This is a genomic window from Enterobacter sp. BIDMC92 (assembly GCF_001030225.1).
Classification (GTDB): domain Bacteria; phylum Pseudomonadota; class Gammaproteobacteria; order Enterobacterales; family Enterobacteriaceae; genus Enterobacter; species Enterobacter sichuanensis.
Genome location: NZ_KQ087599.1, coordinates 1 through 57125 on the forward strand (window position 1 = coordinate 1; position 57125 = coordinate 57125).

Sequence of the window (57125 nt, forward strand, 5' to 3'; positions counted from 1 at the left end):
CATCCGAAGGGTGAAATGCACGCCGCCAAAACTTTTTGCGTGCCGCAAAAACTTTTGTCTGCGCCCTTCTCCTGCCGCCCCGCCGTTGCTCCTTTTGCCCTTTGCCGCGAGAGAACTCACCAGGGAGATGGACAACCATCACCACAGGAGAAAACCAGGATGCACACACAAAACGTCAACGTCAAAACCGCCGCTCAAGAATCTACCGGAAGATGTGATTCAAACCTCACCACGTCCCAGTTCACGGATCTGTTTTGTTGGGTCCTGGCAGCATCGGAAGGGGAGCCACAACCGGCAATTTTTACGCCGCCAGAGAATGCCACTGAGCTGACGTTAATTAATGACGAATGCCCGGATTATATCTCTGTCTGGGTTGTGGATGGTCGCCCGGTGGCAGTTGCAATGCCGCTGGATAATTTTCACCGCGTTATTCCTTCATCACTTACTAAATAATCAGGAGTAAATAAAAATGGTCAGTTTCGCAAGCCGCTATCGTATGCCTGTCTCGATCCGTAAAGACCGCCCGCTGACAAATGAGGAATTACAGCTCATCGTTCCGAGCGCGTTCTCATCGGATAAACACGATTCACGCTCTGAACGTTATACATATATCCCGACCATAAATATTCTTGACCGTTTACGTGATGAAGGTTTTCAGCCGTATTATGCAACGCAGTCACGCACACGTGACCAGGATAAACGAGAATTTACAAAACATATGCTTCGCCTGCGTCGTCATGACCAGATTAACGGGAAAGAAGTACCGGAAATTATTCTGCTGAATAGCCATGATGGTTCAAGCAGCTATAAAATGATCCCCGGTATGTTCCGTCAGGTTTGCAGTAATGGTCTGGTTGCATGGAAGGATTTTGGTGAAATCCGCGTACCCCACAAAGGGGATATTGTCGGGCAGGTTATTGAAGGCGCTTACACGGTGCTGAAAACATTTGACGCGGTTGATGAAAATATTGACCTCATGAAAAGCATTCAGCTTACTTTGCCTGAGCAGCGACTTTTTGGTGCGACCGCTCTGGAACTTAAGTACGCTGGAAAACCAGCGCCGATTACGCCGGAGCAAATTATTAACCCCCGCCGGGTACTCGACAGAGGCCAGGATTTATGGACCACGTTTAACGTGGTACAGGAAAATGTGATCCGTGGGGGGATTCGTGGCAGAACGCAAAAAGGGAAGGTGACCAGAACGCGGGAAGTCACCGGAATTGATGGTGACATCAAATTAAATCAGGTGCTCTGGAAAATGGCGGAGGAGTTTGCAAAACTGAAGGCCTGAAAATTAAGCCGCTCAACAGAGCGGTTTTTTACTGTCCGCTATGTAACGAGGCCGTTTCCGCAATTTGAATCGCCTTCTCCTTTCCCGCAGCTGGCGCCAGACGTTCAGAAAGCAACTTTTTTCTGGCGAGCAATACACGATATATATTTTTGATATCCTGAGCATACGCCTTGCGCTGCACAATGAGCTTTTTGCTCGGCCCCGTATTATACATCCCTACGCTGTCCCAGTTTTTTCCGTATGACCTGAAGTTGTGCGCCAGTACCCATGCACCCGTATAAACGCAGATGCATGGATCATTCAACAGGCGCTCTCGGGTAATATTGAAGTTTTTAAGTTTACCGTAATGAGAACTGTTCACCTGCATCCCGCAGACATCTTCTGTTCCATTTCTGTTAGATCCATTTATCGCACCCGGATTAAGTCTGCTCTCTTTAATTGAAATTGACATAAGCAGCAGCGGATCAATTTGATAATCTTTCCCGGCCTGATCAAAGCACATCAGGGGAGCTGCGCCAGCAGACATGGAAAGGGTCAGCAATGCCGCAGGCAGTATCGATATTTTCATTGTTTGGCCTTTTAACGAAATACACGGGCTCTGGAGAGTCGCCTTAAAAAATACCCCGGCGGATCGTCGTAATCAAGTTAATTCACTACAAACGCGCGTGAGCGCTCTCCTGAAGGGATTTAACACCCGTCCGAAATAAACATGTCAGAGCAGTAGACGGTATTAACACGCCGCTCTTTACTAACCCTTTAAAACATCACACCCCACGCAAGACTTCGTCTTGCAGATTTTTCCTTTAATTTCAGGTGCATGCCTTTAAGAAATTTGCGCATTTTTGGAATATGACCGTTTGATGTCGTACATACCGACACTACAGTGTCGTATAATCCTGATACCTGTTAGTGTCGGTGTGTCTCACATGTATCGTACAATTGTAGATATGCTGTAATTACATTGAATTATATATCGCACAGTGTCACACTGTCGCACATCTTAGTGCTGGATTGTACTACTGTATAGAACACAAATTCGCAGCAGTATCAACCCATTACAGCCTTGCACAGCAATCTGGTAATCCACCAACAGGCCATACATAGTGTCGGTTCCGACACTAACTTAAAACAGGTAAGAAATATGGGAAGAGTCGGCATCTACCTTAAAGATAAAATTGAACGTGAAGTTCGCGATATTGTTCAACAAGACCTGCAGAACGGCGCTAATGCTGGAGAAGCAAACATATCAGCTACCTGCAACGAATTAATCAGGCTTGGACTGCTTGTTTATAAACGCGATGGCGAGGATGGCAATCAATTTGATATCGAAGGATATCGAAGAGACCTCATAAGAAAAGCAGCCGGCTCACGCGAAGGCACAGTTCTCATTGCCACCCTAATCGCTGAGATGTATTTAAAAATGACAGGAAAAGACGGCGAAGGTCGCCTGGAAGAAACGCTTGATATGATTTTAAGTGGCATAAACACAGCCGAGGATGAAGCGGAATCAAGGCACTTCATCAACGAAAAAGAATAAATCTGCGAGCCGGAAACCCCGGCTCGCATCTCTCACTGAGACGGCTTTTCATCCCAGGGAAGGTCACTTTTCTCCACCCCCCTTATTTTTTCCTTCAGGAACACCTCGAACTCCATGCAAAGAACTTTAAGTGCCTGCGCATCCTCGTTCTGGTCAAGTAACCTTTCCGTGAAATAACCCAGCGTATTCATCAGGCGGGTGAGCATTTCGTCATTAAGACTACGGTTATGCACCTTCGCCATTGCCCTGATTTCATCCGCAAGGTTCTCAGGAATACGCATGCTATATCCGGTTGTTTTTCCCGGAAGCAAAATTCTTTCACCCTCACGCCACATCCACAATTGCTCTTGCTTGAGCGGGACATTAACTTCCTTCACAGCATCAACGGATTCACCATCAAGTAATTTTCCAAGCCATTCCTCAAATCTCACCGCCAGCGCAATGAGCCTCTCTCCCTCCGCTGTTTTAATCACAGGCTTACCCGGCTGATAATTCAGCGACAACAAAAGCCTGGCAATAATTTCCTCATTCACACTCCTGTTGCCAGCTCTGGCACATATTCTCAGCTCCATAAGCAGATTATCCGGAGCGCGCAATCGCCACTCCACAGCTTCACCCGGCTGGAACTTACGTGGACGGCCGCGACCATCCCACATTTTCTCTTTAACTTTCATAGCTATAGATCCCGGAGGCCATTTCCGTACTTTCTGGTCAACAAAGCCTACTCACTTACATATTCGGATAAATCTGAATGATTCCAAAAAGCGTGACATTCGTCACAGTTTTTTTTTTTTAGGGTCATGGGACAATTGCGCCCGCGTAAACAAGCACTTACGCGACTCACTTTTGTTTACTTCGGAGAAAACAAACATGTTAACCAAAGGCAGTGCCCTTAACGTCGGTAAGGGATGGGCGGTAGCGTCTTTATTCCGCAAAGCACGCGAAAATCGCCAGACTAAATTTTACTTAAAGTCAGTAGGCGCTTTTTTAATTGCACTTATGGTCACTCACCCGGCATTCGCTGGCGGCACCGACCTTCTTTCCTCACAGAACACCACGGTTAATTCCACCTTCGGTTCTGGCTCTTCATTGATTAAATGGTTTTACATTGCCGAAATCATCATGGGCCTGTTTATTTACATCAAGGCCCGCTCACCGCTGGTATTCGTCGGTATCGTAATGGCAATCATCTTTACCCGTGTAGCCTTCGGCATCGCGAGTTAAACGATGAGCGGGGAGGAGGATAAATACAACTTCCCGGAAACAATGAACCAGCAGGACCGCTATTTAGGTTTGCCAATTGATGAGTTAATTGTTACCGCACCCCTTATTGTTCTGGGGGTGCTTAACAACCTGTCAGTTGAACTTGGCGTTATAGCGGGAATCCTCTGGTTCATCGTCAGATATCTGAAAAAAGGGCAGGGGTCGTACTGGTTACTTAATTTCTGTTACTGGCACCTGCCATCACTTTTATTCAAAGTAACCTTTCGCCAGATACCTGATTCTAGTTTCCGGCACTGGAGGGCATAGTTTTCATGAAACTGAATATTAAAGGAGAGCGCGATAAACAACTCCGCTATGCGTTTATTGGTCTTTCAGCTTTAACTTTACTTATGGGGGCCGGTAACGTACTGACAGGTTCGCTTGCATGGTATTTTGCCACCACCCAGAAAACCATTACTACACCATTAACATTTAATCGCCCCTTCACATCAGATTCAAAAGGTGTCGATGCCCCAGGCCTGACACAATTCGCCGCCTCCTTTATTTACTGGCGACTGAACGTCACCCCGGAAAACATCGACAACAACCAGAAAATGATTCTTGGATTCGCCCCTTCCGACGAACGGGACGAACTCAAGAAAGCTCTGGACATTGAAGCTGAACGCATCAGGAAAGCGGGCATTTCCACCCAGTTCGACACGAAAGAAATTCGCGTCATGGATGATGGCTCCGTGCAGTACAGCGGAGTTCTGAAGTCCTCCACCACTAACGGCGTAATCATCACGCCAATGAAAGACCAGGAAAAAACCTACCGCCTGAAACTGAGCTATGAGAACGGTGTGATTAACCTCCACAGCTTCGAAGAACTCCAGCCGGTATCCACCACCAACTGACAGGACTGCCCATGAAATTTCGTATTTCACCGGCAGCTGCTGCTGTGTTTCTGGCAGCGGGATTATTTACCAGCGGCCTCCGGGCCGCTTCCGCACCCGCAGCCATTCCGTTTGAGAACGACGCCGCCTTTAACGTCACTCTCAGCAACACCAACCCGAGCAAGGTTGTTGTCGACGGAGAACTCATTACCAGCATCAGCGGACCAACCGGTGCCTATGACCAGAGCCAGACCGACGACGGAGCACTTATTCTGTCTCCACTTGTCAGCCAGAACTTCACGCTGTTTATTCAGACCGACCGCGGCTCATCCCTGAGCCTTAACATCAGGCCGCAGCCGGGTAACGGCAAAACACTGCGCTTCACCCCAATGTCACCACCACTTCGCAAGAACGACGATGCGAAGGCATGGGAAGAAGGGCAGACCTACGAAAAAACACTGGTCGCACTGTCCCGCGCCGTAGTCAACGGTCAGGTGCCGGACGACTACCAGGAGTATCCGGTCAGCCGCATGCCTGCATACACACCCGCCAGTGATGTACGCCTGACACCGGAACGCCAGTTTGTTGGTAACCACCTGCGCGTTGTGCGCTTCCGGATGAGCAACCCGGGCAGCATCACCCGCAGCCTGCGCGAGCGCGATTTCTGGCGCAAGGGCGTCCGGGCCGTGATGCTGTCGCAGAACCAGCTTTATGCAGGTGGCGAAGGCTACGCCTGGATTGTGTTTTCAGATGACGGAGACACCCGCCCATGAGTCTGAATAAAAACCTGAAAACCCGGCGCAAACAGCTGGCCATTCTTGCCGCTGTTATCGTGGGAGGCGCCGCCGCCACGAGCGGCGTTATCTGGTACGGGCAACATCAGCAGGAACAGAAACACCCCGCGCCGGTCGCCACCCCAAACATGACCGGCGTGGTCACGGCAGCGTTTAACCAGCAGGTTAATGATGCCGCACTGGCACAGCAGCAGGCCAAGACCTCCGCACTTGAGGACAAGCTCGCCACGCTCACCCAGCAGTTTGCACAGAACAAGCTCACCACCGAGCAACAACTGGCCAAAAAGGACGAAGAAATTCAGCGCCTGAATGACCAGCTAACGAAAGCCCCCGGCAGCAACACGACCACTGGCCAGCAGACACCACCTGCCGGTCAGAACGGAACACCACTCCCCGGTCCTGTTGCTGCCGGTCAGGCCCGACCACCCGAATACACCGTGACCCCCACAGGCACACCGGCCGCCACTGGTGTGAATATGGGGCAGGGGACAGCGTTCTACCCGGGCGGCTCAGGCCAGAGGATGACAGGTGGCCTGTCGACAACAAAGTTCAAATACGACAGCCTGATGAAAAAGCCGACCAAACTACCCTGGATTCCGTCAGGCTCCTTCTCTGACGCCATCATGATTGAAGGGGCCGACGCCAACGCCAGCGTTACCGGTCAGCAGAACACCCAGCCCGTCACCATCCGCCTGTTGGGCAACATCCAGATGCCGAACAACAAAGAATACAGCGCTGACGGCTGCTTTGTGGTGGGTGAAATCTGGGGTGACATCTCCAGCGAGCGCGGGATTGTCCGGACGAAATCAATCAGCTGCGTACTGAAAAACGGCAAGCACGTCGATATGGAGTTCGATGGACATGTCAGCTATCAGGGGAAAGGCGGCGTTCGCGGCAAGCCAGTCATGCGGAACGGCATGATTGTCGGCTACGCCGGTGCAGCAGGCCTCCTGTCAGGTTTTGGTGAAGGTATCAAATCTGCGGCAACACCATCTGTCGGCCTCGGTGCCACAGCGGATGTAGGTGCCGGCGACGTGTTTAAGCAGGGTATAGGCGGCGGAGCCAGTAAGGCGGCCGACACGCTGAGCCAGTACTGGATTAAGCGCGCCGAGCAGTATCACCCCGTAATTGATATCGGTGCAGGCAACCTGGTAACTGTCGTGTTCCAGAAGGGCTTCCGCCTTGAAACCCTGGAAGACGCTGAGGACGCTAAAGCGAAAGAGGAACTGCAGAAAGCCGGCAACGCCGCGCAGAACGCCGTGACTCCGCAACCTGCGAGCCAGACCACTGCATCCAGCACCACCTCAGTCGGCAACATCAACCCTGATGACGTTCTCCGCCAGGCCAGTCAGCTGCGTCTCGGTGACACCATCAACTGATGAGGGAATGAAGATGGACGCACGAAAATTACTGTTTTGGGCAACAACCAGATGGAGGCCAGCGCTGATATTCATCGTTTCATGGTCCATTTTGTTCGCCGCTCTTTACTCCAGTTTTAAGTGGATACAGCTGACCGGATTAGTTCTCTGGTTGGCTGGAAACCTTTTTCTTGCTGAATCAATTCCCGGGGGCATGGTGTGGCGGGAGCTGAACTCACCACCTTCAGAAGCAACACCCGAAGGAAAGGAGGATAAATGAGGGGGCCACGCACAGATGACCGCATTAGTTTTCTGAGGGGGATTGAACGAGACTGGAAAGACTGGTCTGCAGGAAAAAACACAAAACCCCACTGGATATTCTTGGTAGGGATATTAACCGCTACAGGGATGTTGATTTTTAGCTTCTGGTCAGGCAATCAGAGGCTTACCGTGGCTTCAATTGCTATTGGAATTGCATTTATTCTCGCCGGATTGTTGCAGGCTGGTGAAACATGGGAAAAAAAAATACAGAAGAAAATTCGGGCATATGAGCCGCTTGATATTGATGCCATGCGCACCCTGGCCGTTTCTGTTTTTCACAAGGATGAGCTGACACGGGAAGAACTCAGACAGTGGCTGGACGCGGAGTTCAGCGCCATTTCTGATGCCGCTCTTCGTGGGGGAAGCCGTAATGCGTGACGAAGAGCGTAATAATAACCTGCTCAGGAGCATGCGGATGCATATTGCTGAATGGGAGGCTGACCATCGGCGTTCTGTATCGTGTCATCACCTTTTTCCTTTAATTCATTTCACTGGAGTGTTTATGTCTGCCAACATGGCACGCTATCCATTACTCAAAATCCTGCACAACTATCGCTATATCCTGATTCCAGCACTGGTATTCACTATCGAACTGACTGTGTGGGCAATGCTCAATCTTAAAGGCGTGGGTGATATGGGTTGGGTCTCCTGGCGAGTGTCCCTGCTCTTAAGCGTGTTCCTCGTATGCTTTAGCGGCACTGCCTTTAACAAACGCGATGACTGGTACTTTATGTATGGTTCAGTCGTTCCGTGGGGAGGAATGCTGATCGGGGCCATTGTTTATGGCTTTATCCAGATGAACCTGAACTTTCTGACGCTGGACATGTTTTATGCCGGCGTGTTTTGCAGCCTTGCTGTGCAGCTGGGTTTCACTGTGCTTCAGTGCAACTGTAAATAATCGAAATTGAGTATTACCCCTCCCTGAATACCCCTGAAATTAAAACCGGAGTTACCCCATGAAAAAACTACTGGGTGCTGCACTGCTGTGCAGCGCACTGACCGGCTGCGCCGGTCTCAATTCTGATTTCGACTGTAACAAGACTGCGACCGACCAGTGCCTGACCACCGGTGAGGCCAACAAGCTGGCCGCTCAGGGTAAAAGTCTGGATGACCTGACTGCCGAAAAAACCGCAAAAAAGCCTGCGGGTGAAACCCTGCCGGCACTGCGCAATTCGGCACCGGTCGTGAATCCGTTCCGTCCTGTCTCCGTCGCAGCAACCGGAACCACCGCCGCCAGGCCTCTGACCACTGCGCCCGCGAAAACATCCGGCTCACTGGTCACGCCGCTGGCCACGCCGAGTCATGCGACCCCCGTGCCGGTTAACACGGCGGGCCGCGTTCCGGTTCAGCGTATTCCTGACGCCACGCAGCGCCTGTGGATTGCCCCCTGGGTGGACACGGACGACAACTTTCATCAGCCGGCTGTGGTTGAGTTCGTGAAAAACAAATCCCACTGGGATGAGAGCTACCGCGTTATCGGGGAGGGCGGGGAATGAGCAGCCATTACGTTACCGGCAAGAACGGCATCGATCATCTGGCGAAATCGTTAGTCCATTCACGGAAAGGAACGACGCAAATCACCGCCACACAGTCAGTCGATACCGACGATGAAACGCTGGCCGTTCTGAGCGTGAGCTGTGACTGGCAGATTAAAACAGCCGGTGATGCACCGCTATCCGGGCAAATGAACGAAGAGAAGCTGCGTCGCCTGGAGTTAATCCGGGCCGCTGCGGAGGGTCGAAAATGAGTTTTGTCGACAACCTGATGGATATGCTGAAAAACGGGAAAGAGGAAGACGGTGCCGCCACGGCCCGCGAGAATCTTTCCCAGACGTGGGGCTACCCGTCCCTGGTTGCGGCACTGCCGTACCGGTATTACGACGACATCAATGAGATTTTCGTCAACGCCGGCTCTGCAGGCTTCATCATGGAAGCCGCCCCGCTGCCTGGCGCGAACGAACAGGTGATGGCCGCGCTCGATGACATGCTGCGCAAAAAACTGCCCCGCCAGACTCCCGTCACCGTCATCATGCTCGCCAGCAAGTGTGTCGGGGAACGTATCGATCGCGGTGTGAGTAACGACATGTGGAAAGGAGGGATGGCCGATCACCTCAATAAAATCACCCGCGCGTTCTGGCAGCGCTCTGCGCTGCACGGTCTGGCCAACGAACGCGATTACCCGCTTTACCTGCGTAACTACCGTATCTTTCTTGTCTATGGTCAGCCGCTGAAGCGCGCTTCCCAGACACAACGGGTGATTGATGACCTGATTCAGATCCGCAACACCATCCGCGTCTCCCTGGGCGCTGCGCGCATCGACAGCGTGAACGTCGATGTGAACGGCTTCCTGTCTGCGGTACGCGAGCAGATGAACTACCGCCAGGAACAGGTGCTGACGTCCTCAGGCGACTACAACGAGGATGAAAAGCTGAACCGCCAGGTGGTTGATCAGGGTATAGGGCTTGATGTCTATCCGTCGCATCTCCGGATGACGTTGCCCGAGACCATCGACGCGCGCGGGACACGGTTGCCGGCATCGGCATGCCGCATCATCAACATGCAGCTTGCTAAAACGCCTAAACGCTTCGCCCTGTGGCAGGGGGCTGACAATCTGCAGAACCTGCGCTTTCCTGACCTCGGAATACCCTGTCCCTTTATGCTGACCTGGACGACGGAGCTGGAGGAGCAGACGAAAAGTCAGAGTGAGGCATTTCGTAAAGATACCGATTTGTCCAAAAAGGCCAACTCAGCCTACGCCGCACTTTTTCCCGGCACCAAAAGGGCCGCAGAAGAATGGCGACGTACCCGTGAGCAACTGAACAATAACGAAATTGCACTCTGCAACACGTACTTTAACCTGACCCTGTTCGCGCCGGACAACACTACTGATGCACAGGCCTGTGAGTTGGCCGCCGTGAACGTGTTCCGCAAGAACGAGCTGGAGATGGTAACGATACAGTACCAGCAGATGCGTAACTGGCTGGCCGGCTTCCCGTTCGTCATGCAGGAAGGGATGTGGGAAGACCTGAAAACAACAGGCGCGACGCTGCGCGCCAAGTCATGGAACGCGGTGAGCCTGATGCCGGTCGTGGCCGAACGCCAGTTGTCGAATGTAGGTATGCCGCTGCCGACCTACCGCAACCAGGTCGCGTTCTACGACATGTTTGGCGAGGAGAATGGCAGTACCAACTTCAACATCGCGGTTACCGGGACGTCCGGGGCAGGTAAATCGTTTCTGATACAGGGGGTGCTGCGCGATGTACTGAATGCCGGCGGTTACGGCTGGGTTATTGACATGGGGGACAGCTACAAAAACTACTGTCATCAGGCCGGTGGGGTTTATCTCGATGGCTCTAAACTGCGCTTTAACCCGTTCGCCAACGTCAAAGACATCAAGCACTCTGCTGAAGGGATTGTGCGTCTGCTGACGGTACTTGCCAGCCCGACGCAGCCGCTTGATGGCGTCTGCGAGGCGATCCTACAGAAAGCGGTAATGGATGCGTGGGAGAAAAAGGCAAACAAAGCCCGTATCGACGACGTCCATAATTACCTGACTAACGAGGATGTGAATCAGGCGTTTGCAGACAAGCCGACCATCATCTCGCGCCTTGCTGAGCTGGCCATGCTGCTCGATACCTACTGCACCTGGGGGCCGGACGGAGAATACTTTAACGCCGACACCCCTACGCTCGATGGTGAAACCCGCTTCGCGGTACTGGAGCTGCTGAGTCTGGAAGACAAGCCGAAGCTGCTCTCCTCGATCCTGTTCTCGCTCATTCTGGCGATTCAGGAAAAGATGTACCACAGCCCGCGCGACCTCAAAAAAGTCTGCATCATCGACGAGGCCTGGCGTCTGCTGGGTGGCTCCAACCCGCACGCGGCACGGTTTATCGAAACCGGCTACCGAACCGTGCGTCGTCACCGTGGCGCGTTTATCACTATCACCCAGGGCATCAAGGACTTCAGCGCCAGTAAGGAAGCGGAAGCCGCCTGGAACAACAGCTCCACCAAAATCACCCTGCTGCAGGATGCTAAGGCGTTTAAACAGTACCTTGCCGATAACCCGGATCAGTTCTCGGACATGGAAAAAGAAGTTATCCGTGGCTTCCAGCCAGCCCTGCAGACCGGCTACAGCTCCCTGCTGATAAACGCCGGGGAATACAGCTCATTCCACCGTTTGTTCGTCGACCCCGTCACACGCGCCATGTTCAGCTCGCGTGGTGAGGACTTTGCCTTCATGCAGAAATTGCAGAGAGAAGCCGGGGCCACTGCGGAGGAAGCTGCATATCTGCTGGCGGAGAAGAAATTCGGCAATGAACTTCGTGAACTTGAAGAATGGGTGAAAGCAGCATGAGTGAACAACAGGACAAGCCATATGACGTCGATACCGTCAACGATGGTGCAACTATCGCCAGCAAAACATCCCGCTGGGTTAAAGCCAGCATGCTGGGGCTGGCAGGATTGCTGGCCATGACAGGTGTGGCATATGTGACGGCGAAAGCCGTCACACCGGAGGTGGTGGTCTTCGATATGAAGGGGACAGTCGACCTGTTCATGCAGCAGTCCGCGCAACTGCAGCTCGATGAAGACAAGGCCAGGGTGCTGACAACGCGTTTCAATTCAGCGCTGTCAGAGAGTCTCGGTGAATGGCAGGCCTCACATAACGCCATCATTCTGGTTAAACCGGCGGTGATGAGCGACCAGCGGGATATCACGAATGAGATCCGTGCCGACATTGCGCGCCGCACTCAGGGGGGCCAGTGAAAAGACGACTAAAGCTGATGGGTACGATGCTGCTGATGCTCTCCGCCGGCAGCGGGGCGAAAGATCTCGGAACCTGGGGCAACGTCTTCGAGCCTGCAGAGCAGGACATGCTGGCGTTTATCCAGAATCGCCTGAAGGGAATGGAGCAGACTGGCGAACTTGACCGTCTGCGCAAAGAGGCAACGGAAAGAGTGAAGGAGCATGCAGTACGTCCGACGCCGGTGGAAGGGCTCACGAAAGCGAAGGAATACCGCAGCTTTGCCTGGGACCCGACATTTACCGTGAAGGAGACGATCACTGACATGCAGGGCAACGTGATCGCCCGAAAGGGCGATACGGTCAATCCTCTGGATAAGGTGCCCTTCAACCAGGTGCTCTTTTTTATCGACGGCGATGATAAGGAGCAGGTGAACTGGACCCGACAGCAGCTCGCCGATCAGACCAGCGTAAAGGTCATCCTGGTGAACGGCAACATCAAAGAAACCAGTGATGCGCTTAATGAACGTATCTACTTCGACCAGTCTGGCGTACTGACCCGTAAATTCGGTTTTGAACACATCCCCGTGCGGATATCGCGCGATGGCCGCGTGATGAAAGTGGAAGAAATTCCGGTATCAGGAGCGAAAAAATGAGTGCAACAACGTTAGGTGACCTGTTTCCCGAAATGCGTCAGGCGGTCACATCCCATCACCGTTACGCCAGAAAACCGCGTAAACCCGCTGAGATAACTCCTCGCATGGGAACAGCAGAACGGCTGAAGACGCTGTACCCCGAAATTGACTCCTGGCATCCGGTACTGGTGACCAAAGCCTGGCTCCACTGGTGTGAGCAGAACCAGCAGGACAGCCGGGAGCCGTCGAAACGTGATGAACGTTTCCCGGACTACATCATTCACCTCTTACTGGAGAACATGCGGGCCGAGGACAGCGCGAAACGTAAAAAGGGCCAGACGCTGTTACTTTCCGAGCGTCTCGACAGGTTGTTTGCAGGTGAAGGGCAGGAGAACGCCGAATGTCACTGATACACAATACCGCTGCGCCGTCTGTGTCTCAGCACATGACAGGTTTCAATGCTGATACCAAAGGCAGTGAAGAGGAAGTGAATCGCCTCTGTCAGCTGTACCCTGAAATCGCTTCATGGCAACCGGCGCTGATCGCCGGTGCCTGGCATCAGTGGTGCGTGGAGAACCAGATTCAGCCTATGGCGCCGGAAAAACGTGATGAAGCGTTTCCCCTGTACCTCGTCAGGCTTATCCGCAACAGAATGGAGGAGATGAACGCATGGCGTTAATCAGCTGCTTCACCGACCCTCAGGGGCTGCAGGGGATGCTCACCTGTTTGCGCGATACCGAGGGCATGGCCGGTATTCTGGTAGTGGTTGCGCTACTCGCTGGCTGGATTGTGGTTCAGTACGTGGCATGTGCCCGGCGTGAGCGCCGGGCGCGGGAGAGCAGGCCGGGAATACCCGTCCCCCTCGCACAATTTGGTGGTGCCCGACATGCCGATGCGGTTCACGCCTTTGCTAACCGGGAATACTACCAGGTATTGCTCGCCGAGCTGGAAAAAGGCCTGACTGAGGCGGGCTATGCACTGACACGCGATGAATCACTGCGCGTGACGATTCCAGAGACTGATCGGCAACAAATCAGCCGCCGGATTTTACGGGCGCGCCAGAACTATACGTCGCCGAGACTATCTGAGCAGGCGATGCAGGACAACGAAGATGCGGCAGTGAACGATGGATACGCCGGCTCGTGGCTCAGCATACTCATACGTGGCAGTGAGCTCATTGGCTGGTACATCACCAGACCGGAAAACAGCCAATGATCAACCGCGCTGCCCTTCAGGATGTTCGGTGCTCACTGCGTTGCGCTCCGCCTCAGCCTGAATGCCATCCCGGTTTCCGATTAACCCCCGACCAGGTAACGCCATGAAAAAAGACCCTGATACTGAAAAGGGCCGGAATGTCACCATCTCGTCAGTACGTCACGATGAGGGTTCGGCCCGACAGCAGGATGAAATCCTCAACGATAACCCGTTGTACAAACCCTCTCACGTGCTGCGCGGAGCCATTCTTGCCCTGTACGAAATGAGCCAGGAACAACGCCTGGCCATCATTATGAAAGCGGCTGATAAAGCCAAAAACCACTGACCATTTCTTAAGCCCTCCCGCCGTCCGGTGGCTGCGGCACTCCCGGAGATACCCCATGACTCACCCTGAATCTGTCAGGCCGGTGACGGTTACCCGTGACCGCAATGGCTTCTGGACGCACCCTCATTATTTTGCACCGGCCAGTGATGAGGTCACACAGACTGAATTTGGCGACTGGATGCGCCAGCACAATCTGACCTGTGCCACCCGCTGGATGGAAAACGACGCGCCTCCCCAGGTGATCGCCGACTGGGAAAAGGGGAAACAAAACATCAGTGACTGGCTCCCTTCCGCGCCAGAGGGCGAGGGCTGGTTCATTGGCTCCATTCATGACACTGAGGACGGCCCGGTCTGTGTATGGCTGCGGGAGGTGAAATGAAGCACTTTTCATGGCTGGCCGGTGTGTTACTGGTTCTTATTTCCTGTATGCCATCCCAGGCAACGGCCGCAGCCAGTAACGCCGGTGACGGCCGCTGGGTTAACCCGATAAGCGATGTCTGCTGGAAGTGCCTGTTTCCGATGACGCTCGGCAATATTCAGCTGGCCGCTGGCCCCCAAAAGGATACCAACAACCCGGCTTCGCCGATCCAGATTTGCCCATATGGTGTGTTTTACCGCATCGGTCTGGCCATCGGGTTCTGGGAGCCAATGGCGATGGTGGATGTAACCCGTGAGCCGGGCGTCATGGTCAACATGGGCGGCTTTAAAATCGATCTCGGGCGAACGGGAACGGGAACCGCAGGGCAGAGTGACCGTCCCGCTGCCGGTACCTTCTATCATGTCCACTGGTACAAATACCCGCTGATTTTCTGGCTGAACATCATCACCAGTCTGGGGTGTCTGCAAACCGGCGACATGGATATAGCCTATCTCTCCGAAGTCGATCCTCTCTGGAATGACAGTACGCTCTCGATGCTGATAAACCCCGAGGCAGCGCTGTTCGGCAACCTGATAGCTCAGGGGGCCTGCGCTGCTGACGCAGCTGCTTCATCAGCGGGTCTTCCTCTGTCTCCGCTGTTCTGGTGCGCGGGAAGTCAGGGGTCTATCTACCCGCTAACCGGCTATACCAGCGGTGAGTTTTCTCCGCTCGAGGCCTCTCTTCTGGTTGGAGAGCGAATGGCATTCAAAATGCATCGTGAGGGGCTGGTCTGGAACTCTGTGGGCGCGGACGTCGCCGTATGTAACCAGTATCCATCCCCGATCATCCCGAAAGAGCGATGGCGATACCAGATGGTGAACATGTACCCCGAACCGGGTAACTGTCATCCTTTCGGGGCCAGCACGCAGCTCTGGGGCACAACGCATAACTCTCCATCCTCCAAAAAGAACTTCGGCTATCTCTTCTGGCGCAAACGTAACTGCGTATTCCTTTAAGGACATGACAATGAAAAACGCTTATCTCCGGGCGCTGACGATCAGCGTCATGGTTGCTTTCGCGCCGCTGGCCCTGGCGAGCGCTCAGACCGATATTTCCGTCTCCGACCATAACTTGATCAAAGGTCAGCAGGACGCGCTGGCGGCGATGAAGGAAGACCTGCAGGGCCATCCGGCGGCCGCGCCCGTATTGCCGCAGCGGCAACAGGATCTGATAAACCGCCTGCAGGGCGATATCGCAGCCCAGAACAACACGATGGGGGAAAAAGACACGTTCCCGGCTATTTACTTTGTGAGCCTCGGTATTCCGCGTGAAGGTCTGCTACCCATGCTGAAGGATGCCCGCCGTTTCAACATTCCGCCAACGCTGCGCGGCCTGGTCAATAACGACATGCGACAGACCGCGGCGGCCATGTTTGAGCTGAGTAAGGAGGACAAGGACGCCGGCGTGCAAATCGATCCAACGTTGTTTACTCAGTACAACATCACCACGGTACCCGCCCTGGTGGTGACCTGTCCTGGCCACCATGACGTAATTCGGGGAAGTCTGCCCCTGCAGCAGGCTCTCGAAAAAGTGGCAGAAAGTGGTGATTGTGCGGCAACGGCACGCCATCTTCTGGAGGCCGCGAAATGAAAAAAATACTTTCAACGGTGCTGATGCTTTTTCCGCTCCTGGCTGGCGCAGCTGATCCTGCCTTTGAAGCGGGAGCGAGCTTTGGCAAAGGCAATGCTTCCGCCGGGACGGGAGCCCTGAAAAACCCGGATACCGTCACAGGAGCAATACCAGGCTATACCGCTAACCCACCGGAGAAAGGGTATTACGGCGGTGTGGATGGCGGAGACGGCGGGCTGGCCAACAAAGGGCAGGCCGCGCTGCAGGGTAATGACGCAGCACAGTCGGTTATCAACTCCGGAAAAACGAACCCGACTCCCGCCATCGACCCACAGGCCCCTTTCATCACTATCGGTAAAAATGCCGAAGCCGGCGCAGACGGTGTGCTTAACGGAACCGCGAACCAGTGTAAGGAGGTGACAGTATCGAAAACCACCTTTGAAAATTACACCTGCGACAAGGATGTGGCCTCAGTGGAAGCCTGCTCACGAACTGCAACACCTGGCGGACATACATCCACCACGACAGTGCAGAAAACGTTCACACTGACGGCGGCCAATGGCGATGTAGCATTTACGAATAACGGTACCTCATTCAGTTTTAGTTTTATAGCGCCGGCATCAGGACCGGTGATCAGCGCGCATTTTTACTGGGCAGACCGTGAAGTTAATGCAGGAAAAATCTCCTGGTGGGGAGTCAGCAAGACAATGATTGGGAAGGCGTTTGACTGGAAGATTCCTGGTGCACCTGCTACACCGTTGTCTAAAGGTGGCTCCTTACCCGCCGGCGCTTACACCAGTACAGGGTGTACCAGCGGGAACAAGGACCGTTGCGAAAAGCATATACGGGAACAGATTGCTGATTTTCAGTCCGGCGCGTCAGGCTTTACGCTGGTCCTCGTCATGAATGCAGTTGAGACAACCTTTACCCCCGAAGTGAACTGGTCTTCATCCTGCGGCCTGGATATGTCTAAGGCGCAGAAAACTACGTCAACCTGCACCTCTCCGGGCGGAAATAAAACCATTGTTAACAATGGCCAGAGCTATGAAGTTTATAGCGACTGCTGGGAGTACGCCGATAACTATGTCGTACCGTCAGACTCCACGGGAACCTGCGGAACGCTGATGGCGAACCCGTCCTGTACAGCGGCAGGTACGACCTGCACCGAATCGACCGACGGGCAGTGTACCCATATGAGCTACACCTACCAGTGTCAGACCACGCATCAGTCGGGTGGCCTGGTCTGCGGCGGCGACTACATCTGTAAGTCAGGCGAGTGTGATGACACGAATGGTGCCGGGAGCAGCGGGTTCGATACGGCGGTGGCGAAACTGGCAGGTCTTGCCTCGGCAGCGGAAGACGCAAAAGACGCAAGCAGCTCCATTGAGGTAAAAGCCTTCACGGGTAAAGCCATGCGGTGCCGTAAGGCCTTTGCAGGTTTCTCAAACTGCTGCAAAGACTCAGGCTGGGGACAGAGCGCCGGACTGGCCGCATGTGATGATGAAGAGAAGGCTATAGGGAAGGCGAAGGCTAAGAAAATCACTGTCAGCGTCGGCGAGCGGTGCGATCGCAAGGTGCTGGGTGCCTGCATCCAGAAAAGTCAGGTCTACTGCGTCTTTGACGGCAAGCTTGCCCGCATCATTCAGGAGCAGGGGCGTCGCGACCAGCTGGGCGTTAAGTTTGGCAGCGGCGACAGTCCGGACTGCCGGGGGATCACGGTCCCGGAGCTGCAAAGTATCGACTTCGACAAAATCAACTTCTCTGACTTCTACGAGGATTTGATGAAGAATCAGAAAATCCCCGATACCAGCGCGCAGGTCCAGCAGATTAAGGAACGCATTGCCGCGCAGGTGAACCAGCAGGGAGGTGGTAAATGAAGCGTGTCCTCTGTGGCCTGCTCATGGCGCTGGCGAGCCATGCGGTGATGGCCGAGGAGATTGTGACGCCGGCAGAGCCGTTCACAGGCTGGTCCTGGTACAACGAACCGAAAAAGCCCCCTGAGCAGCCCCGGAAACCGCAGCAGCCAGCACCGCAGGCCATTCCGGATCTCAGTAAGATGTCCCCAATGGAGCAGGCCCGGGTACTTAAAGGGTACACACAGGAGGCGCTTAACCGCGCCATCCTGTTCCCCTCACGGGAAAATACGGCGACGTTCCTGCGCTGGCAGAAGTTCTGGACAGACCGGGCATCGATGTTCAGCCAGTCCTTTGCGGCGGCGCAACTGAGCCATCCTGATCTCGACTACAACCTGGAGTATCCGCACTACAACAGCATGGCGCCGTTTATGCAGACCCGCGACCAGCAGACGCGGCAGAGCGCCGTGGAGCAGCTGGCGCAGCAGTATGGTCTGTTCTACTTCTACCGGGGCAGTGACCCGATCGATGTGCAGATGGCGGGCGTGGTGGCTGACTTTGCGAAAACCAACGGGATTTCACTTATTCCAGTCTCGGTTGACGGACAGGTTGCGGCCACCCTGCCACAAAGTCGTCCGGACACCGGACAGTCCCGGTCGATGAATATCACGCACTTTCCGGCGCTCTTCCTGGTTGACCCGCGCAGCAAGAATTACCGCGCGCTGTCATACGGCTTCATGACTCAGGATGACCTGTCGAAGCGATTCCTGAACGTGGCCACCGGCTTTAAACCCAATTCCTGAGAGATCCTTATGACAAAAACACTGTTTACCCTCATCCGCGATGCAGGGCGGGCTGCCCTGTATTCCTTCGTCCTCGGCCCGGCACTGGTGCTGTATGTGTTTGTGATGCTGGCGGCATCAGACGGCTCTCTTTCCCGGCAATTCCTGACGACTTTTCATCACCTGACTGAGGGGGTGCCTGCCGGCAAGGTGATGGGGTGCGTTAATGAACATGAGATGGCAGGACGCTTCTCGCCACCTGAACCCGGAGAGTCATTAAAGCCTGTGCCTCCTGCCTTAGCGAAAGCCCCGCCTGAAGTGTTATGTCAGCGCGGGCCCGTTGACAGCGATTCATGGGTGCGTTCGGTAGATGCAACGTTGCGCTCCGTCTGGATGATGGCCGCTATGTTGGGCTTTGGGTTGTGGTTTGTTTTATATGGCCTGTCCCGGGCCGCTCAGCGTCGCATTTCACCAGACAGACATTCGGTTCTGGTACGGCAGAACAAGGAGACACAGGAATGAAACCAACTCTTCTCGCAGGACTGATTTTCTGGGGCACGATGGCGCGCGTACTGAGCGAGCTGATGACCTGGTCCGTGGAGCATACGCAGCAGGGGCTGCTGTGGCTGTGTAATGGTATGTGGGCCGGTGCGGCTGGCATGGTGATTTATGCCGGTTATCGCTGGTTCCGTTACGAAAGGGGACAGACGCATAAGGAAGCCGATCATGAACATTAAAACCGGACTCACTGCGCTCCTGTTATCCCTGCCCCTGCTGGCGAACGCCGGTGCGCGTGAGGAGTTAATGGCGCTTGAAGCGTCAAAAACGAACTCATCTGCAGACGCTACAGCCATCACCGCCTCCACCATTCCGGTACCTGCGCCAGCCAGCCTGATGGCGCTGCCGGACGGACGTCGGGCTAATATGAAAGATTATGCCGTGGTGCTCTTTATGCAGGCACACTGCCAGTACAGCGCGAAGTTTGACCCGCTGCTGAAGGGCTGGGCCGATGAGCATGCAATTAAGGTCTATCCGTACACCCTGGACGGCGGCGGCGATATCTCCTTTCCGACGCCGATGATCCCGCGCAAGAGCGATCTTAAATCGCCCATTGCAGACGAGATTGTGACCTTCTTCGGAAACGGGCTGCCGATTGCGACACCGACGGCCTTTATGGTCAACGTCAACACCCTGAAAGCCTACCCGCTGACCCAGGGTGTGATGGACATCCCCGCTCTTGAGAGCCGTATGGCCAGCCTGATTCAGGCTGACATGGACAACGTCGATCCGAAAACGCTGCCGCCCATGCCGGCAAGCGCGCAGGTTACCCCTCAGTAATACAAACGGACTACAAAATGACGACAAACACGTATGCGTTATCGCGTACCGAGCGCGTGTGGCTGTTATTCAGCGTGACGCTGCTTGTGTCCGCAGCATTCTACGGGGTGCTCGCCCACCGGGTGGTCAGCGTCCTGAACCGTCCTGAACTGACAACCTGTCTTCAGGATTTTCCGGTGCTCCTGCTGATATCACTGAGCATCGGCTTCTTTTTTACCGTCACCGGGCTGTACGTCTGTCGTCAGACCCTGGACAGGAAACCCCGGGAGGAGATTGCATGAGGCACATCAGACTGAAGACGTTTATCCGAAACCAGGCTATCGGGATACTGAAAGACAGTAGTGAGGATACGGAAACCCGAAAATGGACTGACCTGTTAACCCTGAAACTGTTTTATGCCCTGATTTTTACCGCCGTAGTCGAAAGAGTATACGTGAAATGTGCCGGTGCAACGCTGAGTGCGGTGGCAGAACCTGCCACCGTTGATCGCGCCGAACAGTTTACGCTCTCGCTTCTCATCCACTATCCGCAGTACCTGCTGTGGAGCGTAATGGCCGCGATTTGCGTACTCATTGCGGTGAATTTACTCGTCAGCGGCTGGCTCCATCTGGCCACATATCTTTGCTGCAAACTGAACCGTGCTGACAGCCCGGCAGGCAATGATACGCAAGCTGTGGAGGTGCCTAATGATTAAGGCGCTTATTACGGCAGGGGTCGTGTTCTTCTCAGGTCTGACTGCTCTGCCTGCTCAGGCGGACGTCAACGGCGACCTGAACGGCTTCTTCAATAATCTTGGCTACAGCGGCAACGTCACTCAGGCGCAGGCCTGGCAGGGGCAGGCGGCCGGGTACTTCTCCGGCGGCTCTGTCTACCTCCGGAACCCCGTCAAAAATGTCCAGCTGGTCTCGATGCAACTGCCATCCCTGAACGCCGGCTGCGGCGGTATCGACGCCTATCTCGGGGCGTTCAGTATGATCAGCGGCGAGGAAATTCAGCGATTCGTGAAACAAATCATGAGCAACGCCGCAGGCTATGCATTCGACCTGGCCCTGCAGACGATGGTACCGGAGCTGAAGCAGGCTAAAGACTTCCTTCAGAAGCTGGCCAGTGATGTTAACTCCATGAACATGAGTTCGTGCCAGGCCGCTCAGGGCATTATCGGCGGGCTGTGGCCAGTGACGCAGGTTTCCCAGCAGAAAATCTGCCAGGACATTGCCGGCGAAACCAACATGTTCTCCGACTGGGCGGCTTCCCGGCAGGGCTGCACCGTCGGAGGACAGGGCGACAAAGTCACGGCTAAGGCAGGCGACGCTGAGAAAGATCAGGTGCTGAAAAACAAAAACCTTATCTGGGATACTCTCAGTAAGAATGGTCTTCTCGGCAACGACCGCGCGCTGAAGGAGCTGGTCATGAGTACTGTCGGCTCCATTATTTTCAACAAGAATGGCGATGTGACAATTCTGACGCCACTGGTTGATAACCGCGACCTGATTAAAGTCCTCATGCGCGGGGGAACGGCGAAGGTCTACGGATGTGATGAATCCACTCTTTGTTTGGGACCTGTCGTCACTAACCTGACGATTTCTGAGTCCAACGCTCTGGTCACACTGGTCAAAAACCTGATGCTCTCAATGCAGAACAAGCTGGTAGATGATACTGCGCTGACCGATCAGGAAAAAGGCTTTGTGAACACCACCTCTGTGCCGGTGCTGAAGTACCTGACTAACGCTCAGAGTATGGGGATGAGCGCCACCTACCTGCTGCAGGTTTCCGACTTCATTGCCCAGGACCTGATGATCCAGTACCTCCAGGAGCTGGTAAAACAGGCAAGCCTGTCGCTGGCTGGCAAGAACTTCCCTGAAGAGGCTGCCGCCAAACTACGTGACAACATCATTCATGCGCAGGGACTTCTCGCTGACATGAAGCTGCAGTCAGCTGCTGTTCAGAACGCGCTGGACGGTATCGACCGCAACATGCAGTACCTGCAGCAGCAGGTGTCCACCATTGTTTCAGGCTCCTTCCAAAGCAACTATCACTGGGGTGATCGCTGATGCTTGAGATATACACCATTTATGGCGGGGGAATGTGGAAAACGGCGCTGGACGCCGTTGTCACCCTTGTCGGTCAGAATACCTTCCACACCTTAATGCGTATTGCCGGTACCTTCGGGGTGCTGGCCGTATTGCTCACTTTCATCAAACAACGTAACCCGATGGTCTTCGTCCAGTGGCTGGCGGTCTTCATGATCCTGACCTCCATCCTTCTGGTACCGAAACGTTCAGTGCAGGTCATTGACCTGTCCGATCCCGGTGCGGTCTGGGTAACCGATAACGTACCGGTTGGCCTGGCGGCTATCGCGTCGCTGACGACAAGTATCGGGTACAAGATGGCGTCAGTTTACGACATGTTGATGGCCAGACCCGACTCGGTGACCTACAGCAAAACCGGGATGCTGTTTGGCTCGCAGATTGTGGCGGAAACCAGTGACTTCACCACGCAAAACCCGGAGCTGGCTCAGATGCTGCCGGATTACGTGGAAAACTGTGTGATCGGCGACATTCTTCTGAATGGTAAATACACCATCAATCAGCTGCTCAATTCTACTGACCCGCTGACGCTGATAACCAGTAACCCAAGCCCACTGCGGGGCATCTTTAAGATGACCTCCACCTCACGCCAGTTCCTGACCTGTCAGCAGGCAGCAACGGAGATCCAGAAGCTGGCCAATACCGACGTCAACCCGGGCAGTGCGACGTTCACCTGGCTGACGAGAAAGGTATTCGGCAACAAACTGAATGGCGCGTCGCTTCTGGCCAATGCTATGGGGGAAAGTTACGGGTACTTCTATGCCGGTGGTATGACTGCTGCGCAGATCATGAAGAATAACATCACGAACAGTGCAGTACGGCAGGGGATCAAGGGTTTTGCCGCTCGGTCTTCCGACACGGCTAACCTGCTTAATCTGGCCACCGAGAACGCTGCCACCAAACAGCGTCTCGCCTGGGCTGCTGGCAACGAGCTGGCGACCAGAACGCTGCCGTTTGCACAGTCTCTGCTGATGCTTATCCTGGTATGCCTGTTCCCGCTGATGATTGCGCTGGCCGCATCAAATCACACTTTGTTTGGTCTGAACACACTGAAAATATACGTTTCCGGGTTTATCTATTTCCAGATGTGGCCGGTGATGTTCGCCATTCTTAACTATGCCGCCAACTACTGGCTGCAGAGTCAGTCCGGGGGCACGCCTCTGGTGCTGGCCAACAAGGATGTGGTGGCACTGCAGCATTCGGACGTGGCGAATCTGGCAGGGTATCTGTCGCTGTCCATTCCGGTGCTGTCGTTCTATCTGACCAAGGGTGCTGCGGCGATGGGCTCCCAGGTGGCAGGCAGTGTCCTCAGTTCGGGCGCCTTCACGTCGGCAGGTGTGGCAGCGACCACGGCGGACGGAAACTGGTCGTTTAACAACATGTCGATGGATAATGTCAGCCAGAACAAGATGGATACCAACCTGATGCAGCGTCAGGGCCAGCAGACGTGGCAGGCAGATAATGGCTCCACGAAGACGCAGACGGCCGGTGGCCATACGGTTATCGACGGCTCAGGCGCAATGTCGAATCTGCCGGTGAACATGAAGCTCAGCCAGCTGGCCAGCAGTGGTTTCCAGGAGTCAGCCCGCCAGTCGCAGGTTCAGGCGCAGACGGCGCTCGATGGCTACAACCACAGCGTCACCAGTGGCTGGTCGCAGCTCTCACAGCTGTCTCACCAGACCGGTACCAGCGACAGCCTGACCAGCGGCAGTGAAAACAGCCAGGCCACTAACGCAACGCGCGGCGCGAGCATGATGATGTCGGCCGCTGAAAGCTATGCGAAAGCGAACAATATCTCCACACAGGAAGCCTATAACCAACTGATGTCAAAATCTGTTGAAGGCAGTGTTAATGCTGGAGCAAGTGGTAAATTTAATACCGGCGATCAGGCATTTGGTAAAGTAGGTAAATGGGCTACCGGGGTGAGTTTTGAAGCGCATGCTGGCGCAGAAGTTAAAGGTTCAAGTGGAAGTTCTCATGGAACCCAGGAAACACACTCCAACAACCAGGATATGCGACATGACCAGAACAGCCAGGCAGTTAATGACTTCCGCCAGGGCATGGATATGGTCAAAAGTAGCCGAATCACCGATGGCGCGAATCATTCCGAGAATGCTGCAAGCAGCAATGTTCAGCAGCTGGCTGCAACGCTTAATGATGCTGAGAGTCAGTACCATCAGTACACCACCAGTTCAACACAGAGTAGCGAGTTCAGCCGGATGGCCACTGTTGCGCAGAACCAGAGTGCAAGCCTCGATACAAACTATACGCAGGAGTTTGTGGATTGGGCGGCCAATAAATACGGCGATAAAGCGCAGTCTATGCTGACAAGTGCGCCATCGGCGCGCGAGGCGGCAATGGAGTTCGTGAATGAACGTCTCAAGCCTGAAATCATGGGGGATTATCAGCAGGGTCGTTCAGATCTGGCCAACGGCAATGAACATGCAGCCTTCAGTGGTGAGCACGTGGTTCAGCCAGCCCACGGCATTCAGCAAGGATCAGGCCCGGCAGGTAATGATGTAGGTATACGTTACAGCCCTGTCGAGAGTGGCTCTTATAATTCGAACGGCACGGGGAACCACCATACAGACGGAGCGTCTCAGGTGACGGAATATGCGGGCACTTACGGTGGACAGGTTTCATCTGGGGGGGGAAGCGTGTCTGTTAGAACAGGCGGTTCAGCTTCGGATAGCCATGAGTCATCATTGTTACCGCAAAATCAAACGGACAGTGAGAACTTAGCCGGTCAACGGGAAATCAGCCATAACGAAGTACATTCTGGCTACGGCAGACAGGAACAAAGCTCCCAAATCCAGTCAGGCACTCAAAGAAGCGAACAGGATAGCCTCTCCATTAAATCCAGTGATCAAGATACCGGAAGACATTCGACTGAAAGGCAACGCTCTGACTCCAGCGCTGGGATGGAGCAGGAATTACGCCAATCCGTGACCTTACGGGAACAAGGGGGAGCAACAGGCCACAGGAACGAAATGAGCCATAGCCATGCAACCATGAATGTTGAGGAGCAGCGGGTTCAGGGTAATGCTATGCAGGCGTCTTTCAAAGAAAACCAGGCAAAACTGCATGAACAGTCAGGTCAGGGTTTTGGTCCGCAAAATGATATCCAGCGACGTGTAGCGGAACAAAGATCTGAAAACGTGCATAAAATCAACGAATCTTCTGAGGAAATAGAGAAAAAAGAATCCACTGTTCAGGCATCCAGTGATATTCTTAAGGGACAACATGACAATTTCAAAGCTCAATTTAGTGAAGGCAAACAGGCAGAAGATTTAAGGCAAAAAAAATTACCTATCCTACACAACGATGAAATTGAGATGCACAAGAAAAATCTTGAAGATTTGAGAAAAAGAGCGGGGTGAACATGCTAACTTTCAACGATGTAAATCGTGATTTTAAAGCAATCTTAGATGGAGTGTCGGATACAAACCGACCTGTACCATCAATAGCTAAAGCTCTGAGGGTTTCGTTAACTCTACCTCTAATAGGTATTATTCTTTCGACAATTACCTTCGGAGCCGTATGTGCGATCTCGAATCATCGCGATTTTAGTATTGGTCTATTAATTGGCTATATCCTCTCTGGTGAAGCCATACCTGTTTATATGGCTATGGTCGTAGGAGCCTTTCAAGGGATTATATTGTTGCCATACGTGAGTCTCTTCCACTCAATCCCTCAAAATTTAAGGGAAAACACGCCTCTCATAGCTCATATGAAGAGAGCTATATTTAAAGGAATAGGGTTGTATGTAAGCGTATTATTCATTACGTGCTTCATGTCCTTCTACAATGCGATGTATTTATTTGCCACACCAGTTGTAATGGTCATCGCAATTTTTGTCACATCGTTCACTGTCAACCTTCAGGTAAGTAAATTTGGCGTTGGTGCATTAATCAATAAGCTGAAGAAAAACCTTAAGTAGTTAGCTTTTTAGCCATCATAAAGACCCGCATTGTTGCTACAAGGATGCGGGTTTTTCATATCCAAACCTAAATTTCTTTTCAAATCAGCCGATAACGTCTCTGTTAGCTATATCTCGCTAACGGGGACGGTTTTCTATGCACAGGAAGAATTCATGAAATTAAAACAATTAGCCGTTGTAAGTCTGATCGCTTCTACTCTTGCACTGTCAGGTTGTGGTGCCATGTCCACTGCAGTGAAGAAACGTAATCTCGATGTCAAAACCCAGATGAGTGAAACCATCTGGCTGGAACCATCATCAGAGAAGACTGTTTATTTGCAGATCCGTAATACCTCTGACAAGGACATGTCTGGTCTGCAGGCACAAATTACAAATGAACTGGCCGCCAAAGGCTACCGCGTCACAAGTTCTCCTGACACCGCCTACTACTGGATTCAGGCAAACGTGCTGAAAGCCGAAAAAATGGATCTGCGTGATGCGCAGGGCTTCCTCAAGACCGGGTACGAAGGCGCGGCAATGGGTGCGGCACTGGGCGCAGGTATTACAGCGTATAACTCGTCCTCGGCTGGCGCAACGCTGGGTGTAGGGCTTGCCAGTGGCCTGATTGGTATGGCTGCAGATGCAATGGTTGAAGACGTGAACTACACGATGGTGACCGATCTGCAAATTTCCGAGCGCAGCAAGGCGACCGTCACGACTGACAATATCGCTGCACTGAAGCAGGGGACCTCAGGCGTCAAGCTACAGACCAGCTCAGAACAGGGGAACCGCGCTAAATACCAGACCCGTGTGGTATCCAATGCCAACAAGGTAAACCTCAAGTTCGAAGAGGCGAAACCTGTCCTGGAAGCTCAGCTGGCCAAATCCATCGCCGGCATCATGTAATACCCTGCGGCTGTGGCGACCGTCACAGCCTGTTCCCCCTCAGACTGATATTCACCGTGTTCTTTCCGGAGCCGGGTGCGTCAGTGCTTTCTGTCAGTTATCAGTAATTACGCTTCCTCGCATGGCTGCGGCGAGCGTTGCGTCCTTAATTTCAAAGGAGCTCGTCCATCATGATGCATCAGATAAATGAACGTGCAGATTACTCAGCTGAATTCTGGTCGCTTATCCATCTGGAAAGCGAGCTGATGGCAGCAAGGGCCTGGATGAATGTATTCGGTTCACTTCCTGAGGGGCAGGGTATGACCATTGTTGCTTTCTGGGCTGGCTATGAATTTACCCTTTATGATCTGGAGCCCCGGGAGTGGCATTCACCGGTTTATAAGGATGTGGCCTCGTCAGTCCGTTCTGTGGCTGCATACATTAATAAACAGGACTGGGAGGACGGATGTCAGCAGGCCAGGTATGAACTGAGTCAGATGGAATAACCTGACGATTAACCCCCACGCGGTACCACATTTTTTCATTCCCCTTTTCAACGTTTCTTCTCTGATAACACACATCACCGCACAGGTGATGCGATAACGGCCGGACAACACTCTATGAGCTTCGCAGGAAAAAACCTCACCCAGGGCGGTCAGATGACCGCCTACCGCTGGCGCATGTTCATTCAGGTGAACAACTGGATAGGATTCTGGATCTTCATCCTGTTCGCCGTACTGACTACCGCCATCTTTCTCTGGCGAATCCCTCAGGAAGCCCTGGATAACGGTTCCCTGTGGTGGTTCGCCAGTATCAACAGCAGCTTTATTGACCTTATGCCGGCATCGGGAACGCCAAAAATCTACGACGTTCACTACTGGTATGCGCCGACCGCGACGGCAATGGTGCTGAAAATGACTTTGCCGCAGATTTATACCGACCCGTACATGCAGGCGATGGGCGACCAGTGTCTGCGCGAGCTGCAATGGGCGGCTGGCGCCAGCGGGCTGTTCAGTATGGTGGTGTTTATCGCCGTGACCTGGTTTATCGCGAATATCGGCCGAAAGGAGAGCGAGGACGAATATCTCTCCGGCATGCAGCTGACCGACAAGCCAGCGGAAGTGAATAAATTACTGCGCAAAAACGGTGAGATCTCTGATCTGCGCGTAGGCGACCTGCATATGGTCAGGATGGCGGAGGTTCTCAATTTCCTGATGCATGGCACTATCGGGGTGGGGAAGTCGACGCTGATACGCTGGTTACTCGACTACATCCGCAAACGCGGTGACCGGGCCATCATCTACGACTCCGGCTGTACCTTCACAGAAACCCACTATAACCCGTCTACCGATATCATCCTTAACGCCCACGACGAGCGATGTGCCAACTGGCAGATGTGGGGTGAGTGCGTTGACGCGGTCGATTACGACAACCTGGCCGCCAGCCTCATTCCGGTAGAAGGGGAATCCGATCCGTTCTGGGTATCCAGCTCGCGAACCATTTATGCCGATCTTGCAATTCGTATGTCGACGGACCCGGAACGGAGCATTGAGAAGTTCCTCAAAACCCTGCTGTCCCTCAGCATGAAAAATCTGCGTGACTATCTGGCCAACACGCCCTCAGCCAACCTGGTTGAGGAGAAGATCGAGAAAACGGCCATTTCCATTCGCTCGGTGGTAACCAACTACGCCAAAGCCCTTCGCTATCTGCAGGGGCTGGATGACGGAACGAAGCCGCCGTTCACCATCCGCGAGTGGATGACGCAGGAGCGCTATGACAGCAGCTGGCTGTTTATTTCAACCCAGGCACGCCACCGCAAGAGTGTACGCCCGCTTATCTCGCTGTGGGTGTCGCTGGCCACACTGATGCTGCAGAGCATGGGGGAGAACAGCGACCGCCGCGTATGGTTCATTATCGATGAAGCCCCCAGCCTGCAGCGCATACCCGAGCTGGCCGAGACGCTTGCCGAGGCGCGTAAATTTGGCGGCTGTTTCGTGCTGGGCATGCAGAACATGGCGCAGCTGGTTCACGTCTACGGCCGCGAGCTGGCCAGAAGCATCTTTGACCTGATGAACACCCGTATGTACGGACGTTCGCCGAGCGCCGAGATGGCCGAAGTGGTGCAAAAGGAGCTGGGCAACCAGCGTAAGCGCAAAATCCGTGAGCAGAACAGCTACGGTCTGGACCAGGTGCGTGACGGTGTGTCCCTCGGTAAGGACGAGGTGAATAACCCGATTGTCGACTACGAGCAGATCATGCGTCTGCCAAACCTCAACTTTTATGTTCGCCTCCCGGGTGAGTATCCGGTCGTCCGTCTGAAGCTGAAATACCGCGCGCTGAAGAAACGGCAGGCAGGTCTGATCGAGCGCAACATCCGTGATGCGCTCAGTCCGGAGCTGGAGAGGGTTATTCAGGAGAACGAGCGCGCAGCGGCTGCTGCAGGTCTGACGTTCCCGACCGGTGAAGAAGTGCTGGAGAAGGGGAGCGAGACATCCTCTGCAGATGACGGTCCCGCTCCGGTTTCTTCTGCAGGGGCATCCGGCTCACAGGCAACACCGGTCGTCGAAAAAGTGGCTCGTACCCGAATGGAGGAACCGAAACCCTCGCGCAGCGCTGCGCCTGAACGGAAGCCAGTACCAGTCAGGGAGCCAGACATATCGCGAACAGAACCAGCTGTAACTGAAAATCACAGGCCGGTGACAGCCCCTGTCACTGGAGACAAAAAAGACAATGTTGTCTCTCTTCGGCCCTCGAATCCTGCACCAAATCATCAAAAAGGGACCGCGTCCCTTAATCCGGAAATTCCAGCAGCACTGCAAAAAATCCGCAGCAGAACCCAGCCGGATATTCCCTCCGGGCCTGCTGCGGCTGGCGCGCTGGGAATGCTGAAACGGCGGCTCAGTACCGGAGCCACCTCAGACGGAGGCGAAGATCAGGCCAGCGAGAATGCGGGCGAATCCATGAACCTGGATATGAAGGTGACGGCACTGCCTGACGGTGGCCTGAGTCTGACGACGGCAGGGAAGTCAGTGACACCGCAAACCCCGGATAAAGCCCACGGTACTCACCGGCAACTGGCGCAGGAAGAAGAGAACATTTTACTTCACCGTCACGCGGACGACCCGGGTTACGACGAAAACGACCATTACTATTACGACAGAGAGCCTGAATTATGATGTCAGTCGCCCCAGTAGCGTCAGCCGGCGAGGCTGCAGGCTACTACAGCAATTCCGATAACTACTATTTTCTGGGCAGCCTGCAGAGCCTCTGGATGGGAGAGGGTGCAAAAGCGCTGGGTCTGGAGGGCAACGTCCGTGGCGATGATCTGACGGCCGTGCTCGAGGGCCGTCTGCCGGACGGTTCACGCCTGGGCAAGGAGGTTAACGGACAGCACGTCCACCGCCCTGGTCATGACCTGACCTTTTCCGCCCCCAAGAGCGTGTCCATTCTGGCACTCATCGGCAACGATAAAGAAATGGTGGAGGCGCATAACCACGCCGTCCGCGTGGCGGCCGGCTATGTGGAGAAGCTCATCTCGGCCCGCGACACGAAAGACGGCGTCACGTCCATCGTACATACCGGCAAGATGGTGGCAGCTGCTTACACGCATGACACTTCACGTAACCTCGATCCGCAGCTGCACACCCACCTCCTGATTGCCAACATGACAGAGTATGCGGGCAAATGGAAAGCCCTGGCCACGGACTATATCCATAACGCCGGCTTTATCGAAACCGTCATGAAGCATCAGGTCACGCTCGGGAAAATTTATCGCAGCGCGCTGCGTGAACGGGTTGAAGCGCTCGGCCATGAAGTGGAAGAAGTAGGCAAGCATGGCATGTGGGAGATCAAGGGGGTTCCGGAAGACGTCAGGGACGAATATTCCTCACGGGGCAGGGAAATACAGGGGGCCGTGGGGGCTGAAGCCACGCTGCGCAGCCGGGATGTGGCCGCTAAAGACACCCGCAGGGCAAAAGTTGACCCTTCGCGTATGCGCCTGATGGAGCGCTGGCTGGGCCAGATGAAGGAGAAGGGATTTGACCTGAAGGCGTATCAGGAGAGCGTGGTGCCGCGTGATGCAGGTCTTCGCGAGGCACCACCTCTGCCGGCGCGAGAGCATCAGCCGACCCCGGTTCCTGCCGGGCCTGAGCAGGCATCTCCGCAGACCTCCTCCAGGGCAGAGAAGAGTCCCGACACCCCTGCTCAGCCAGCAGAACGGGAGAGGCTGTCCCGTCAGCCTGTACCACAGCAGACTGACACGCTGAGTCAGCCGGCACAGACCGGTCCCGAAAAGACGCCGGCGGCCAGGAGTTTTCCTGCAGCGCAGCGGGACACTGAAATACCCCGCCCGGAACTGGCTGAGGCTGTCCGGCTGGCCATCTCGCAGTTAAGTGACAGTAAAACACGTTTCACTTTTGGTGAACTTATGCTGACCACGGCGGAGCTGAGCGAACAGTTGCCGGAGATTCAGGATATTCGTGTGGCCATCGATGCGGCGCTGAAGGACGGCATGATTGTGCCGCTGGACAGTGAGAAAGGGGTCTTCACCTCCCGTATTCACCTGCTGGATGAACTCTCGATCCAGGCGCTGAGTCAGGAACATCTCAAATCCACAAAAGTCGTCAGTTTCACCCGTCCGGCGCAGTACGCGCCGGCGGCGCTGGAAGTGGTGGAGAAAGACGCCCTGGTTCTGATGAATGCCCCGTCAGGCGTGGCGGGTATCCGTGACCTGACCGCGCAGCTGGCCGGTATTGCCGGCGCGAACGGTCGTGACGTGCAGGTGCTGGCCAGCTCTGCCGAGCGCGCCATTTCGCTGGCGAAATCCGACGATTTACGGGAACGGATCATCAGCCGTCAGCATGTTCTGAGCGGTGATTTCCACCTGAAACCCCAGAGCACGCTGATAATCGAAGGGGCAGAGCGTCTGGGGTTAAAGGAGACGCTGGTTCTGCTGGGCGAAGCGCGGGCGCAGGACGCACAGCTGGTCTTTCTCGACAGTGCCGGGCGTCAGGCGAACGGTAATGCCATGTCCGTGCTGGAGTCCGCGGGGGTTGCCCGCTCCCGCCGCACGGAGCCGGCGCCCGGGCTGGAGGCCGAAGTGGTCAGTATTCCGAACAAACGCGACCGTTACGAGGCGCTGGCCAACCGGTTTGCAGAGCTGAGCGGAGGCAGTGAAAACGTCACCGCCGTCGTGGTCGGCAGACGTGAACAGGCACAGCTGACGGGCCTGGTACGTGAGGCGCTGCAGAACGCAGGACAGCTGGGGCGTGACGGCGTGGAGATAGAGGCCCGGCAGCCGGTCTGGCTCGACAGCAAAACGCGCCGCATGCCCGGTTCATACCGTCCCGGGATGGTACTTGAAGACCGCACGGACGCAAAAGCGCGTAAGTCGTATGTGATTGACCGGGTGCATGAGGACACGCGAGTCCTCTCGCTCATCGACGGGGACGGCGTGCTGACCCGGATGAAAATCGGGGATATCAGCGCTGACTGGCGTCTCTTCAGCCGCGAAACCCTCAGCGTGGCCACCGGCGAAAAACTGCTGGCCGTGGCGGGAGATCGTGAGTACAGCCTGAAGGCAAAAGACCGTCTTGAGGTGACCGGGATAAGTGAAAAGGGGATTGAGGTGAAACGGGGGGAAGAGACCCTGACGCTGCCAAAAGACCAGCCGCTCTACCTGTCACATGCCTACGTGACCGCGCCGGGCGGCCGGGATAACGACACCGGCGTGGTGCTGGCCGCGCTGAACAGTCGCGACATCTCATCCCAGACCATGAACTCGCTGGCACAGAGTGGTCACCGGGCGGAAGTGTTCACCGCCGAAGTGCAGGATCGGGCGGAAGCCCGGCTGCAGCGCATGAAGACCAGTGCCTCTCCCGTGCAGCTGGTCAGAAGTCTGAGTGGCCACGATGACGTCAGCCAGGCGGTTGACTCGCTGCATGACAGCGTCCGGACGGACGCCGGGCTGGCCGTCTGGCGTGCCATCAATGACCAGCGCACTGTGGTGTTCAGCGAACTTAAGCTGGCGACGGAGGCGCAGAAATATCATCCCGACCTCGAAGCCATCGGGAATGAAATCGGGGCGATGGTCAAAAACGGCGAGTTACTCTCCGTGTCCGCAGGCGGAGAGCCGGTGCTGGTTTCCCGGTCCACATGGGAGATGGAGAAAGCCATTCTGCGTGTGGTGGAGGAAGGGAAAGGTACGCAGCAGCCCTTGCTGGAACAGGTACCGGAGGCCGTGCTGAACGGACTCACCGATGGCCAGAAAAAGGCGACCACCCTGGTGCTGGGTACCACGGATCAGTTTATCGGGATTCAGGGCTATGCCGGCGTGGGGAAAACCACTCAGCTGAAGGCGGTGATATCCGCACTGGAGACCATACCGGCTGACGTTCGTCCGGTGATGACGGGTCTTGCCCCGACGCACCAGGCGGTGAAAGAGATGAGCGACGTCGGTGTCCGGGCGCAGACCATCAAATCCTTTATCGTTGAACATGACCAGGCGACGGCCGCAGGCGGTAAGCCCGACTATAAAGGACAGGTGTTTCTTATCGATGAGTCGTCAATGGCAGGCAACCAGGATACGGCGGCCCTGTTCCAGGCCATTGCCAGCGGCGGCGGTCGTGCGGTCTCGATGGGGGATATCGACCAGTTTGAATCGGTCGACGTGGGCGCGCCGTTTAAGCTGATGCAGGAGCGCAGCCCGATGGATGTGGCCATCATGAAGCAAATCGTCCGCCAGAAAGACCTGCAGCTGCGCGGTGCCGTTCACGACATCATTGATAACCGGATCGATGCGGCCCTGCAGCGCATTGAAACCCAGCCGGCTGACCGTGTGGCGCGTAGCGCTTCAGCCACGCTTCCGGGGAGTGCCATTCAGGAAACGGAGACGCCTGTTAACGACATCGTGGCTGACTGGACGGACCGGACGCCGGAGGCGCGGTCCCGTACCCTCATTATCACCCAGCTGAACGCCGACCGTCGTGCGGTAAATGCCGGCATTCATGCTGTGCTGGCTGCACGGGGAGAGCTGGGGGAGAAGGCCATTACGGTGCCGGTGCTCGATAAAATCACCCACACCCGTCATGAGTTCAATAAAACCGATGCCTGGGAAGCCGGGATGGTGGTTAAACGCGGCGATCGCTACCAGGACGTGCTGGCCGTTGACCGCAACGGCAGTACGGTCACGGTACGCGATGAGGAGGGGAAGATTGGACTGTATTCCCCGAAGGAGCTCATCACCGGCGATGTGCAGCTGTTTCGCCGCAGCGAGAGGGAAGTCCGCGCCGGCGATCTGCTGAAGTTCACGGCGACAGACAAGGAGCAGGGACAGATGGCCAGCCAGCGCTATACGGTCGAGTCGGTCAGCGAAACGGGCAATATTCGTCTGAAGGGGGAAAACGGCCGCATCACCATCAATCCTCAGGCGGTCAGGGCGCAGCAGCATATTGACTACGGCTGGGCCGTCACCGGGTACGGTGCTCAGGGGGCCAGTAGCGATTATGTCATTGCGCTTGAGGGCACGGAAGGCGGGCGTAAGGCACTTGCCTCCCGTCGCGCCTTCTACATCTCGGCCTCGCGCGTGAAAGAGCACGTCCAGATATATACCGACGGGAAGGCGGACTGGGTTAAGGCGGTAAAAACGCCGGAGCGGGATATCAAAACGGCGCACGATGCGCTGGCGCCAGAAACGCAGCGTAAACAGGCGAAAGCCATCTGGGCAATGGGACAGCCGGTGAATAAAACGGCCATTGGCCGCGCCTGGGTGCGCCATCAGGGCATGCAGGACGCGTCACTGACGGCAAAAATCATCCCGGCCACCCGGCGCTTTCCCGAACCGGCGCTGGCGCTGCCGGTGTATGACAACAACGGCCGGAGTGCGGGCCTGGCCCTGGTTTCCCTGGTTGCCAGCCCGGAAGGGCGGATGACACAGGGAGAGACCAGGATGGTCATGACAGAACGTGCCCGTGGTGCGGTACTGCAGCGAAGCCAGTCCGGCAACACGATTGTGGCCAGTGACCTGGCGGCCGCGCTTGATGCAGTACGACATCACCCGAAGGACGGCGTGGTCTGGCAGACCGGCGATGAACCGCCTTCAGCATGGTTGCTTAAGGTGAGCGGCGGGACAAAACAGGATGTCTCTCCGGGAATTGTCTCCACGCTGACTGACGAGCAGAACGTACAGCAAGTGCGTGAACAGCTGCTGGCAGACCAAGTTCGCAATGAAGAAGCCGGACGGAACAGGCAGCCGGAGTCGTTGCTGCCGGAAATTCCGCAGGAAGAGGTGATCAGACTGAAACCGGAAGACATTAATCCGCGCAAACCGGAACCACTCACCCCGGGTGCGGATGTGATCGCCAGGGTGAGAGGTGAGGAAAACACCGGTGGACAGGAAATGAAAGCTGCTGCAGGTGTCAGGAGTGAGCTGGAAGGTGCTGACAAGGCATCCGGTGAACAGTCGCGGGCATCGCGTGTGATTGCAGATCTGGCAAACGCTGAGCGCGACATGCTCAGGGTGGCAGAAAATACTGAACGCGGCCGCATGCCGGAGCGAGAAGAACAGACCCTCACCCGTACCATTCAGAAAGAACGTTAATCCCTCTTTTAACCATGAGAATCAGGCAATGAAAAGACATAAATTAGCGGCATTATTAGTTACAACATACATTGGTTTTATTGCAACGGCACACGCTTCGGCCCCGCAGCCGGTCTTCAGCCCGGAGCAGGAGGCACGTATTGGGGAAATCGCAGCAGACTACCTGGTGTCCCACCCGGAGATACTGGTGACGGTCAGTCATAAGCTGCAGGAACAGCAGGAGGCACGTAAGCAGAAGATGTTTGCACTCAGCGTGATGGAGAATCAGGCGAACCTTCTGCATGATCCGGACACACCGGCTTACGGTCCTGATAATGCAAAGGTCGCGGTGATTGAATTTTTTGATTACCAGTGCGTGTTCTGCAGCCGCTTCGCGCCGGAGCTGGAGAAGGTCATGAAAGCGCAGCCGGACGTCCGCTACCTCTTTAAGGAGTGGCCAATATTTGGTGGTCGCTGGGAAGCTTCACTTCAGGCAGCGCAGCAGGGGCTGACGGTCTGGCAAAAGAAAGGGCCGCAGGCCTATGTCACCTATCACAATGCCATCTACGCCACCGGCCATAATGAAGGCAAACTGACGGCGCAGGATATTCGCGTTGCAGCGTCAAAGGCGGGGCTGGCCACCTCAGCTCCAGGCGACCATACCGCGTCCCTTGAGAAAAACAGCAATCTGGCAGAGGCGCTTGGACTCACCGGAACGCCGGGGATCATCGTTATGCCCGTCAGCGGCGCAACGCCAGAAACCATCACGGTTTTCCCGGAAGCCGTTAGCGCTGAAAGACTGCAGGCCGCTATAAGGAAAGCCTCACAGGGACAATAGTCCACCGGTCCGGCGAACGTCTCCCGCCAGAGACTGTTCTTCATGTTCCGCGCGTAAATGCCATCTTCCCGTTCCGTTCCCCTGCGCTTCCTCGATCAGACCTGCCGGCCTGATGCTGCGGCGAGCGCTGCCGGTTAAACGTCCCTTCAGGACAATTAGCACGCAAACAATGAACGCTAATCTGGCCTGACATCTGGAAATATTGCCAGCGAGAAGGTAGTATTCGGATCGTCAGCGATCGTCTTGTGGTGGGACAGATTGTTGATTCAGATTACTTTTGTGACCTAACTCAAACTGACGGTTTGACTGCTTTGTGGTGAGGCAGGCGGGTGGCAGAAGATGGTTTTACGGAAGAAATGCGGACTTCCGGAAACAGACAGGGACAGGACGTGTCCAGTAAAACGTTCAGGAGCAGGTGACGGGATTTCCCGGAGCCTGAATGCACAAACCCCCCGAAATCTGTCATCAACTTGGCGGAAGAGTCAGATATCAGGGGGTCCAAAAGCAGGCGCGTTGCCTGTGAAGGATTATAACGCATGCACCATAGAAAACAACACCCGGCCGCCATAAGAACAGGCCGCCGTGAATGACAAGCAGATTTCTGTTCACTGGTCTGAGCTTCCGGCCGAAGAGTTAATCCGTTTCTGGCAGGACGTCGATGCCGGCACACAGGATAATTTTCTTACTGAGCCGGTCAAAAAGCGGACCCGCCGTAAGCGCGGTGAACACTCCACAAAAGCCAAATGTGAAAACCCGTCCTGGTTCCGTCCTGAGCATTATAAAAAGCTCTCCGGGGAACTGGGGCATGCCTACAACCGTCTCGTGATGTTCGACAAACGGACCGGCCGCCCCAGACTGCGTGTTCACGTTTCCCGTCATCCCCTTTTTGTCACGGGTCGCCGTAAGGCAGGACGCAAATATGGTTTCCGGCCGGAACGCCGGTGCCTGATCGACTCTCTCTGGCCCCTGCTCATCAGTTTCTGTGATGGCGGCAAGCATACCGTCGGCATGTGTATCTCCAGGCTGGCCAGAGAGTTAAGCCCGAAGGACGCTAAAGGAAATGTCATCCCGGAAACGGAGGTGACAGCGTCACGCTTATCCCGCCTGATTGAAGAGCAGGTACGCTTTGGTGTGCTTGGGCTGGCGGAAGAACGCACCTGGGATCGTGAATCCCGCTCCTGGCTGCCGACCTATGTCTATATCACCCACCTGGGATTCCAGATGCTGGGCGTCAATATGGACAAGCTGTTTAAGGAGCAGGATAAGAAGCTCCGTCAGAGCGCCGAGCGCGAGCAGCTGATCCGGGACGGGGTGATTAACGAACATGATGATGTTCAGCCCCACTCCGCGCGTAAATGCTGGTCTGCCCGTAAGCGCCGTGAAGCACTGATTTACCGTCGTAAAAAAGGCGCTGAGCGTAAACGTGCCAATAATCTGATAAAGCTGCCGGTGGATGAACGTCTTCATGCCATGGAAAAATGGGTTTTCAAAACCCTTCCTCATGATGAGGCGTACTGGTGTACGCCGGAACGACTGACACAGCTGGCGATTCAGCATCTTTACCAGCTGGACCTGGCGCTGTCACCGCCGGACTAGCCGCGACATACGGCACATCATCTCCCTCTGTTCACATGCCCCTCGCCGGGGCTTCTGGCGCTGGTTTTTCCCGGAAAAATTGAGCGTTTTTTGTTCCCGCCACCCGGTCGGGCGGCATTTTCTGACGCAAACGCATTACCCTGATGGCCTGGAATACCGATGAATTCTTTTTTCCACAGAAATCCGCAAACGAATAAGTCACCTTTTCCGGAAATGAAAAAAACAGAACCCGCAATTTAATCTAACCCCCTTTTTTTATCGCTCTGTTCATTTCATTCCAGAGTGGATCTTTGTCTTCCGCCACTCTGTGGATAATTAAAAAGGCCTTCGCATGCAGCGGCCTCACGGCCGCGCGCTCAGATGAAAATCAAAAGTACCTCCCGTCGCAGGCGACGGGCCCCGTTCTGGCCAGAACCTGACACCGTCTCCTGGCCTGACCCCTGCTAAACCGACGCCGCCCCGGCCCGAAGGGCCGGAACACCCTCGCTTTAAGAGGGATGTTGTAACTAGTCAGCGTAATAGCTGCAGGTTGAGTCGCGTTAAGCCCGCTGTACACGCTCGTAAGCGCCTCACGGCGCTAACGCGGAGATACAGCCCGTCAGCGGCCCCAGGCCTTGACGGACTCACTCCGACCGCGCACATTAACAACCGGAATGGCTTTAAGCGGGTAAGGCCTCGCAGGGAATGGGTTGGGACAGGCAGAACCTTTCAAACCGCAGCGGCTGACGCCGGTCACGACGCCCCTCACCAGAATCACCCGGTTCAGCTCCGGCTGGCGTCTCCATGCCGCTTCGCGGCATCATGGCCATGAGCCTTCATGTTGAATATCACTCTGCGGGGGGGACCGGATGGACTATTCAGATACCTTCATGCGACAGCATGATGAAATGTGCCAGGTGGTGGGCAGTATTGTGTTTTCGCTTATTGAAGCCGGGCATGACTCAACAAGCGAAAACATCGTGCTCGTGCTGCGCAACGGGCTTGCCGAAACCGGGAGATGGGAACCGGACCAGCTTCTGTACCTCCAGCTGGCCATTGATTTACTGCAGCGTGGCCGCAACATACCCGGACCGGGCTGACCCCGGAAACGGTGTCAGGTTTACCAGAGCTTTTCCAGTATGAGCAGGACCAGCAGATGGCCGGTATAGGCCATATAAAAGAAATGACGCGGCATAAAACGCTGACGGCCTGCCGGGCAGAGGTCCGTGCACAGGGACATTACTATCAGGGGAAATACCAGTGTTGGCAGTGTGGCCAGTAATAATGTCTCTGCAGGCATGCTGAGCAGATGCGTGATACCGTTTAAGCAGAGCAGTGACAGCACGGCAACAAAGGCGGCCCTGCGCTTCATTTCGGGGGCAGAGCTTCCCGTAACGGTTGCCAGGCTGACGGCCAGTATGACGCCCGACAGGCCATAACTTGCGGGCTGAAGCGGAAATATCATGAGCGCCAGAAGCAGACCACCGACAAGGTTTCCCTTCTGGCCATACCGGTACCGCAGGGCAAGCAGCTGCGTGACGCCGGCGAACACGAACAGGATGTTCATCGCCCACCACGGCTGGTGATCCAGGAAGGCCAGGCTGAATACCGGCTGCGTGATGACTGCCCAGATCCACAGCCGGTTTGCCCTTACCTGCAGACGTTCTGGCGAACGCTGCACGTTCATCGCCCATATAAGCGTGAACAGGGGGAAGGCCATCCGGCCAAGCGCATACATCACCGGCCAGGCTGGCGTCAGAAACAGCGTATTGATGTGATCGATGAGCATGGCCAGAAGCGCCACGAGCTTGATCATATCCAGTGCTGCCGGGCTGGGTTGGCTGGTTTTCTGCAGGTTGTGAAATGCATCGGGTACGAACAGATTCATGCTGAATACTCCCCAGACGACATGTGGTCAGCAGCCAGCCCTGAACAGAATGCCAGAATACTCTGCCGGTTTGCGATGTCACCCTGACTTTTAATTTTTCCAGAATTTTGCGCACCGCAAATTCTGATTTATCACGCAGCACACGCATGGCGCCGGTCACATCTTTATTCTGAATACAAATAGTTAAAATATGAAAATCGTTCATGTATCACCCCGTCCGTACTATATTGTTATCGGCAACAACCACAACATATTTAGATTAGGGGACGCACTGACCTGTAAATAATTATTTCAGTTTCGCAGGGCGCTTTCTTTATTTACGAAATAACCGGCCATTAAATGACAACAACCAGAATTAGCCCACACCAGTATAATACACTTCCTTTTTATAATTTTCAGCGAATATCTCTTTGCCGGACATTCATCCTGACACGTTCTTTCTGTAAAATTTTAACTGAATACAGACCAGGAATCAGCTTTATCCAGCTGATTCCTTATGAGAAACGCATCAACTTCTCCTCTCATTGCCGGTAACAGTTCCAGCGTATCAAGCTGCCCGGCCGGGTCGTATTTTTCTGGTTCGTCATTTAACTCACAGCCTGCCCGGTGCATAACAATGACACTGATAGTCATTATATAGGGCTGCTCATCGTAGTGGTAGCCGGGTGAGTCAGGGTACTGTTCTTCGAACAGTTCGATCAACCGGAGAGCTTCCGCTTTTATTTCCTTTTCCCTGGAGATAATCAGAGCCATTCGCCGTGCTTCTTCTGATTTAATGGCCTGTTCTGCATCTTTGAGAGCCTGTCGTTTACGGGGGTCTCCCGATCTCTTTTTCATAATTATTGAATCTCAATATATTGAATGTACTAATTATCAGTATTTATAACATTAGCCGTTTTATAAGACCATTATCAACCCCTGCGGTGCAGCATTCAGTGAAAATTACCCGGCCTGCAATTTCTTTGCGTCTGGCAGCCGTACATCATGTTGAGCAGATACAGTGAGATTACAGTCTGATAAAAGTCTGTCCCTGAATATGGTACAGGATGTACTTCTCGCATGACTTTTCTGCGTCAGAATCAGTCAATTCCCCTCCTTTAGATGGTGATCGTATGCTAAATTTTGTCAGCTTAACAGGGGGTAATCTGGTGACAGGAAATTAAAAAAGGACAAATACTCAATGGCTTTACAAGGAAAATTTGTTGTTAATGACGCTACCTTTAGCCCTTTGACGTTCTATGGCATAGGCACATTTCTGGCTTATTCCGGTAATGACCAATACCGGAATCGTGCGGGGTGTATTGGTGTCCCTGATAATGGTCCAATTCCTGACGGCTGTTATCACATAGTCAATCGCCCTTCCGGAGGATGGAAAGGGGTTATTCGTACTGATCTACATGATTTTTATTCATGGCCGACTTCAAGGCCAGTGATCAAGTATGAGTGGTTTGCCCTGTATCGGGATGACGGGAAAATTGACGATCACACATGGGTTAATGGTGTTGAACGGGGGAATTTCCGTTTGCATCCCCCAGGTCCTCTTGGAATATCCCTGGGATGCATTACGTTGCAACATCGCACTGACTTCATTGCGATTCGACAGGCATTAATGTCAACGCCGCAGATCAGGCTGCCTAATGGTCTGATGTCTTATGGAACGATTGAGGTGATCTTGAATGGCCGCGAGACGTGTCCCGACGGGATTTAGAATTCTGATTTGTGTCGCTGTATTTGCACTGACGTTTCTTTTGGTTCGGCCGTCAGATCCTGCGACGCAAGGCCAGATTGAATTCTGGAAGATGTTAGCCGGGCTGTTTGGTGAGCGTGATGTTGAAGGGTTCGTTGGTATCTCTCTGCTTGTCATTTGCTCAGTGGTTATGGTCATAGCATATCCACTTATCGTCCGCTTTATTGAAAAACGGCTGAACAAATGAACTGAATTGATAAGGATCTTCTTGAGTTCCTTTTTTCAGGCGTCATCTGACAAAACCTCTGTCCTGATGCTGGCTCCGCCAGCGCCAGGGTTCTGTCTGGCCCGGAACTGACCAGAGTCCGGCACCCTGCCGGCGGGCTTCGGCTTCCAGCTGTGCGTAGTCCGTCCGGGCCGGTTTTCCGTGGTACCGGTATACCCAGGCCAGCCCTTTGCGGATCTGCGCGGCATTCACATCCGTTGCGCCAAGCCACACGGTGCCCAGCCGCCGCCCGTAGCGATCCGTTTCTTCACCTGTGATGGTTACGTTACGCTGCGCCACCATTGATGTGAGTTCCTGCCTGGAGCGCTGGCCAAAAGGCTGGCTCTTTTCCGGCGCATCGATGCCGGCAAGACGAACGCGCGTCAGACGGTTCCCCGTTTCAAGAACCTCAACGGTATCCCCGTCCAGCACGCGAACGATCCGGCCGCTGATATCTGCGCTGGCCGAAAAGGTCACCACGAGCAGGACCATGACACTGAGCTGCCGGATCATACATACACCTCAACTGCTGTACCGCTGTTCAGTTTTTCATTACCAATGAGCTGCAGGGCATAACTGACATTCAGTCCGGTCATGTTGGTATTCAGCTCTTTCATCATGTCTGCACTCGTATACCGGACACTGTCCTTCAGGCTGCCCCGGTAGCCTTTTGAGGTGACAACCTGCAGTTGTTCAGGCGTACGTAGCGCGTCCCTTCCTGCAAGCAGGTCTGCTTCAACGGCGCGCAGGTACACCGGAGAGGCGGCCACCACAAACCGATCGTCAGGCATGGCCCGGTTTAAAAAGATACGCTGACAGTTCTGCTGCGGTGATATCAAATCCCAGTTGCTGTATGACTTCTGCCAGTTTTTTCTCTGCCGTATCGCGGTCAATCTGATTCAGTAAAATCTGGAGAGCGGCCTGTTTAAGCTCCGGAGGCAGATGTTCCAGATCAATAAGGATATCGCCGTCAGTTTCTTCAGCCGGTTCCCTGAAAAGCCAGCCGTAGTCCGTGTGCTCAGTATTCATGTCAGTCGTCTCCGTAACGAAAATTTTTATCGGGATTACTTCACCCAGTCTTCCAGCACCAGGCCCGGCACCCGTTCAAACTCTCTCACATTATTCGTCACCAGTACCGCGCCGGCCGCAATGGCGTGCCCGGCAATCGCCGTGTCGTTCGGGCCGATCGGCGTGCCGGCGAGGCGCAGCGCCACCTTTATCTCCGTGGTCGCATCCACCGCAGCGCGATCCCAGGGCAGGATGGCATCGAGGCGGGAGCAGAACGCGTCAACCAGCTGCATGTGGCGGGGCGAGGCCTTCGGGCCGGTGGCGCCTAATCGCATCTCGGAGTAAGTGATGGCCGAAACCACAATGCGGTGACCCCGCAGCGCCGCCTGCTCCAGGCGTTTCAGCACGGCTTCCGGCTGCTCGCGCATGATGAACGAGCAGATGTTCGTGTCGAGCATATAGATCTTGTTCACAGGTCAAATCGTCCTTCGTCGGTGACAACGTCCTCACGCTCCGCCATAAAGTCCGGGTCGGCCTTCTCGAGCTGCGCGAAAGAGCCCCAGGTCGGGCGGACGGGGCGCAGGATGATGCTGTCCCCTTCCCGGACGATCTCCAGCTCGCTCACCCCCTCAAAATCCAGATCGCGGGGCAGACGGATGGCGCGGTTGTTGCCGTTTTTAAATATCGATACGGTTCTCATCGTGTTTCTCCCGATATTCGGACCTCTCCGAAGGTGGTAATGCGCCGGGTGTGCGCATAGGCTAAGTATATGCTAACTTTGTTCAGTTGTATATCCCTTGCATATGCAGATGTCTGGCATATGGATATGCTACGCCTATACATATTTCTCACTTTTTCCACTGAGATCCGGAACTCAGGGTTTTCGGATCTTCATTGGGGATGAAGCACACTGGTGCATATAAGACAGTAATTTATTATTATTTTTGCCAAAAAGACATTAATGTCCAGAAAGCACAAAATAATTTTATTATTGCCATTAAAGCAATTTCACTTCAATTAAATCACGAAGGTCATCACTTCCGGTCATGTCAGATTTGGAACGCAAGAGTGGTTGAGATAAATCTGATCAGGATGACACAACCAGAATGAAAAGTGGGCTACGATAGAAAGGCTCAAAGAACTCAGGGATAAGGAGAAAAAAATGGCTCAACTCAGGATCCGGGGCGTAAGAAGCTACGCGCCTGACCGGGATATCTGCTTTGATCTCAGCAGTAAGGTGACACTCATCTACGGCCAGAACGGTTCGGGGAAGTCCACGGTATCAGGCTATTTTTATGACCGGCAGGCGGATAAATATCGGCACTGTGCCTTTGAGAGCCCGCACATCAGCCACTTCCAGGTCTTTAATCAGGAATATATTGACAGCAAATTCGCCCGTGCGGACTATCAGCCCGGGATCTTCACTCTCAGTGAGGCCAATCAGGAAAGCCAGGATAAAATAAACAGTAATAATAAAGAAAGAACAAAACTGAGTGCCCGCCTGGAGAAACTTAATGAGGAGATTGCACAAAAAGAAGAGATGAAAGAAACGATCGTCGACCACTGTGCCAGGGATATTTTCAACCGGACAGTCAATGACAGGAAAATCCTCAGCGATTTCCTTGATGGTGCCAAAATTAAAAGATCGTTTTACGAACGTATGGTTGCAACACCACTTTCAGACGTGCGTACCACAACGGAGGAACTGGCTGATAAATGGCGAATGTTAAGTCAAAGCGAAGGAACGCTTGTCAGCGAAATTCATATTCCACGAACAACTGTCTTAACGGAAGAAACAATAAAACTGATGCAGGAACCTGTTGTGCCTGCAAGCAGCACGCAATTCTCTGCACTCATTCAGAAAATCGGTAATGCAGACTGGGTGCGTCAGGGGCAGCATTATATACACGACGATGTTTGCCCCTTCTGCCAGCAGCCCTTTGATGTCATGGCCTTTTCGCGCGAACTCACTCAGATGTTCGATGAGTCTTATCAGACTTCTCTTGGAGTGCTGAGCCAGGCAGCAGAAGGGCTGGCTCAGGACTGTGATGCCCTGGCCGAATTTGAACACCGCGTTGCAACCCATTCTTTCGTTGATGAGGGAAGTCAGATTTTATCTCTGGTGAAAGCGGTGAATAAAGGTTTTCAGATTTTGTTACAGCAACTCCTTAATAAAATTAAAGAACCGTCTCTGAAGGTACAGCCTGAGAACCTTCAGGAATCCCTGTTCTTACTCCAGAATGAAGTGGACGCATTCAATACCCGGGTACGGGAAAATAACCGACTGGCTGAAAACTTTACCCAGGAAAAAAAGTCCCTGTACGCTGATGTAATGGCGCATCTCAGAGGGATTTGCGAAGAGTTCTTTACCGAACGTGACAGGCAGCTTGGTGAGCTACAGAATGAAATTAACAGTAGGTTACGTGATGGCGGGCTCCTCGAAGCAAACAAGAAGCAGCTGGATGACGAGACGAATGCCCTGACCGGACAACTCTCGGACATACAACCCACTATTGACAGTATCAACGCGAATCTCAGACTGCTGGGGATCACCGGTTTTGAGATCATCTGCCATGATACTGAGATGAAACTATACCGTCTGCGCCGGGGAAGCGAGCCTGAGAAGGCGGAAGTATTCAAATCCCTCAGTGAGGGTGAGAAAACAATGGTTTCTTTCCTTTATTTCATAGAATCATGTTCCGGCAGTCTCACCCCTGAAACCATTCATCCGGAGAATAAACTTATTGTTATTGACGATCCGATTTCCAGCCTGTCACATAACTATATTTATGAAGTCGCAGCTCTCATTAAACGGAAAATTATAAAGTCAGGTGCAGCGAGACATGTAGTGATACTGACTCACAATATGTTTTTCTTCCAGGAAATACTGTTAAACAGCGGCCGCCTGCAGGATAACAGAGAGGCACCGGTGAACTGGTCTCTGCTTCGAATTATTAAGTCTGACTACAGTTCCTGCGAGAAGCTCTCCATGCACGAGATGCTCAATGAATATCAGGCGTTATGGCAGACCCTGAAAGACGTCAGGGATGGAAAAACCCAGCCTGTTGTGCTTTTTAATACGATGAGGAATATTCTTGAGTACTATTTCAGTTTCGCCTGTAAAACTGAAAAACTTAAAGAGGCCCTGGAGTCTCTGGCAAGCGAACACAGCGATGCCGGAGAGTATGATTCATTTTATCGGGCCATCAACCGGCACTCTCATTCTGATGGCCGAAATCTCTTTTCTACAGGGGTCATCGATAAGGAACGTTATCTGAGTATGTTCAGAAAAGTGTTTACTCAGACAGACGACGATGATCACTATCTTGCCATGATGGGGGAATCAGCAGACCTGCCGGAAACAGCGGAGTAACAAGCTGTGCCGTCACCTGCGGGTACCGTTCACTTAACGCGTCGGGAGCGAGCGCATGTGCTTACGCACATGCTCTACGCGCCCGAAACGAAAACGTGTATACCGTACAACGGGTACAATTTTCGGTTTCATGGCGGGTTTCCTTTTACAGTCCGGCTACTGCCGGAAGTCCCTGTAACCATTTACAGGCGGTAAAAAGCGCAGAGGGGAACACCCGAGGTGACGACAGCTGATTATAAACACCGTTCCGGTTTGAGGTAAATCATTTCCACATTTGAAAGAGGGAAAAGCAGAGTTCCTATTCCCGGAACTAACAACAATGCACATCCAGCCTTTTATAACCAATTCTAAGGAAAGCCAGAGCTCATGCAGTTAACGGTCGTCCCTCACTCCAGTCCCCTCGCTAGCAACCGAGCATGTTATTTCCGGCTTTAGTCTAAGTCGGATCTCAAGGCTGATGGAAGCAGGGGAGTAAGCTGATATAATGATGTAAGAACAAATCTTACATTAATAAACGGAGGGGTTATGGCCCGTACGATGACGGTGGACGTGGGTGATGAGCTGCGTGAATTTATCGATTCCCTGGTTAAGGCCGGTGATTACCGTACCCAGAGCGAGGTCATGCGTGACGCGCTGCGTTTACTGCGCGAGAAGCAGGCTGAATCACGCCTTCAGGAACTGCGCGACCTCCTGGCCGAAGGACTCAGCAGCGGCGAGGCAAAACCATGGAACAAGGATGCCTTCCTGAATAATGTCAGGGCCAGGGTGGCAAATGAAAGAAATTGAGCTGACACCGAAAGCAGAAGAAGATCTGGAAGCTATCTGGGACTACAGCTTCAGACAGTTCGGGGTTGTTCAGGCGGATGCGTATATCGGCCGTATAGCCGCGGTGTTTGATGTGCTGGCCATGCACGACATCGGCACGCATCGCGCGGAGCTGGGAGAAGATATCTGCTCGCTGCCGGTGGAACAGCACATGATCTATTTTGTGTCATCACATTCGATGGTTACGGTCATACGTATTCTCAGCCAGTCTCAGGATACGGCGCGGCATGAACCCTGGAGATGAACGAGCAAGAATTTATAATACATAAAAATCAAATAGTTAGTTATTTTAATCTATCTTGTGTTAAATTATAATTTTTTATCTTAGACTTACATATCCAGTGAGAATCCTCTCTCTTGGTATTTTTTATAGAGTTCGTTTTGTAATGTAAATTACCCTTGAATCTTTTTGGAAGGGACGCCCTTTTGATTTCCAGCCATTCGCTGCCGATGCTAACGTCCAGCATATTCACGTTAACCTGCATTTCCAGCTCACCTGAGGTGCCCAAGAGAATTACAACCGTACCTCAGAGCAGTATCTCATTTACGAACAGCATGTGGGATAGCGGCCGCTTTCTGCTGATGGGACTGATAACTCCGGCTTATGAACGTATTCTGGCGAGAGATACCCGGTTACTCAGCTACTTTTCTGAGGTTGCAGAAGATTTTCACGCATCATAACCCTCAAAATCACATCCGGTACACTATGAAAGAACGAAAAGAACCGGCCATCCCGCATATCCAAACCACCCCGGTTCAGAAGGGGAAGCAGAATAGCCGGCAGACCTACTGTAACGGAAGTTCCACTGTGACACCATTTCAGAAAATTGCGCAGCATGGGAGCATCCACACCTACTATCTTGTTAACTTGGCATCTTAACATGTTGTTAATTTCATATCAGATCCAGACGGTCACGGGCCGTGCGCAGGCGCGCCTCGCCGCGGCGATCGTACTGCTGGGTGGTGGTGACGCTGGCATGACCCATCGCATCCTTTACGGTGATTAAATCCTCACCGTTATCCAGCATGGCCGTGGCAAAGGTTCTCCTTAAATCGTGCGGCGCACACTTCGCAATGCCGGCCTGACGCTGCCGCACCTGCAGGACATGGTACACTGCCTGGTCGGTCAGCCGGTCACTTGTCAGGGTGTCAAAGCGGCGGATGCGGGTGAACAGCGGCCCGTCTTTTTCTCCCCGCACATCATCGATCCACAACCTGAGCCGCTGCCAGGTGCCGGCCGGCATGTAGGCCAACCGCTCCTTGTTTCCCTTGCCCAGCACACGGAGCGCCCGTTCCTGAATGACAATGTCACGCAAATCCAGCCCCACCGCCTCCGAACGGCGCAGGCCGCAGCCGAGAATGACCGCCAGCATCGCCGCATCGCGCACCCCGATGCTGGAATCATCCGCTTCGCAGGCACCGAACAGCGCCAGGATCTCCGCCGGCGGCAGGGCACGGCCGCGCGGGAGACGACTGCCGCGCAGGTTGCGCACCGCCCGGATGTGCTGGAAGCTCTCCACATCCATCAGCCTGAGCATCCAGGCTTCCTTCGCCACGCCCTTGAGCGCTGAAAGATAGGTGTTGACGGTGGCCGTGGCCCGGCCGGTGTCGCGCAGCAGCTCGGTCACGGCCATCACGTGATGACGGCGCAGGCTGCCCCAGCTGCAGGCATCAAGAGATGCGGCGCCGAGCATGCCGGCGACAATGCCAAGGAACGAGGCCATGGTCTGCCGGCTGCGGGGCGAATTGAGGGAAAGCAGGTAGGCCCGGGCCGGGCTGAGCGGAGCATTCTCACCGGGTGGCATGACGGCTGCGGGCAGACTCATCTCCGGTTCGTCGTCGGGCATCAGGATCATGTCGGGCTCCGTCCGGGCCGGAAACCGTCCGGCGCGCTGCGTGAAAAATCGGGGTCATTGATACCGTCAGAGCGTACCGCAGAGAATCTACTTTTTCAAAGGTACATTTTAATAAGTAAATTTACTAATGAAAGCGACATGACTGATAAGCCCAACAGCCATGTGATTTAAAGTAAGTCGATGAAAGACGCAAGATGTTTAAAGAAATCAGGAGAAATAAGTGACTAAATATACAAGTAAACTTCGAAACGGCTTATCAATTAAGAAAATTGGCTACATGATTAGGCATATGTGGAGCGGATGTAAGTTGTAATGAAAAAAATAGGGGGGGTCTAGAATAATACATAGAGGGGGTGCATACTGAAAAATGTCCAGAGCAGGTAAAATTGTTGTTCCGAGCCTAAATGCAGAAACTCCTTGAAACCTTTCACGTTGCGGGCAGGCCTGAAATTCAGGAAGCCTTAAAACAGACGAGTTACTTATGATGGAATAAACGCAAGCACTACATAATACAACAATCATCAGCCATGAATGACGTTCAGATTTTGGCCAAATGTCTGAACCGCTTGCAGCTCAGGTATAATTTTCAGGGGGATTGGGGACAAACAGAAGCTATCACATTGCAGTCGCTTACGCCGGTCACGGTATCATTTAACGTCCTTATACCGTTCTGGCAACTCCATGCTGCAATTGTCAGTTATGCAAAAACGCAACCCATCTTATATGTTATTGCAAATAACTTAAGAGACATGTTTAAAAATAAGCTAAATGAAAAAAGGTCAAATAGTATGTACCATAGGGATGGTTGAAAGAGTTTAAGATAAAAAAGTCAGGATATGGCACCAGTTATCTGGATTTATTATATATTACATAACCATACAAGTTAATGATCATACTGAAAAAACGTGGCTATGCTGTAAAAGAGTATAGATTATTTATTTTAAAGAAAAAAATACCCCAATGAAAAAAAGAGAAAACATTGGGGCTTCCACTTCCAAGAAAGAAAAATAATGGCATACATGCAAACATGACTACTTACAGGAAAATAATACCATTATATAAAACAATCGCTCACACAATTATCGGAATTAAACTATTCCACACAGAATGCTCATAAAATAAACAATAAGGATTCCATACACTTGTCTGGTGAATTCTGAAGTCAAGTAGTCAAAGGTCTTTTGTAAGCATTTATAACTAACTCATAACTTGCAGCGAAATTTTAAATTACATAACAGTAAACCTTTGCCATTAATGTGGAATAAGTAATTGATATTGACGCTAAAAATAAATCCTTGACCAATGCCGTCTATAGACTACTTATAAATAGTTTTAACCCATATAACAACCTCGGCAAAAAGCATAAATAAAAAGCTGATAAGAAAAAGTTCTTCTGCCTCTATAGTTTTACGACCTAAAAGCAAAATATAACTAATAAATATCATCAGCCAACACATGATGACAGAGGCATTTAGGCTAATATTGATTAATTTGGATTTAATTGACATGTAGACTCATTACTTTGATAAGCATTAAAAAGAGCAGAAAATAATTTTTTACCACAAATCACACTGAGTGCAGGAAAATCACATTTTAGTAATATTCAAAAAAAGTACTGCAATCCTTGTGAACACATCGAAAGGTTACCCTGCCAAGTTAATGCTATCCGAAATTCACACTATCCAACAGATTGATTTAAAAATCAAACACCACACCAGTGGAATGATTTTATTCCACATCAACTATGGACACACTCTCTTTTTGGTTGCATAATTATTTTTATGACGTCTACTTGATTATTTTGAATTTGATTAGTGCCTTTTTGGTAATTATATTATCGTATCGCTGCGTCATGTTACCACTAGGGCACTAATCCAATGAGTAAATAATAATTAGATTCATAGTCATACAATCCAACTTTACCGGCCTTGTTGCCGGTTTTTTTTACCATGCTGTAATGATTGTTTCATCTGAAAAAGATAATAAATCCTCCCCCCCCCTGTGTACTAATACATCACTTGTCGAATGCAAGGTGTACTTTAATAATTTAATCGGGTGTAAAAATTCAATATTACAGGAGGAAGAAATAGGCTTTGATCTTTAGTGGTAAAAGCACAACCAAGGGAAGCTATCTATATGCATTGAATAATGCCATTCGACTAACAGCCAAAATCAAACACACGCATAACAGATCATAAACATTAGGGTTTCAGTTCCGACATCAAATTCATAATATCATCAAAACACTCAAGCATTTTATAAATCAATCAACCGCAATTCATATTTGCACATAAAAAGATAAAATGGAGGACTGAGTATGCTTAATGAAATTGACAGCAACAAACAAAGAATAATTTTGGATAAACTAAAAGAAACATACCCTAACCTTATTGCAAAAAAAGATTTTTACCAATTACAGAACTTGTTTGAAAATGAACATGATTTCATTATTCATTTGCTTGATCTAAAATACAGGGGGTTGATAAACTTCACACTTACTGCAACAAATAAAGGAAATCACTGTGATAGACTAACGCTCTCATATGTTTTAAAATGATATTTTTATTTACTTTTGTTCCGGCTGGGTGTAACTCCGCCGGAACAAAAATAATTATTGTACGGGTATCACAACTGGTGGTATCCAGTTACCATTTTCAACACTACTTTTCGGCCAGTAAATTCGCATCGTAACACCGGTTTTACCTGAAGATGGCGAAGGAAGCCAGTTCGACTCTTTTTCTTTACCTGGACTATTTGACTGAATATAAATATTGGTGGAACCATCAATTTCTTGTTTTAATGGCATCCAGCTACTGATTGCATAACGATGCAATGGATTATCAACAGCAAAACCGTCACTATTGTACATTGTAACCGACCAGAACGCATTGGTGGGTGGTGTCTGACCTTTTGCAAAATGCAAGACATATTTCTTCTTGCCATCCATAGCTTGCCCATTAGCATCTTGATAAAGGATAGAATACACAGCATCAGTATCTAGATTAGCTCCCAAGCCAACCATAGTAATAAAAGCTCGTGTTAAATAATTATTTCCGTAAGTACCCGTTGCATTGGTGCTCATAAACCATCCATTGGCCTTTGGTACAGTTGATGAACCATACTTCTTAATTTCTGACAGACCATCATGTACAGCTCGCTCAAGAGCACTTTGCACTTCTGGACTAAGACTATCAAAATTAAAATTCACTCCCGGATAAATGCCGAGGCGCTTCATTCTAATTAAAATTGACCAGTCCGTTAGTTGAGGAGGAATTGCATTCAGCAACTCACTGCCGTAAGAAAAGTAATCTCTGGCATTCATTTGGTTTACTTGAAGAAGGGGGGGGACATTGTTCTTTACCCACAAATTCTGCGTTGCAGTTGTTATAATTGATTTATCATCTGGAACTTTGTCCATGCTGAGCGGAGTAATACTAAACCCATCCTGAATTTTATGTACGGCTGCATAGTCATCTGGGCCATTTACCTGAGTTCTTCCCAACACCCAAACATAAGGTGTAGGAGCTTGAATTACATCAATTCCACTAGGCAACACTCCTCTCCACCCTGGGGGAACAACAAGCCATTTACCTGACTCCGTGCCAGTGGTACGAGCACCAGGAACTGCGAAAACATTGCTCCACATATCCAGCATAGGCAAAAGATAGTAACGGCCATGAGTATTTGGAGCTGAAATCACCTGTGGTCCATGTGTTAAATCAAGCCAGGCCTGAGAATAAAGAGTATCAAAGTTTGGTCTCACTACATCATTGAAACTAGGATCAGGATATTTTCTAAGATGGTGAAACTGATTTGCCGGCCCCTTTGCCCCTCCTGCTGATTCGCTAGATGTCTGATTGATACGTGTAACATCCATCGTAATTATAGGATAAAGATATACATATGCATCAAGTGCTATAGCGTACGCATCCTCAGCAGATAGTGTAGATGCTATATTATAAAGTGAATCACTTACACTCGAACCAGTGGTAGCCTCATCTGAAGCTTGTACAAAATTTGGGCTCATGAAGAGCATCCCAGAAATACAGAAATGTAAAAAATTACGCATTAATGAACTCCTAATCAGGTAATCAAGTTGAGTATGTTTTGCTTGAAATGCCCAGCAAAAAAACAAGAAAAAAATAGTCGCATACAATTTTATATTCCAAGCCTATTGTAGGCTATTTTCCTATTTCACTGTTGGAATAATAACATTCCACCAACATTAACACCTCACACCGAACAAAAAACACATACACCAATCGCACCACAAGCAACTGATAAACAATAAGAAAAATATCATGCATGCATGTAATAAAATATACTTATAGCTCAAAAGTGGATCATTCATCCTATGAATTGTATTATTCCAACACAATAAACAAGTAAATATTACATATGCATGGAAATGAAATTATAATTATGTTTGGTTTAAAAAACTCACCAGCACGATACTTGTGGCAGTAAGCATAAAGGAAATCATGATGCGTATTAAATTAACAATGTTCTTCATAAGTATGATGGTTAGCATGCAAACTTATGCGTTAGGGATTGAAATTGGAGGTGGTGACAAATTTCAATATTTAAATGCTGGGCTAGGCTCGCCGGGAACACCAGGATTTTCACTGCAAGCTAATGTAATCAGGAATGACGATAATGGTACGGTTGCAGGGCCCGTAATAGGATTTGGTATACCATTAGGACCTATTGTGTTTTCTCCAGGTAGCCGTCTAGCGTACCTTAAACCAGAACACGGAAAAAAGAGCTATGTCGCGGCACCAGGGGCAGGTATTTCAATAGAATTGAATGATGACTTATCCATTTTCGGTGAATATTGGTACTCACCAAATGAACTATCGGATGGTGTTGAAAATTATCAAGAAGCTGCGACTGGAGTACGGTATACGGTGATTCGACCATTAACTCTATCCATTGGTTATCGCTTTTCCAAAATGAAAGGACAGGATGGTAATTCGGATAATGTTTTAGCTGATGGAGTATATCTTGGTGGTTCAATTTATTTTTAAATAAAAATGGGAAGTTATTGTAAATAAACGCCCAATGCCATGTAATGGTCCATTGAAAATTCATACCATAATGGGCAATAAAAATTTTACTGAGAACTCTGCCTTAAATTATATCAAGCTGAAATTTTCAGCACCGGTGATATATTTTTATCATGCAAAACACCTCTACCTTAGCGGAGAAAAAAAACGCCTCGGAATTCTATAACAGCAATGGAATTTGGTTGCAACCAGAATTAAAGGCAAACAAAGTTCGCAATAAGAATACAGCATTAACTGCAGCTGATTTTCAACCTATTTTAAACAATATGGTTAAAGATACTTTGCAGTACAGATGAAGCCCTCTGTCGTACAAAGGAGTTAATTATGACCATTAAGATTGGAATACACCTATTATTTGCTTTCCTAACATCCATATACTCATATCAAACAATAGCCTCAGGAATATACCTTTACGAACTAGGTACAGCAGATCAAGGTCTGGCGGGGGCCGGTAGTGCTGCTAAAGCAGGTGATGCCTCCACAATTTATACAAACCCGGCGGGTATGAGTTATTTGGATGGAGGGGAATTATCTGCGTCCTTTCAGGCTTTGTACGGGGATTTTGACTATGATGTTAATAGGGGGCAAAGTCCGGGAAATGTAGTTGGTTGGCAACCAGGAGGAAGCCTATTTTATAGTCAATCGATCAATGAGCAATTGAATCTAGGATTGGGGTTATACAGTAATGCAGGGCTAAGTCTGGATTTTGGGAATGATTGGAGAGCTGGTTCGTTACTTGATAAAGCATCTCTCATGTTTATCACATTGCAACCTACATTATCCTGGGAATTAAACGATAAATTGTCCGTAGGAGGGGGGGTAACGATAACTCAAGGACGACTTAAAATGAGTAGTGGGCATACTGTGACAGGAACACAGTTACTTAATGAGTCAGATATTGATTATTCTTATGGTGCCAGATTAGGTGTTATATATACACTGAGTAAGGCCACGCGGCTTGGTTTAACTTGGGGTAGTCAGCAAACTTTTAATTTTAATATTAATCAAAGAATAACAGATCCAATTTCTGGAGATTCTTTGTTAATCCAGCAAGCTCATCTTGTTCTTCCACAGCAGGTGACAGGCAGCATATGGCAGGAATTGAATGATACCGTTGCTCTGGCTTTTAGCGTAGGATGGCAACAATGGAGTCGTTTTGCTGATAACTATGTCAGTAGTAGTGCCAGTACGATAAACAGCGAACTTGCCCTGCAGGATACATGGAATAGTGCACTCGGGCTTCAGGTTAGATTGACCCATGACTTACGACTCAATGCCGGCTTTGCATACGATAGTAGCTGGAATAAAAACGATGACAATGGGTCTATAACATGGCCATCTTCAAGTACGTGGCGCTTCGGTACTGGTGCACAATATACATTGTCTGACATTTCTGAAATTGGTATATCAGTGGAATATGCTCAAGGTAGCACTCTTAAAGACTCTTCTCCGATTGTGTCAGGTGAATATTCCTCTCCCTCCATGTTGTTCCTGGCAGCACAGTATATTTATCGTTTTTAAAATCATCGTGTTCTTCGTATGAAGAACACGATGATTTTATGAATAATACACACTAAGGACAACCCATGCTGTCAACCAGGAGCTTCATCTCAGATGCCAACTCCGATGCGAGCACTTGTACCGATGATGGCAAGAAGAAGTAATAGAGTAGAAGATTGTTTAAGTGTTCACATTTGTACCTCGGGATTTATAAAAAGTGACGAATAACCTAAAAAAATATACTGAAAAAAATTAGCTACAACTTAGTATTCCCTACCATATCTTTCAATTTTTTCACTTGCAGAATTCTGTGGGAAAATGACCAAGCATATCATGATAAATGTTATAAGGAAAAATGATGCTGAATATCGACTTAATTCAAGTCCTCCGGCACTGAGAGGTTTATCAATAAAATCCCCCACCACAGCACCAAGCGGGCGTGTCAGTATAAATGCACTCCAGAACAGTACAACTCTGGATGCTGTTGTATAAACATAAACACATATCAAAAGTAATAATAGTGCGCCGAATATATACATACTTCCAGCATAACCCAGACCTGCAGTATCTGCAGTCCAGTCACCCAAAGCAGTCCCTAGCGTCTGTGAGAACATGATTGTTAACCAGTAAAATGCTTCAGAAGAAACCGTTTTAATGGAATGCACAGACACTGTTCCGGATATTATAAAATGAAAATGCCAGCAGTGTGATTAAAAGCGCTACACCACCGGCATAACCGAGACCAAGTGTCCTGTCTGCCAGATCTGCCAGCGTTGTTCCTGCGGTCGTTGTGGCGATCACGGTAACCCAGTACCTATACTGATAAAATTCAGTTGATTTTATCTGAAAGGCTACAGCAATTGCGAACAGCAATAGAAATAATATACTACTGCCGGCATAGCCTATCCCTATGGACATTGAAACAGCATCCCCACCGGTCTCTCCCAGAGTGGTCACTGCTATTTTTACTATCCAAAACATGAAGGTAATCTGAGGGACCTTGACTAACGATGCATTTAAATTAGTATTCATTTAACTTTCCTGATGAAATCAGAAGATTTGAATTTGTTATTGACGAGCAAAAACTTCTCACTGATTCATATACTTATACCCTGTAGTGAAAGGTGCATTACATTTTATGGAGTTAGGGTTACAGTATCTTTTGTCTGTTCCGTCAGACTTGGCAATATGATCCCGGTCAATAGTAAAAGGTGCATTGCATTTTACGGAGTTAGGGTTACAGTAGTTTTTGTCTGTTCCGTCTGGCTTAGCATTATTACCCTTTCCAATAGTAAAAGGTACCTCGCAACGATGTAAACCTGGATTACAGTAGCTGGAATCAATGGTTTTCTGCACCCGCAAGTCAGACATACTAGTGTTTTCGGTACTGGCGTATACGGGACAGGTAGTCATTGCCATTAAAAATGTAGAAAGAGTAAAAAAAATTGTGCGTTTCATGGTGTGTTATTCCTGTTTGGTATAATTTATATTTTCTTTTTGGCGTGCT

General features: G+C 51.9%; 59 protein-coding genes. 46 read left to right on the forward strand and 13 right to left on the reverse strand.

The window, feature by feature from the left end; genetic code table 11:
- A partial coding sequence (locus SP99_RS25185) for a hypothetical protein (RefSeq protein WP_231584330.1) occupies positions 1-453 on the forward strand: 453 nt, incomplete at its 5' end.
- Positions 454-469: 16 nt separating this feature from the next.
- A complete protein-coding gene (locus tag SP99_RS22460; protein ID WP_047959872.1) occupies positions 470-1291 on the forward strand; it encodes a DUF932 domain-containing protein in 822 nt (273 codons plus the stop codon).
- Between the two features lie 28 nt (positions 1292-1319).
- On the opposite strand, the gene SP99_RS22465 is transcribed toward SP99_RS22460, so the two are convergent.
- The gene (locus SP99_RS22465) at positions 1320-1859 is read right to left on the reverse strand and encodes a lytic transglycosylase domain-containing protein (RefSeq protein WP_047959873.1); all 540 of its coding nucleotides are present in this window, start codon (positions 1857-1859) and stop codon (positions 1320-1322) included.
- A 573-nt stretch (positions 1860-2432) separates the two neighbouring features.
- On the opposite strand from SP99_RS22465, the gene SP99_RS22470 reads away from it, so the two are divergent.
- Positions 2433-2828: a relaxosome protein TraM gene (locus tag SP99_RS22470; protein ID WP_047959874.1), complete on the forward strand. Its 396-nt coding sequence runs from the start codon at positions 2433-2435 to the stop codon at positions 2826-2828.
- Positions 2829-2860: 32 nt separating this feature from the next.
- On the opposite strand, the gene SP99_RS22475 is transcribed toward SP99_RS22470, so the two are convergent.
- Positions 2861-3502 carry an Arc family DNA-binding protein gene (locus SP99_RS22475; RefSeq protein ID WP_047959875.1) on the reverse strand — a complete coding sequence of 214 codons (642 nt, stop codon included), beginning with the start codon at positions 3500-3502 and terminating at the stop codon, positions 2861-2863.
- Between the two features lie 196 nt (positions 3503-3698).
- Between SP99_RS22475 and SP99_RS22480 the strand changes: the two genes are divergently transcribed.
- The 36 genes from SP99_RS22480 to SP99_RS22660 all read left to right on the forward strand — a co-directional run bounded on the left by SP99_RS22480 (position 3699) and on the right by SP99_RS22660 (position 39250).
- Positions 3699-4052: a type IV conjugative transfer system pilin TraA gene (locus SP99_RS22480; protein ID WP_047959876.1), complete on the forward strand. Its 354-nt coding sequence runs from the start codon at positions 3699-3701 to the stop codon at positions 4050-4052.
- 3 nt (positions 4053-4055) lie between these two features.
- Positions 4056-4358: a type IV conjugative transfer system protein TraL gene (gene traL / locus SP99_RS22485; RefSeq protein WP_015572087.1), complete on the forward strand. Its 303-nt coding sequence runs from the start codon at positions 4056-4058 to the stop codon at positions 4356-4358.
- Between the two features lie 5 nt (positions 4359-4363).
- Positions 4364-4945, forward strand: coding sequence for a TraE/TraK family type IV conjugative transfer system protein (locus tag SP99_RS22490; RefSeq protein WP_047959877.1), 582 nt, complete (start codon positions 4364-4366; stop codon positions 4943-4945).
- A gap of 11 nt (positions 4946-4956) precedes the next feature.
- Positions 4957-5697, forward strand: a complete 741-nt coding sequence (gene traK, locus SP99_RS22495; protein WP_015572089.1) for a type-F conjugative transfer system secretin TraK — start codon at positions 4957-4959, stop codon at positions 5695-5697.
- Entirely contained in the window at positions 5694-7097 is a 1404-nt protein-coding gene (gene traB, locus SP99_RS22500) for an F-type conjugal transfer pilus assembly protein TraB (RefSeq protein WP_047959878.1), read from the forward strand. Before traK ends, traB begins: the two co-directional genes overlap by 4 nt.
- A 255-nt stretch (positions 7098-7352) precedes the next feature.
- A complete protein-coding gene (locus tag SP99_RS22510) occupies positions 7353-7775 on the forward strand; it encodes an MgtC/SapB family protein (RefSeq protein ID WP_047959880.1) in 423 nt (140 codons plus the stop codon).
- The gene (locus SP99_RS22515) at positions 7768-8295 is read left to right on the forward strand and encodes a hypothetical protein (RefSeq protein ID WP_156167817.1); all 528 of its coding nucleotides are present in this window, start codon (positions 7768-7770) and stop codon (positions 8293-8295) included. Before SP99_RS22510 ends, SP99_RS22515 begins: the two co-directional genes overlap by 8 nt.
- Before the next feature lie 58 nt (positions 8296-8353).
- On the forward strand, positions 8354-8893 hold the full coding sequence (gene traV / locus SP99_RS22520; protein ID WP_015572095.1) for a type IV conjugative transfer system lipoprotein TraV: 540 nt from the start codon (positions 8354-8356) through the stop codon (positions 8891-8893).
- A complete protein-coding gene (locus SP99_RS22525) occupies positions 8890-9144 on the forward strand; it encodes a hypothetical protein (protein WP_015572096.1) in 255 nt (84 codons plus the stop codon). The genes traV and SP99_RS22525 overlap by 4 nt, the downstream gene beginning before the upstream one ends.
- A complete protein-coding gene (traC, locus tag SP99_RS22530) occupies positions 9141-11750 on the forward strand; it encodes a type IV secretion system protein TraC (protein ID WP_015572097.1) in 2610 nt (869 codons plus the stop codon). Before SP99_RS22525 ends, traC begins: the two co-directional genes overlap by 4 nt.
- Positions 11747-12160, forward strand: coding sequence for a type-F conjugative transfer system protein TrbI (gene trbI / locus SP99_RS22535; RefSeq protein ID WP_015572098.1), 414 nt, complete (start codon positions 11747-11749; stop codon positions 12158-12160). The genes traC and trbI overlap by 4 nt, the downstream gene beginning before the upstream one ends.
- A complete protein-coding gene (gene traW, locus SP99_RS22540; RefSeq protein WP_047959882.1) occupies positions 12157-12792 on the forward strand; it encodes a type-F conjugative transfer system protein TraW in 636 nt (211 codons plus the stop codon). The genes trbI and traW overlap by 4 nt, the downstream gene beginning before the upstream one ends.
- Complete coding sequence (locus tag SP99_RS22545) at positions 12789-13181, forward strand: hypothetical protein (protein WP_047959883.1); 393 nt, start codon at positions 12789-12791, stop codon at positions 13179-13181. Before traW ends, SP99_RS22545 begins: the two co-directional genes overlap by 4 nt.
- Entirely contained in the window at positions 13172-13450 is a 279-nt protein-coding gene (locus SP99_RS22550) for a hypothetical protein (RefSeq protein ID WP_015572101.1), read from the forward strand. The genes SP99_RS22545 and SP99_RS22550 overlap by 10 nt, the downstream gene beginning before the upstream one ends.
- Positions 13441-13986: a hypothetical protein gene (locus SP99_RS22555; RefSeq protein WP_197086115.1), complete on the forward strand. Its 546-nt coding sequence runs from the start codon at positions 13441-13443 to the stop codon at positions 13984-13986. Before SP99_RS22550 ends, SP99_RS22555 begins: the two co-directional genes overlap by 10 nt.
- Positions 13987-14089: 103 nt before the next feature.
- Positions 14090-14311, forward strand: coding sequence for a hypothetical protein (locus tag SP99_RS22560; protein WP_047959884.1), 222 nt, complete (start codon positions 14090-14092; stop codon positions 14309-14311).
- Between the two features lie 55 nt (positions 14312-14366).
- A complete protein-coding gene (locus tag SP99_RS22565; RefSeq protein ID WP_045341727.1) occupies positions 14367-14690 on the forward strand; it encodes a hypothetical protein in 324 nt (107 codons plus the stop codon).
- On the forward strand, positions 14687-15685 hold the full coding sequence (gene traU, locus SP99_RS22570) for a conjugal transfer pilus assembly protein TraU (protein ID WP_015572105.1): 999 nt from the start codon (positions 14687-14689) through the stop codon (positions 15683-15685). The genes SP99_RS22565 and traU overlap by 4 nt, the downstream gene beginning before the upstream one ends.
- Before the next feature lie 10 nt (positions 15686-15695).
- Entirely contained in the window at positions 15696-16319 is a 624-nt protein-coding gene (gene trbC / locus SP99_RS22575; protein WP_047959885.1) for a type-F conjugative transfer system pilin assembly protein TrbC, read from the forward strand.
- Positions 16316-18175, forward strand: a complete 1860-nt coding sequence (traN, locus tag SP99_RS22580; protein ID WP_047959886.1) for a type-F conjugative transfer system mating-pair stabilization protein TraN — start codon at positions 16316-16318, stop codon at positions 18173-18175. Before trbC ends, traN begins: the two co-directional genes overlap by 4 nt.
- Positions 18172-18954, forward strand: coding sequence for a type-F conjugative transfer system pilin assembly protein TraF (traF, locus tag SP99_RS22585; protein WP_047959887.1), 783 nt, complete (start codon positions 18172-18174; stop codon positions 18952-18954). Before traN ends, traF begins: the two co-directional genes overlap by 4 nt.
- Before the next feature lie 9 nt (positions 18955-18963).
- A complete protein-coding gene (locus SP99_RS22590; RefSeq protein ID WP_047959888.1) occupies positions 18964-19455 on the forward strand; it encodes a hypothetical protein in 492 nt (163 codons plus the stop codon).
- On the forward strand, positions 19452-19670 hold the full coding sequence (locus SP99_RS22595) for a hypothetical protein (RefSeq protein ID WP_047959889.1): 219 nt from the start codon (positions 19452-19454) through the stop codon (positions 19668-19670). Before SP99_RS22590 ends, SP99_RS22595 begins: the two co-directional genes overlap by 4 nt.
- On the forward strand, positions 19660-20271 hold the full coding sequence (trbB, locus tag SP99_RS22600; RefSeq protein WP_047959890.1) for an F-type conjugal transfer protein TrbB: 612 nt from the start codon (positions 19660-19662) through the stop codon (positions 20269-20271). Before SP99_RS22595 ends, trbB begins: the two co-directional genes overlap by 11 nt.
- Positions 20272-20288: 17 nt before the next feature.
- Positions 20289-20552 carry a hypothetical protein gene (locus SP99_RS22605; RefSeq protein WP_045620799.1) on the forward strand — a complete coding sequence of 88 codons (264 nt, stop codon included), beginning with the start codon at positions 20289-20291 and terminating at the stop codon, positions 20550-20552.
- On the forward strand, positions 20549-20965 hold the full coding sequence (locus SP99_RS22610; RefSeq protein WP_047959891.1) for a hypothetical protein: 417 nt from the start codon (positions 20549-20551) through the stop codon (positions 20963-20965). Before SP99_RS22605 ends, SP99_RS22610 begins: the two co-directional genes overlap by 4 nt.
- On the forward strand, positions 20958-22322 hold the full coding sequence (gene traH / locus SP99_RS22615; RefSeq protein WP_047959892.1) for a conjugal transfer pilus assembly protein TraH: 1365 nt from the start codon (positions 20958-20960) through the stop codon (positions 22320-22322). Before SP99_RS22610 ends, traH begins: the two co-directional genes overlap by 8 nt.
- The gene (gene traG, locus SP99_RS22620) at positions 22322-25738 is read left to right on the forward strand and encodes a conjugal transfer mating-pair stabilization protein TraG (protein ID WP_047959893.1); all 3417 of its coding nucleotides are present in this window, start codon (positions 22322-22324) and stop codon (positions 25736-25738) included. Before traH ends, traG begins: the two co-directional genes overlap by 1 nt.
- Positions 25739-25740: 2 nt before the next feature.
- A complete protein-coding gene (locus SP99_RS22625; RefSeq protein WP_047959894.1) occupies positions 25741-26298 on the forward strand; it encodes a hypothetical protein in 558 nt (185 codons plus the stop codon).
- 153 nt (positions 26299-26451) lie between these two features.
- Positions 26452-27183 carry a conjugal transfer complement resistance protein TraT gene (gene traT / locus SP99_RS22630; protein WP_047959895.1) on the forward strand — a complete coding sequence of 244 codons (732 nt, stop codon included), beginning with the start codon at positions 26452-26454 and terminating at the stop codon, positions 27181-27183.
- A 170-nt stretch (positions 27184-27353) separates the two neighbouring features.
- Entirely contained in the window at positions 27354-27668 is a 315-nt protein-coding gene (locus SP99_RS22635) for a hypothetical protein (protein WP_047959896.1), read from the forward strand.
- 114 nt (positions 27669-27782) lie between these two features.
- Positions 27783-30338, forward strand: a complete 2556-nt coding sequence (traD, locus tag SP99_RS22640) for a type IV conjugative transfer system coupling protein TraD (protein WP_047959897.1) — start codon at positions 27783-27785, stop codon at positions 30336-30338.
- Entirely contained in the window at positions 30335-35758 is a 5424-nt protein-coding gene (gene traI / locus SP99_RS22645; RefSeq protein ID WP_047959898.1) for a conjugative transfer relaxase/helicase TraI, read from the forward strand. Before traD ends, traI begins: the two co-directional genes overlap by 4 nt.
- A 28-nt stretch (positions 35759-35786) precedes the next feature.
- Positions 35787-36575: a DsbA family protein gene (locus SP99_RS22650; RefSeq protein ID WP_047959899.1), complete on the forward strand. Its 789-nt coding sequence runs from the start codon at positions 35787-35789 to the stop codon at positions 36573-36575.
- Positions 36576-37157: 582 nt separating this feature from the next.
- Positions 37158-38171 carry a plasmid replication initiator RepA gene (gene repA / locus SP99_RS22655; protein ID WP_047959900.1) on the forward strand — a complete coding sequence of 338 codons (1014 nt, stop codon included), beginning with the start codon at positions 37158-37160 and terminating at the stop codon, positions 38169-38171.
- An 848-nt stretch (positions 38172-39019) separates the two neighbouring features.
- Positions 39020-39250 (forward strand): DUF2767 family protein, encoded by a 231-nt coding sequence (locus tag SP99_RS22660; RefSeq protein WP_072044689.1) that lies wholly within the window; start codon positions 39020-39022, stop codon positions 39248-39250.
- A 20-nt stretch (positions 39251-39270) separates the two neighbouring features.
- Here SP99_RS22660 and SP99_RS22665 read toward each other — a convergent pair whose 3' ends face one another.
- Positions 39271-40038: a TraX family protein gene (locus SP99_RS22665; protein ID WP_047959901.1), complete on the reverse strand. Its 768-nt coding sequence runs from the start codon at positions 40036-40038 to the stop codon at positions 39271-39273.
- 450 nt (positions 40039-40488) lie between these two features.
- Positions 40489-40875: a hypothetical protein gene (locus SP99_RS22670; RefSeq protein WP_156167818.1), complete on the reverse strand. Its 387-nt coding sequence runs from the start codon at positions 40873-40875 to the stop codon at positions 40489-40491.
- Positions 40876-41218: 343 nt separating this feature from the next.
- Here SP99_RS22670 and SP99_RS24195 point away from each other — a divergent pair, with 343 nt between their 5' ends.
- Positions 41219-41746, forward strand: a complete 528-nt coding sequence (locus SP99_RS24195; protein ID WP_072060300.1) for a DUF2778 domain-containing protein — start codon at positions 41219-41221, stop codon at positions 41744-41746.
- A 268-nt stretch (positions 41747-42014) separates the two neighbouring features.
- Here the strand turns inward: SP99_RS24195 and SP99_RS22680 are convergent, their stop codons facing one another.
- Genes SP99_RS22680 through vapB form a run of 5 tightly spaced genes read right to left on the reverse strand, consistent with a single transcriptional unit; the run spans position 42015 to position 43698 of the window.
- Positions 42015-42503, reverse strand: coding sequence for a thermonuclease family protein (locus tag SP99_RS22680; RefSeq protein ID WP_047959904.1), 489 nt, complete (start codon positions 42501-42503; stop codon positions 42015-42017).
- Positions 42500-42781, reverse strand: a complete 282-nt coding sequence (locus SP99_RS22685) for a hypothetical protein (RefSeq protein ID WP_047959905.1) — start codon at positions 42779-42781, stop codon at positions 42500-42502. Before SP99_RS22685 ends, SP99_RS22680 begins: the two co-directional genes overlap by 4 nt.
- Complete coding sequence (locus SP99_RS22690) at positions 42774-43019, reverse strand: hypothetical protein (protein WP_047959906.1); 246 nt, start codon at positions 43017-43019, stop codon at positions 42774-42776. The genes SP99_RS22685 and SP99_RS22690 overlap by 8 nt, the downstream gene beginning before the upstream one ends.
- Before the next feature lie 35 nt (positions 43020-43054).
- Positions 43055-43471 carry a type II toxin-antitoxin system VapC family toxin gene (locus SP99_RS22695; protein ID WP_047959907.1) on the reverse strand — a complete coding sequence of 139 codons (417 nt, stop codon included), beginning with the start codon at positions 43469-43471 and terminating at the stop codon, positions 43055-43057.
- On the reverse strand, positions 43468-43698 hold the full coding sequence (gene vapB, locus SP99_RS22700; RefSeq protein ID WP_039032651.1) for a type II toxin-antitoxin system VapB family antitoxin: 231 nt from the start codon (positions 43696-43698) through the stop codon (positions 43468-43470). The genes SP99_RS22695 and vapB overlap by 4 nt, the downstream gene beginning before the upstream one ends.
- Before the next feature lie 462 nt (positions 43699-44160).
- On the opposite strand from vapB, the gene SP99_RS22705 reads away from it, so the two are divergent.
- From SP99_RS22705 to SP99_RS22715, 3 genes are all read left to right on the forward strand, one after another.
- Positions 44161-46371 (forward strand): AAA family ATPase, encoded by a 2211-nt coding sequence (locus tag SP99_RS22705; RefSeq protein WP_047959908.1) that lies wholly within the window; start codon positions 44161-44163, stop codon positions 46369-46371.
- Between the two features lie 525 nt (positions 46372-46896).
- Positions 46897-47157 carry a type II toxin-antitoxin system ParD family antitoxin gene (locus SP99_RS22710; protein WP_047959909.1) on the forward strand — a complete coding sequence of 87 codons (261 nt, stop codon included), beginning with the start codon at positions 46897-46899 and terminating at the stop codon, positions 47155-47157.
- On the forward strand, positions 47144-47440 hold the full coding sequence (locus SP99_RS22715) for a type II toxin-antitoxin system RelE/ParE family toxin (RefSeq protein ID WP_047959910.1): 297 nt from the start codon (positions 47144-47146) through the stop codon (positions 47438-47440). Before SP99_RS22710 ends, SP99_RS22715 begins: the two co-directional genes overlap by 14 nt.
- A gap of 649 nt (positions 47441-48089) precedes the next feature.
- Here SP99_RS22715 and SP99_RS22725 read toward each other — a convergent pair.
- Positions 48090-49052: a tyrosine-type recombinase/integrase gene (locus tag SP99_RS22725; protein ID WP_047959912.1), complete on the reverse strand. Its 963-nt coding sequence runs from the start codon at positions 49050-49052 to the stop codon at positions 48090-48092.
- A gap of 2317 nt (positions 49053-51369) precedes the next feature.
- On the opposite strand from SP99_RS22725, the gene SP99_RS22740 reads away from it, so the two are divergent.
- Positions 51370-51609 carry a hypothetical protein gene (locus tag SP99_RS22740; protein WP_047959915.1) on the forward strand — a complete coding sequence of 80 codons (240 nt, stop codon included), beginning with the start codon at positions 51370-51372 and terminating at the stop codon, positions 51607-51609.
- A gap of 54 nt (positions 51610-51663) precedes the next feature.
- Here SP99_RS22740 and SP99_RS22745 read toward each other — a convergent pair whose 3' ends face one another.
- Positions 51664-53121: a DUF1254 domain-containing protein gene (locus tag SP99_RS22745; RefSeq protein ID WP_197086116.1), complete on the reverse strand. Its 1458-nt coding sequence runs from the start codon at positions 53119-53121 to the stop codon at positions 51664-51666.
- 412 nt (positions 53122-53533) lie between these two features.
- Here SP99_RS22745 and SP99_RS22750 point away from each other — a divergent pair, with 412 nt between their 5' ends.
- Both SP99_RS22750 and SP99_RS22755 read left to right on the forward strand, forming a co-directional pair.
- Positions 53534-54079 carry a YfaZ family outer membrane protein gene (locus tag SP99_RS22750; protein ID WP_082137943.1) on the forward strand — a complete coding sequence of 182 codons (546 nt, stop codon included), beginning with the start codon at positions 53534-53536 and terminating at the stop codon, positions 54077-54079.
- 363 nt (positions 54080-54442) lie between these two features.
- Entirely contained in the window at positions 54443-55639 is a 1197-nt protein-coding gene (locus tag SP99_RS22755; RefSeq protein ID WP_053060184.1) for an OmpP1/FadL family transporter, read from the forward strand.
- Between the two features lie 242 nt (positions 55640-55881).
- Here the strand turns inward: SP99_RS22755 and SP99_RS25405 are convergent, their stop codons facing one another.
- Positions 55882-56283, reverse strand: a complete 402-nt coding sequence (locus tag SP99_RS25405) for a COG4705 family protein (protein ID WP_442855374.1) — start codon at positions 56281-56283, stop codon at positions 55882-55884.
- Positions 56270-56650, reverse strand: a complete 381-nt coding sequence (locus SP99_RS25410; protein ID WP_442855375.1) for a COG4705 family protein — start codon at positions 56648-56650, stop codon at positions 56270-56272. Before SP99_RS25410 ends, SP99_RS25405 begins: the two co-directional genes overlap by 14 nt.
- Positions 56651-57125: the final 475 nt, after the last annotated feature.

What these genes read in the sequence shown, in the direction of transcription:
- SP99_RS22460 (WP_047959872.1), top strand. Translation starts at nt 470, where the DNA reads ATGGTCAGTTTCGCAAGCCGCTATCGTATGCCTGTCTCGATCCGTAAA.
- SP99_RS22465 (WP_047959873.1), bottom strand. Translation starts at nt 1,859, where the DNA reads ATGAAAATATCGATACTGCCTGCGGCATTGCTGACCCTTTCCATGTCT.
- SP99_RS22470 (WP_047959874.1), top strand. Translation starts at nt 2,433, where the DNA reads ATGGGAAGAGTCGGCATCTACCTTAAAGATAAAATTGAACGTGAAGTT.
- SP99_RS22475 (WP_047959875.1), bottom strand. Translation starts at nt 3,502, where the DNA reads ATGAAAGTTAAAGAGAAAATGTGGGATGGTCGCGGCCGTCCACGTAAG.
- SP99_RS22480 (WP_047959876.1), top strand. Translation starts at nt 3,699, where the DNA reads ATGTTAACCAAAGGCAGTGCCCTTAACGTCGGTAAGGGATGGGCGGTA.
- traL (WP_015572087.1), top strand. Translation starts at nt 4,056, where the DNA reads ATGAGCGGGGAGGAGGATAAATACAACTTCCCGGAAACAATGAACCAG.
- SP99_RS22490 (WP_047959877.1), top strand. Translation starts at nt 4,364, where the DNA reads ATGAAACTGAATATTAAAGGAGAGCGCGATAAACAACTCCGCTATGCG.
- traK (WP_015572089.1), top strand. Translation starts at nt 4,957, where the DNA reads ATGAAATTTCGTATTTCACCGGCAGCTGCTGCTGTGTTTCTGGCAGCG.
- traB (WP_047959878.1), top strand. Translation starts at nt 5,694, where the DNA reads ATGAGTCTGAATAAAAACCTGAAAACCCGGCGCAAACAGCTGGCCATT.
- SP99_RS22510 (WP_047959880.1), top strand. Translation starts at nt 7,353, where the DNA reads ATGAGGGGGCCACGCACAGATGACCGCATTAGTTTTCTGAGGGGGATT.
- SP99_RS22515 (WP_156167817.1), top strand. Translation starts at nt 7,768, where the DNA reads ATGCGTGACGAAGAGCGTAATAATAACCTGCTCAGGAGCATGCGGATG.
- traV (WP_015572095.1), top strand. Translation starts at nt 8,354, where the DNA reads ATGAAAAAACTACTGGGTGCTGCACTGCTGTGCAGCGCACTGACCGGC.
- SP99_RS22525 (WP_015572096.1), top strand. Translation starts at nt 8,890, where the DNA reads ATGAGCAGCCATTACGTTACCGGCAAGAACGGCATCGATCATCTGGCG.
- traC (WP_015572097.1), top strand. Translation starts at nt 9,141, where the DNA reads ATGAGTTTTGTCGACAACCTGATGGATATGCTGAAAAACGGGAAAGAG.
- trbI (WP_015572098.1), top strand. Translation starts at nt 11,747, where the DNA reads ATGAGTGAACAACAGGACAAGCCATATGACGTCGATACCGTCAACGAT.
- SP99_RS22545 (WP_047959883.1), top strand. Translation starts at nt 12,789, where the DNA reads ATGAGTGCAACAACGTTAGGTGACCTGTTTCCCGAAATGCGTCAGGCG.
- SP99_RS22550 (WP_015572101.1), top strand. Translation starts at nt 13,172, where the DNA reads ATGTCACTGATACACAATACCGCTGCGCCGTCTGTGTCTCAGCACATG.
- SP99_RS22555 (WP_197086115.1), top strand. Translation starts at nt 13,441, where the DNA reads ATGGCGTTAATCAGCTGCTTCACCGACCCTCAGGGGCTGCAGGGGATG.
- SP99_RS22560 (WP_047959884.1), top strand. Translation starts at nt 14,090, where the DNA reads ATGAAAAAAGACCCTGATACTGAAAAGGGCCGGAATGTCACCATCTCG.
- SP99_RS22565 (WP_045341727.1), top strand. Translation starts at nt 14,367, where the DNA reads ATGACTCACCCTGAATCTGTCAGGCCGGTGACGGTTACCCGTGACCGC.
- traU (WP_015572105.1), top strand. Translation starts at nt 14,687, where the DNA reads ATGAAGCACTTTTCATGGCTGGCCGGTGTGTTACTGGTTCTTATTTCC.
- trbC (WP_047959885.1), top strand. Translation starts at nt 15,696, where the DNA reads ATGAAAAACGCTTATCTCCGGGCGCTGACGATCAGCGTCATGGTTGCT.
- traN (WP_047959886.1), top strand. Translation starts at nt 16,316, where the DNA reads ATGAAAAAAATACTTTCAACGGTGCTGATGCTTTTTCCGCTCCTGGCT.
- traF (WP_047959887.1), top strand. Translation starts at nt 18,172, where the DNA reads ATGAAGCGTGTCCTCTGTGGCCTGCTCATGGCGCTGGCGAGCCATGCG.
- SP99_RS22590 (WP_047959888.1), top strand. Translation starts at nt 18,964, where the DNA reads ATGACAAAAACACTGTTTACCCTCATCCGCGATGCAGGGCGGGCTGCC.
- SP99_RS22595 (WP_047959889.1), top strand. Translation starts at nt 19,452, where the DNA reads ATGAAACCAACTCTTCTCGCAGGACTGATTTTCTGGGGCACGATGGCG.
- trbB (WP_047959890.1), top strand. Translation starts at nt 19,660, where the DNA reads ATGAACATTAAAACCGGACTCACTGCGCTCCTGTTATCCCTGCCCCTG.
- SP99_RS22605 (WP_045620799.1), top strand. Translation starts at nt 20,289, where the DNA reads ATGACGACAAACACGTATGCGTTATCGCGTACCGAGCGCGTGTGGCTG.
- SP99_RS22610 (WP_047959891.1), top strand. Translation starts at nt 20,549, where the DNA reads ATGAGGCACATCAGACTGAAGACGTTTATCCGAAACCAGGCTATCGGG.
- traH (WP_047959892.1), top strand. Translation starts at nt 20,958, where the DNA reads ATGATTAAGGCGCTTATTACGGCAGGGGTCGTGTTCTTCTCAGGTCTG.
- traG (WP_047959893.1), top strand. Translation starts at nt 22,322, where the DNA reads ATGCTTGAGATATACACCATTTATGGCGGGGGAATGTGGAAAACGGCG.
- SP99_RS22625 (WP_047959894.1), top strand. Translation starts at nt 25,741, where the DNA reads ATGCTAACTTTCAACGATGTAAATCGTGATTTTAAAGCAATCTTAGAT.
- traT (WP_047959895.1), top strand. Translation starts at nt 26,452, where the DNA reads ATGAAATTAAAACAATTAGCCGTTGTAAGTCTGATCGCTTCTACTCTT.
- SP99_RS22635 (WP_047959896.1), top strand. Translation starts at nt 27,354, where the DNA reads ATGATGCATCAGATAAATGAACGTGCAGATTACTCAGCTGAATTCTGG.
- traD (WP_047959897.1), top strand. Translation starts at nt 27,783, where the DNA reads ATGAGCTTCGCAGGAAAAAACCTCACCCAGGGCGGTCAGATGACCGCC.
- traI (WP_047959898.1), top strand. Translation starts at nt 30,335, where the DNA reads ATGATGTCAGTCGCCCCAGTAGCGTCAGCCGGCGAGGCTGCAGGCTAC.
- SP99_RS22650 (WP_047959899.1), top strand. Translation starts at nt 35,787, where the DNA reads ATGAAAAGACATAAATTAGCGGCATTATTAGTTACAACATACATTGGT.
- SP99_RS22660 (WP_072044689.1), top strand. Translation starts at nt 39,020, where the DNA reads ATGGACTATTCAGATACCTTCATGCGACAGCATGATGAAATGTGCCAG.
- SP99_RS22665 (WP_047959901.1), bottom strand. Translation starts at nt 40,038, where the DNA reads ATGAATCTGTTCGTACCCGATGCATTTCACAACCTGCAGAAAACCAGC.
- SP99_RS22670 (WP_156167818.1), bottom strand. Translation starts at nt 40,875, where the DNA reads ATGAAAAAGAGATCGGGAGACCCCCGTAAACGACAGGCTCTCAAAGAT.
- SP99_RS24195 (WP_072060300.1), top strand. Translation starts at nt 41,219, where the DNA reads ATGGCTTTACAAGGAAAATTTGTTGTTAATGACGCTACCTTTAGCCCT.
- SP99_RS22680 (WP_047959904.1), bottom strand. Translation starts at nt 42,503, where the DNA reads ATGATCCGGCAGCTCAGTGTCATGGTCCTGCTCGTGGTGACCTTTTCG.
- SP99_RS22685 (WP_047959905.1), bottom strand. Translation starts at nt 42,781, where the DNA reads ATGCCTGACGATCGGTTTGTGGTGGCCGCCTCTCCGGTGTACCTGCGC.
- SP99_RS22690 (WP_047959906.1), bottom strand. Translation starts at nt 43,019, where the DNA reads ATGAATACTGAGCACACGGACTACGGCTGGCTTTTCAGGGAACCGGCT.
- vapB (WP_039032651.1), bottom strand. Translation starts at nt 43,698, where the DNA reads ATGAGAACCGTATCGATATTTAAAAACGGCAACAACCGCGCCATCCGT.
- SP99_RS22705 (WP_047959908.1), top strand. Translation starts at nt 44,161, where the DNA reads ATGGCTCAACTCAGGATCCGGGGCGTAAGAAGCTACGCGCCTGACCGG.
- SP99_RS22710 (WP_047959909.1), top strand. Translation starts at nt 46,897, where the DNA reads ATGGCCCGTACGATGACGGTGGACGTGGGTGATGAGCTGCGTGAATTT.
- SP99_RS22715 (WP_047959910.1), top strand. Translation starts at nt 47,144, where the DNA reads ATGAAAGAAATTGAGCTGACACCGAAAGCAGAAGAAGATCTGGAAGCT.
- SP99_RS22725 (WP_047959912.1), bottom strand. Translation starts at nt 49,052, where the DNA reads ATGATCCTGATGCCCGACGACGAACCGGAGATGAGTCTGCCCGCAGCC.
- SP99_RS22740 (WP_047959915.1), top strand. Translation starts at nt 51,370, where the DNA reads ATGCTTAATGAAATTGACAGCAACAAACAAAGAATAATTTTGGATAAA.
- SP99_RS22745 (WP_197086116.1), bottom strand. Translation starts at nt 53,121, where the DNA reads ATGCGTAATTTTTTACATTTCTGTATTTCTGGGATGCTCTTCATGAGC.
- SP99_RS22750 (WP_082137943.1), top strand. Translation starts at nt 53,534, where the DNA reads ATGATGCGTATTAAATTAACAATGTTCTTCATAAGTATGATGGTTAGC.
- SP99_RS22755 (WP_053060184.1), top strand. Translation starts at nt 54,443, where the DNA reads ATGACCATTAAGATTGGAATACACCTATTATTTGCTTTCCTAACATCC.
- SP99_RS25410 (WP_442855375.1), bottom strand. Translation starts at nt 56,650, where the DNA reads ATGAATACTAATTTAAATGCATCGTTAGTCAAGGTCCCTCAGATTACC.